Here is a 51949-nt window from a genome sequence, read left to right on the forward strand (position 1 = left end):
GGCGCCGGGGCTGTTGCTGTTGGCCGCATGCGCGTGATGCGTCCGTCACCGGCAACATGGTGCGGATCTGCAATGACACCGGGTGTTCCGATCGCCCTGACGATCAGGTTTCCTATCAAAAAAGGCGATTCCGACGACCGCGAGGGATCCGCGCATCGTTTCGTTGAAGCGGCCGTCGAAGGTCGCCCGCGACCTCCGCCTTGCGTTGTTTCGGCGGCGCCGACGTCGCGCATGCGTCGCCGGTCTGCCGCAACACGAGATCAACCTTCCCGAAAAATCCCGCTATACGCGCTCAACGCCGGCACCCCGCCGAGGTGCGCGTACAGCACCTTCGACCCCGGCTCGAATTCCCCGCGCCGCACCTTGTCGATCATCCCGTGCATCGATTTGCCTTCATAGACGGGATCGGTCAGCACGCCTTCCAGTCGCGCACACAGACGAATCGCCTCCAGCGTGCCGTCGTTCGGCAGTCCGTATTCGGGCCCGGCATAGCGCGTGTCGAGCACCACGTCCTGCTCGTCGATATCGCGCCCCAGCCCGACCAGCTCGGCCGTGTGCCGGGCGATGCGCGTGATCTGTTCGTGTGTGCGCTCGGGCGTTGCCGACGCGTCGATGCCGATCACGCGGTCCGCACGTCCGTCGGCCGCGAAGCCGACGACCATCCCCGCCTGCGTGCTGCCCGTCACCGAGCAGACCACGACATAATCGAACTTGAAGCCGAGTTGCGCTTCCTGCTCGCGTACTTCTTCCGCGAAGCCGACGAACCCGAGCCCGCCGAGCGGATGCTCGGAACACCCGGCAGGAATCGGATATGGCTTGCCGCCCGCCTGCCGCACGCTTTCCATCGCTTCTTCCCAGCTGCGGCGAATGCCGATGTCGAAGCCGTCGGCGACGAGCCGCACGTCGGCGCCCATCATCCGTGACAGCTGGATGTTCCCGACGCGGTCGTACACCGGATCTTCGTAGTTGACCCAGTGCTCCTGCACGAGCACGCACTTCATCCCGAGATGCGCGGCGACAGCCGCGACCTGGCGGGTCTGGTTCGACTGCAAGCCGCCGATCGACACGAGCGTGTCGGCGCCTTGCGCGAGCGCGTCGGGGACGAGGTATTCGAGCTTGCGCGTCTTGTTGCCGCCGAAAGCGAGGCCGCTGTTGCAGTCCTCGCGCTTCGCATACAGCTCGACCTTGCCGCCGAGGTGCGCGCTCAGGCGCTTGAGCGGCTGGATCGGTGTCGGGCCGAACGTGAGCGGATAACGGGGGAAACGTTGCAGGTTCATCGGCAAGCTCCGAAAGGCGGTGGGCGGGAATTCGAATCGGTCGGGTGCGGCCGGCACGCCGTGTCCCGATGGAAAAATGATAGGCAGGACCCCGCGAAATGAGCTTGCGAAATAAATAATGGAAACCTACGTTATCGATGAGATGAGCATCAAATAGATAATTTTGGTTCGCAAAAGTGACAGGAGACGCAATGAAATTAGATCGCGGCAGCGCATTGCCGGCCGATACGCCGCCGGTGCTCGACCGCATCGACCGCGCGATCCTGCGGCAGTTGCAGCAGGACGCGTCGATCTCGAACGTGAGCCTCGCCGCGAAGGTGAAGCTGAGCGCGCCGGCGTGCCTGCGGCGCGTCGAGCGGTTGAAGGAGATGGGGTTGATTCGCGGCATCGTGGCGCTGCTCGACCCGAAGCCACTGGGTGCCGGGATGCTGGTGGTGATCGGCTTCGTGCTCGATCGTTCGACGCCGGAGGCGTTCGCCGAGTTCGAGAAGGCCGCGCAGAAGGTGTCGGGGTGTGTCGAATGTCACGTGGTGACCGGCGAATTCGACTACTTCATGCTGGTGCGCACGCGCGACAACGAGAGCTTCAACCGCTTGCACGCGGAACAGCTGCTGTACCTGCCCGGTGTGCGGCAGGTGCGCTCGTTCATGGTACTGAAGGAAATTCTGTCGACGCATGCGCTGCCGGTGTAGCGCATCGCGATGTGGTCGGCCGCGCACGCTGCGTTGAACGGCATGCGTCAACCGAAGAGGAGCGCACCTGGCCGCGTCGCCGCGCATGACGCCCGCGTCGTCACGACGCCGCGCGGCACGATCGCGTATGCTCGTCCCGTCAGCGGCGACGGCGGCTGCCGTGGCCGAATATCGTGTGACGACCGATCAACGAGCGAGGGCATGATGGCTAGACAGACGATGGCGGAATACCTGGCGAAGACGCTGGCGGCAGCGGGCATCGAGCGCATCTGGGGCGTGACGGGCGACAGCCTGAACGGGCTGTCGTTCAGCCTGAGCCAGATCGGTTCGATCCGCTGGATGCATACGCGGCACGAGGAAAGTGCGGCGTTCGCGGCCGGCGCGGATGCCGCGTCGACCGGACGGCTCGCGGTCTGCGCGGGCAGCTGCGGCCCCGGCAACCTGCACCTGATCAACGGCCTCTACGATTGCCACCGCAATCACCAGCCGGTGCTCGCGATCGCCGCACACATTCCATCGACCGAGATCGGCCTCGGCTATTTCCAGGAAACCCATCCGCAGGAACTGTTCCGCGAGTGCAGTCATTTCGCGGAACTCGTGACCAACGCATCGCAGTTCCCCCGCGTGCTCGCGCGCGCGATGCGCACCGCGATCGAGGAACGCGGCGTCGCGGTGATCGTACTGCCGGGCGACATCGCGCTCGGCGACGGCCCGGACGAGTTGCCGGCGTGGAGCGACTCGGCACCGCCGTCGATCCTGCCGGCCGACGCCGATCTCGACCGGCTCGCGGCGCTGCTCGATGCGTCGGACGCGGTCACGCTGCTGTGCGGCAGCGGCACGCAGGGCGCGCACGACGAGGTGGTCGCGCTGGCTGACACGCTCGGCGCGCCGGTCGTGCATGCGCTGCGCGGCAAGCAGTTCGTCGAATGGGGCAACCCGTTCGACGTCGGCATGACGGGGTTGATCGGCTTCAGCTCGGGCTATCACGCGATGGAGTCGTGCGACACGCTGCTGATGCTCGGCACGGACTTCCCGTACCGGCCGTTCTATCCGACGCATGCGAAGATCGTGCAGATCGACTGGAAGGGCTCGCAGTTGGGCCATCGCGCGCCGCTCGCGCTCGGGCTCGTCGGCACCGTGAAGGAAACGATCGCGGCGCTGCTGCCGCGCCTCACGCGCAAGACGCAGCGGCGCTTCCTCGAGAATGCGCTGAAGCATTATGCGGCCGCGCGCAAGGGGCTCGACGATCTCGCCGTGGCCGAGCCGCCGGGCCGCGCGATTCATCCGCAATACCTGACGAAAGTCGTCGACGACGTCGCGGCCGACGACGCGATCTTCACGGCCGACGTCGGCACGCCGACGCTGTGGGCCGCGCGCTACCTGACGATGAACGGCAAGCGCCAACTGCACGGCTCGTTCAACCACGGCTCGATGGCGAACGCGATGCCGCAGGCGCTCGGTGCGCAGGGCGCGCATCCGGGCCGGCAGGTCGTGTCGCTGTCGGGCGACGGCGGGCTGTCGATGCTGCTCGGCGATCTCTTGACCGCGCGCCAGCTCAACCTGCCGATCAAGATCGTCGTCTACAACAACAGCCTGCTCGGCTTCGTGTCGATGGAGCTGAAGGCGGCCGGCTATCTCGACACGAACGTCGACCTGAGCCCGACCGACTTCGCGGCGATCGCGAAGGGCGCGGGGATCTTCAGCGTGCGTGTCGAGCATTCGGAGAACGTCGAGCATGCGCTGCGCACGGCGTTCGCGCACGACGGGCCGGCGGTGGTCGACGTCGTCACGTCGAAGTACGAACTGGCGATGCCGCCGAAGATCGAGATCGCGCATGCGAAGGGCTTCAGCCTGTTCATGCTGCGCGCGATCCTGAGCGGGCGCGGCGACGAGATCGTCGAGCTCGCGCGGACCAACCTGCGGTGAGGCGGCTGGGCGGGGCGAACCATCAGTTGTCCGACGCGTTGCCCGCTGCATCCGTCCATTCACGCACCGCCTCTACGAACAACCGCAATGCCGCCGGCGGATGCCGGTTCGCGGGATAGTAGAGACACAGGCTGTCGAACGTCTGCTCCCATTCGGGCAACACGCGCACGAGCCGGCCGTCGGCCAGATGCTCGGCGACGCGCGCGTGCGTGACCCACGCGATGCCGATGCCGGCGAGCGCTGCGTCGACCATCAGGCTCAGGTTGCCGAGCGTCATCGGCCCGTCGACGTCGACGCTCACGCGCTTGCCGTCGCGCGTCAGGTCCCATCGATAGAGCGCGCCGCTTTCGAAGCGGAACCGGATGCACCGGTGGCGCGTGAGGTCCTGCGGCGTATCCGGCGCCGGGTGTCGCGCCAGGTAGTCGGGCGACGCCACCGCGACCAAGCGGACCGCATCGCCGAACCGCACGGCGATCATGTCGCGCGGCACGTCCTCGCGCACGCGGATGCCCGCGTCGAAGCCGTGTTCGACGATGTCGATCATCCGCGAATCGACGACGAACTCCACATGAATGTCCGGATAGCGCGCGACGAAGCCGGGCAGCACGTGCCGGATCAGCGGGCGGGACGCGGATTCCGACGCGCTGATCCGGATCTGGCCGGACGGCCGGTTGCGGGCGGTCGCGGCGTCGTTCATCGCGTCCTCGAGATCGGCGACCGCGGGCCGCACGCGCAGCAGCAACTGTTCGCCGGCCTCGGTCAGCGCGACCGAGCGGGTCGTGCGGTTGAACAGGCGCACGCCGAGCCGCGCCTCGAGATGGCGGATCGCGTGGCTCAGCGCCGACGGCGACACGCCGAGGATGCGGGCCGCGCCGCTGAAGCTGCGCTGTTCCGCGATCGTGATGAAGGTCGTGAGTTCGCCGAGGCCGGTGCGCAGCATTGATGAAATTTCCTCAATAACGCATGAAATGGTACGCCGATTGTTGAGGCGTATCCATCAACCTACACTCGCTTCCTCGGCATCCCGTCGATCGTCTTTACCTTTCAGCAGGAGAAATTCATGCAAAAGCGCATGCTTGGTAAGAGCGGCCTCGAAGTCTCGGCAATCGGGCTCGGCTGCATGGGATTGAGCTACGCCTACGGTCCAGCCATCGACAAGGCGAGCGGTATCGCGCTGATTCGCACGGCGTTCGAACGCGGCGTGACCTTCTTCGATACGGCCGAAGCGTACGGCCCGTTCGTCAACGAGGAACTGGTGGGCGAGGCGGTGGCACCGTTTCGCGACCAGGTCGTGATCGCCACCAAGTTCGGTTTCGAGAACGGCGAGCCGATGAAGGGCGTCGACAGCCGGCCGTCGACCATTCGCGCGGTGACCGACGCAGCGCTCAAGCGGCTGAAGGTCGACCGCATCGATCTGCTTTATCAGCATCGCGTCGATCCGAACGTGCCGATCGAGGATGTCGCGGGCACCGTCAAGGACCTGATCGGCGAAGGCAAGGTCGCGCACTTCGGGCTGTCGGAAGCCGGTGAGCAGACGATTCGCCGCGCGCACGCTGTGCAGCCCGTCGCGGCGCTGCAAAGCGAATATTCGCTGTGGTGGCGCGAGCCGGAGGAGCGCATCCTGCCGACGCTCGAGGAGCTCGGCATCGGCTTCGTGGCGTTCAGCCCGCTCGGCAAGGGTTTCCTGACGGGGGCGATCGACGCGAACACGACGTTCGATGCGACCGACTTCCGCAATCTCGTGCCGCGCTTCTCGGAAGAAAACCGCAGGGCCAACGCGGGCCTCGTCGACCTGCTCGGCCGGATCGCGGCCGACAAGGGCGTGACGCGCGCGCAGATCGCGCTCGCTTGGCTGCTGGCCCGCAAGCCGTGGATCGTGCCGATTCCGGGCACGACGAAGCTGCATCGGCTTGACGAAAACATCGGCGCGGCCGCGGTGGTGCTGACGACCGACGAATTGTCGGCGATCGAGACGGCGCTGCGGCAGATCACGATCGTCGGCGAGCGGTATCCCGCGCAGTTTCAGCAGCGCGTCGACCGCTGATCGGGCCGCCATCGATTGCACGGCCCGCATCGGTGACGCAATCAGGGACAATCTTCACGTCGCCTTAAGTTTGCATTTCCTAGAATCGATTGATCGCCGCGCGAGCGCGGCGAACCGATTCTTCAGGAGGATGCACGTGAAAGAACCCCGTGTCGTCGTAGCCCTGTTGCAGGCAGTCATTGGCACGTCGAAGCCGAACGCGCAACCGCGCAAGGTCGGCCGATGACCTGGCCGAACGCGTTGCGTGTCTCGGCACTGTTCGTGCGCGAGTGGGTCGGCCGCCCGGCCGCGGTGGGCGCGTTGTGCCCGAGTTCGCGGCATCTGGCGCGCGAGATGGCCGATGCGGTGCCGGACGGCGACGGACTCGTCGTCGAACTCGGCGGCGGCACCGGCGCAATCACCGCCGCGTTGCTCGAACGCGGCGTCGCGCCACGGCGTCTCGTCGTGGTCGAGCGGTCGCCGGCGTTCGTGCAGCACCTGCGACGCCGCTTTCCCGGCATCTCCATCGTGTCGGGCGACGCGCGGCAGCTCGAGCGGCTGCTGCCGCCCGACGCGGCGGTCGATGCGATCGTGTCCTGCCTGCCGCTGCGCACGTTGCCGCGCGAGGACGTGACGGCGATCGTCGGGCAGTGCGAGCGCGTGCTGTCGGTCGACGGCGTGATGATCCAGTTCACCTACGATTTGCGCGTGCCCGAGCGTCACCCGCTGCGCGATCCGGCATTTGTTGCCGACGCCAGCCGGATCGTGTGGGCAAATATTCCGCCTGCGCGCATCGTCACGATGCGCAGGGCCGCCATCGGACAGGTGGCGTGATACCCGCATCGTGGCGCGCTTCCTTTCATCGACCCTGCGGATGCCGTCGGTCGCGGTTCAAGTCGCGGCGTCCGGCATGCGCGCCGCGGGCCGCGACGCGGCCCGCCGGATGACGCGCTCGAGCGGCGTCGCGTAGCCGTGCGCGACGGCCGCGCTCAATCCGGCCGACAACACCAGATACGCGACGAGCAGCAGGAGCTTGCCGTCGCCGTGCATGGTGGCGGGCGGCCACACCGTGCGCAGCGCGCCGAGCGCGATCAGATGGAACAGGTACAACTCGTAGCTGAGCCGGCCGCTCCAGCGCAGCGGCGCGAGCGCGCGGCCCGGTGGTGCTCGCTCGCCGCGGGCATGCGCGCCGATCAGCAGCACGGCGGTGCCGAGCGCCATCGCGGACACGCCGGTCACATGGCTCTGCGCGATCGGCCACGCGAGATAGAGCACGGTCATCGCGATCGCGGTCAGCCATTGCACGGGCGCGTCCGCGAGCCGCCGCCAGCCGGCGCGTCCGGCCAGCAACGCGGTGCAGCAGCCGATCGCGATTCCGTCGAAGCACGCGAAATACGCATACAGAAACCCGCCTTCGTCGCCCACATGCGTGACGCGGTACACGGGGCCGATCGCGACGACCGCCAGCCAGAACGCGAACAGCCGCGCGTCGCGGCGCAGGGCGATGCACAGCAGCGGAAACGACAGGTAGAACACCTCTTCGACCGACAGCGACCAGAGCACGCCGAGCGCGTAATTGACCCATCCGTACGTGCCGATCAGCACGTTCATCCAGAATGTCAGCGATGCGAGATTGACGAGCCAGAACGACACGGCGACACCCTGCGGCGCGTGGTTCGCGAAGATCGGCACGCCGGCCGCCGCCAGCCCGTTGACGAGGGCGAGCAGCAGGAGCAGGCACGGGACGATGCGCGCGATGCGCGACACGTAGAACGCGCGCACGTCCATCGCGCCGAGGCTGCCCCAGCGGCGGCGCGCATTCGACGTGATCAGGTAGCCGGAAATCACGAAGAACATCGTCACGCCGTAGTTGCCGTTGCGGACCACTGCATGCACCGCGTCCCAGCCGACCATGCGCGCGACGGACGTGTCGCGCAGCGAATACGGGATGTTGAAGTGATGCAGCAGGACGAGCAGGATCGACACGCCGCGCAGCACGTCGATCCGGGCATTGCGCGGCCCGGCGCTCATTGCGGCTGGCCCGGTCGCGCGCGAGACGGCCGCGCAGCCGGGAACGTGTCGCGTGAATGCGGGACGGCCTCGGGTTGGGCGTCGTGCAGCGTGGGGCGCCAGGTGTTCAAGCGGGACTCCATCGGATCGGGAACGGGGCGAAATGCGTGCGATGCAGGCGGGCCAACCGGAAGCGGCCGAGCGTGCGTGCCATGAAAGCGCCGTCCGGCATCGAGGACGCTGGACGTCACGGGGGCACCAGTGTATCGGCGGATCGTCGGCGATTGTCCTGTCAGCGTTGACGGGGCGCACGCAGCGCAACCCGGCCGGTATGCGCCGCTGTTCGGGCATGCCATTTTTTGCATTGCAAAGCCGTTTTTTTGCACGGTATTTATGCGGCGCCTTCTAAGCTCGGGATGTGTCCAACAGCCAGGACGCTCTCCGTCCGCGCCATGACCTTCATCCATCCCGTACCCGAATACGACATCGCCGGCCGCCAGCTGGGCGCCGGCGCGCGCACGACCGTCATCCCATTTCCGCCGCCGCGCCCGCGCCTGCGGTTGCCCGTCACGCTGACGGCCGACACCGGCGCGCTCGCGCACGCCCGGCTCGCGGCGTTGCTGCATTCCCCGCTCGGCGTGTATGTGGTCAGCGCGCGTACCGTGCGCGACGTGATCCATGTGGAATTCGACATCGCGTCGGAGGATCTCGACTTCACGCTGCATATGCTGATCGCGCAGCAGGTCGATGCCGTGATCGGTCCCGTTGTCCGCCGTCTGCGCGTGGCGACGCAGGATCGTCCGGCCGGGGAACGCCGATTGCTCGTACCGTAGGGTTCGCCGCCGATTCGCCGGCCATCGTGCCGTGGGCGGTCGGTCGCGGCGAGCGTTTGTGCGCCGCGTCGCACGCGGCGCCGGCCCTTGACAGGGAGGAATCCATGCACCTCATGGAAGAAGTGCAGACCACGCGTCCGGCAAGCGGCCGCGTGCGCGTGGCGACGTTGCCGTCGGGCACGCAGCTGGCCCTGCAGTTGCGGGTGACCGTGCGCGCGGCGGACGTGCTGCTGCGTCAGGCGATCCGGCTGCCGGACCGCCATCAGTGGTCGGTCGACCTCGAACGTGTCGACGCGGCCGGCGGGCCGCTGGCCGCCTGGGATTCGCACGTGACGCTGCGCATCGCGAAGACGTTCGCGCCGTCGGCCGATGCGATTGCGCGCGCTGGCGATCCGGACCAGGTTGCGGTCGACATTCGGCTGTTTCTTCCGGAGCAGGCGTATCTGGGCGAGCAGCGCGTCGGCATCTTCGGCCGGCGGCACGGCAACCGGTTCGGTGCGACGCTGTCGGTAACGGCCGGGTCGCAGTGGGGCGGCCGGCGTACCGAATGCATTCCGCCGGCCGGGAGGCATGTGCATGGCGACACGCTGGAGGCGCTCGTCGACACGATAGCGGGCATCGTCAACGCGGCGCTGCTCGCGGCCGGCCATCCACGGCCCGGCGGTTCGTGACGGCGCAGGCGGCGCGCGTCCGGCCGCGGCTCAGGCGTCGCCGGTCTGGCCGGTTTGCCGCTGCAGGTCTTCCATCAGTTGTTCCGCGAGAAAGTCGCACGGCGGGCGCTTCGATTTCGTGCTGCGCGCGAGGATCAGCTCGAGCGGCGGCAGATCGGGCAGCCCGTGCGAGCGGCCGAGCATCGACAATTGCGCGGGAATCGCGCAGCGCGCGAGCGGCGCGACCGCAAGCCCGGCCTCGACCATGCTGAGCAGCCCGAGCAGGCTCGGGCTTTCATAGGACGTGCGAAACGGCAGCTTCGCGCGTTCGAGGCTGCGGATCGCGTTCTCGCGCGCGACGCTGCCCGGCATGAACACCGCGATCGGCAGCGGCCGTTCTTCCCATACGCGCGGCCCGTTCGTCATCGCGGCCCACGCCATCGGCTCGTGGCGGATGAAGTCGCCGGACAGCCCCTTGATGCGCGTGCCGCACACGAGATCGACGGTGCCGTCCTTCAGGAGCGGCGCGAGCGCGCTGCTCGGCAGCCCGATCACCTGGATCTCGACCTTCGGATAAGTCGCGGAGAACTTCTTCAGCACCGACGGCAGCAGCGACGACGCATAGTCGTCCGGCACGCCGATCACGACCTTGCCGGTCACTTCCGGCCGCACCACGGCCGCCCACGCCTCGTCGCGCAGCGCCAGCATTCGTCTGGCGAATCCCAGCAGCACCTCGCCTTCGCGCGTCAGCACAATGCTGCGCGGCTTGCGCACGAACAGCGGCCGGCCGATCGCGTCCTCGAGGCTCTTGATCTGCATGCTCACGGCCGATTGCGAGCGGTTCACCGCTTCGGCGGCGCGGGTCATGTTGCCGGTTTCCGCGACGGCGACGACGGTGGCCAGCACGTCGTGATCGAGCATCTTCATCGGTATCAGGAAAACTGAATGTAACGATCAGCATTATGCGTTTTTATTGTCGCTGTGTGTCTGCCATAGTGGCATCGAGCCTGCCGTGTCGTTCGATGCGGTGCGGCTATCACGCCGGCGTGCCCGGCACGCAGCGTTGAACAGGGAAGAGTGGTGTACCGATGATCGATCATCCGTTGCGCGCCGCACTGGCCGCGGAATTGCATGCGCGGCCGTTCCTGCGGCTCGCCGAGGCCGTGTCGCTCACGCACTACGCGATCTACGCGGACGGCCAGCCCGACATCCACGAAACGCTGCTGCACGCGCTGTGTCGCGACACCGGCATTGCCGTGCCGCAGGACGGCGCGACCCATCATGCGGTGCAGTCGCCGTGCGGCTGGCATCTGAAGTGGGAGCGACACACCGAATTCTCGACGTTCACGTTCGTCGCGCCGCGTCGCGACACCGGCTATTTCGACGATCTCGCGATCGAAGGGATTCCTGCCGCGTGGTTCGCGCGGCTGGCGGGCATCCGCTTCGTCGCGGTGCGCATGGAGTTGCTGTCGGGCGATGCCGCGCGGCTCGTGTGCGGTGACATGCGCCGCTGGATCGACGGGCCCGCGCTCGTCGGCAGCAACGTGCTGGGCGGCGGCAAGGTGTTTTGCGACTGGCACGTGCGTGACGACGGCTTCATGCGCTTTCTCGTCGTCGACGAGGATTTTCGCGAGGAGCAGGGCGGCCGACTGCTGCAGCGCCTGTATGAAATCGAGACGTACCGGATGATGGCGCTGCTCGCGTTGCCGGTCGCGCGGCGGATGAGCCGCGAGCTCGACGAGATCCATGCGGCGCTGCATGCGCTGATGCAGCGGATGGACGCGAGCGGCGCCGACGGCGACGACGCGGCCTTGCTCGTGAAGCTCACGCATCTCGCGGTGCGGGTCGAGGCGCTGTCGGGGTCCGGCGGCCGCTTCAGCGCGTCGCGTGCCTACGAAAAGCTCGTGCTGGCGCGCATCCACGAATTGCGCGAGGAGCGCATCGAAGGGATGCCGACGATCGCCGAGTTCATGGAGCGACGCTTCGCGCCGGCAATGGAAACCTGCCGCAGCGTGTGGGCGCGTCACGAGCAGATCGCCGCGCGGATCGCGCGCGCGGTCGACCTGTTGCGCACGCGCGTGAATCTCGCGCAGGAAAAGGACGTGACGCGCTTGCTGGCCGGCATGGAGCGCACCGCGCGCAATCAGCTGCATCTGCAGCACGCGGTTGAAGGATTGTCGGTGGCAGCCATTTCGTACTACGTGCTGTCGCTCGCGACAGCGGCGTTCAAGGCGCTGCACGTGATGAACCTGCCGGTCGATCCCGAACTGGCGGAAGGCCTGCTGATCGCGCCGGTCGTGTTCGCGGTGATTCACATCACGCGGCGCACGCGCGCGCAACTTGCACGGTCGGAGGGCGCGCATGACGGCGCACCCGTGCAGGCAGCGGCGTTGAAACAGGCAAATTAGAACATCGACGACATATCAAAAGGAGTGGAGATGACTTTTACGCAAACGCAACCCGGGTTCTTCAGTGGCCTCGACGCATTCGACGAGCCGGTATGGGACGAAGCCGGCGCGCCGGAGGAGGCGCGTGTGACGTCGTATCAGGCCGTGCTGCAGGAGCCGATGACGTCGCTCGTCGGGAATGCGATCGATCGGCCGGATGTCGCGGCGGTGGCGATTCTCGGGTACAACTGACGCGGATTTGCATCGAGTCGATTCAAGCATTTGCCGCGGCTTGAGCAGGCTCCAGGCGCGACGAAACGGCGGGTGCGGGATGTGCCCGTCGTTTGTACGTTCGTCATGATCGGCACAGACTCCCGCTGCCGCCGAACGCGCTACGCGCTAGAGTCGCCCGACGCCCGTCACGAACACTGCACGTTCTGCGGCTCATTCACGCACGTCTCCATTCCATGACCGCGCATCCCGCCGTTTCCCTTCAGCTCACCGACACCGAACAACCGGCTGCCCGCGATTTCATCAGCCGCAAGCTCGGCGAATTCAACCACGCGATGACGGGCCGCAGCGACACGGCAGCGCTCGACGTCTACGTGACCGATCCCGCGACCGGCGAGGTCCTGGGCGGGCTCACCGGCCGAACGTCGCTCGGCCTCTTCTTCATCGACCTCTTTTACCTGCCGGAATCGCTGCGCGGCGGCGGCTTCGGCAGCAGACTGCTGCGCGAGGCCGAAGCGGAAGCGAAGCGGCGCGGATGCGCCCGCGCGGTGCTGTACACGATTACGTTCCAGGCGCCGGATTTCTACCGGAAGCACGGGTACGAGGCATTCGGCGAAGTGCCGTGCGAGCCGGAAGGGACGGCGCGCGTGTTCATGGTCAAGGCGCTTTGAACGACGTTGCCTGACTTCACCGCCCCGGCGTGGCGCGCTCGACGATCATGTCGTACAGCGCCTGTGCCGCGGGCGACAACTGCGCGGCCCGGCGCTTGACCAGCACCAGCGTGCGCGACACCGACGGCTCGACGAGTTCGATCGTGCGAATCATCGGATACGCGTTTTTCTGGATCGCGAGCTTCGGCACCACGGCCGCGCCGAGGCCTTCGGCGACGAGACCGAGCGCGGTCGAACTGCGCTGCACTTCGTAGAACGAATGCAGCGTCACGCCGCTCGTCTTCAGCGCACCTTCGAGCAGCCCGCGATTGCCGCTCACTTCGCCCGCGAAGATCAGCGGATGCGGCTGCAGCGCGGCCCAACGGATCCGCCGACGCTTCGCGAGCGGGTGATCGTCGCGGCAGACGAGCACGTACGGATCATGCGTGAGCGGCACGCTGACGAGTTCGGGGTGCTGGTCGCCCGCGATGCTGATCCCGAATTCCGCTTCGCGGCGCAGCACGGCCTGCAATACCGACGCCGACGCGTGATCGAGGATCTTCACGCGATCGTGCGGCCGGTGCCCGGAAAACGCCCGCAGAATACGGGGGAGATACTGAACGCCGACCGTCGGCACGCACGCGATCGTCACGTCGCCGCGCTGGCTCAGGCCCGTTTCGCGGATTTCGGTCAGCGCGTCCGACAGCTCGTTCAGCAGCCGGCGCGCCTGCGGCAGGAAACGCCGGCCGATTTCGGTGAGGGTGGTGCGGCGTGTCGTGCGCTCGATCAGCGCGACGCCGAGAAACGACTCGAGCTTGCGCAACCGTTGCGTGATCGCCGTTTGCGTGACGTGCAGCGTGTCGGCCGCCTGCCTGAAGCTGCCGCCGTCGGCGATCGCGACGAAAGCCTGGACACCGAGCGTATCGATTTTCATCAGAAACATGAATCAATAACGATATTAAATTCATTTTACTGAAGAACAGCGAGATCGCAGAATGCGCTGCATCGACGGCTGTCGATATCCCGACGCCGTCCACGCCGACCAGGAGGCATACCGTGACGACATCACTCGATCAATACGCCAACCAGTACGTGCGATTCGAAGACGAACGCACGCGGCCCGTGCGCGATCTGCTGGCCGCCGTGCCGGATACGCCGATCCATACCGCGATCGACATCGGCTGCGGGCCCGGCAATTCGACCGAAGCGCTGATCGCGCGCGCGCCCGACGCGACGGTTCGCGGGATCGATGCGTCGCTGGACATGATCGCGGCCGCGCGCAAGCGCCTGCCCGCGCTGCGTTTCGATCTCGCGGATGTCTCCACCTGGGACGATCCGGGCGGCTACGATCTGATTCTGTCGAATGCGGTGCTGCAATGGGTGCCCGCGCACGACACGCTGTTTCCGTCGCTCGTCGGCCGGCTCGCGCCGGGTGGCCATCTCGCCGTGCAGATGCCGGACAACCTCGACGAGCCCGCGCACCGGCTGATGCGCGAGGTCGCCGCGGCCGGACCGTGGGCGCACAAGCTGAAGGACGCGGCGCGCACCGAGCGGTTCGACGCGCGGTATTACTACACGTTGCTGTCGCCGTCGTGTTCGCGGGTGGATGTCTGGCGCACGACTTACTACCATCCGTTGCGCGGCGGGATCGATGCGGTCGTCGAATGGTTCAAGGGCAGCGCGCTGCGGCCGTTCCTCGCGGCGCTGGACGAAAGCGAACGCGACGCATTCGTCGCGCGCTATCGCGACGCGCTCGCCGGTCCGGACGGCTATCCGCTGCTCGACGACGGCACCGTGTTGCTGCCGTTTCCGCGCCTGTTCATCGTCGCGACGCGGAAGTAACGCGAAAGCAGGACCGGGGCGGCGGCTGGTCGTCGGTCAGGACGCCGGCCGCATCGATTCCGGATCGACCGTCCGGCTCTTCGCGGACTGCCCGTCACGCAGGTCCTTGTACCAGAAGAGGGCGACTTCCCCGTCGTTCGCGCCGTCGGCGTAAAGGAAGCGGTCGTGGCCGCCGATGACGAAGCCCGCACGCGCGTACGTGCAGCAGGCCGCGACGTTGTTCGCCTGCGTTTCCAGCCGCATGAAGCCGAACCCGCGGTTGCGCGCCCACGCTTCCGCGGCCGCCAGCAGGAACTGGCCGATCCCTTGGCGCCGGCAACCGCGGTCGACCGCGAGTTCCGCTATTTCGGCCATTCCGTTCCAGCTTTCGGTGATCGCGACGAATCCCGCGAGGCGCCCGCCCGCGCTCGCGCGGAACAGCGCGGTACCGCTGGACGCCTCGCGCGCCCAGCCGGCCGGGTCGAAGCCGTAGTCCTTGCGCCGCACGGGCAGCGCGCGCAAATCGAGCAGATCCTGGTACGGCGCATTCAGCTCCCACGCGATCTCGAACGAAAAGTCGCATCCGTTCAGTTCGTCGGCGGGCAGATCGACCGCCTGTTCGATGCTGATGTGCTCGGCTCGGTCCATGTGTGTCGGTGTCCTGTCTTCAGCGGGATTGCCAAGTATTTCCCCCGGGGCGAGCGCCGCCTTGCGGCGAGCCGGATCGCGCCCGTTCCTGTTTCGAATTGCTGCGCTCGCACAATGCTTCCCCCGCAGCGCGATTCAACGCCCGATTATGCGGGATATCGGCGGCGACGCTGCATCGACCTGGAACGGGTATGCAGCCACGCCACGCATCGGCGCGAAACGCGATATGTTCAGCGGTGCATACCGAAATGGCGATCGACCTAACCGACCCATATTCGCCGGCACAGGAGCACGATGTTGAATTCGACGCAGCGGGAAGCCGTCGGCGAAGCGTTTTCGCTCGGCGAGATGCGGCGCGCAAGAATGCACGCGGTCTACAAGGTCGGCAATCTGGGCGATTCCGACGGCGCACCGGCCGCCGGGCTGTGGATCCTCGAAATCCGGAGCGCGCATCCGACGCGGCCGTTCGGCGCGTTCCACGAGGACTTGCTGATGAGAGCCGAGCCGGGCGACGCGCGCCGTGAACGCGCGTCGCCCGCCGCTCGTCAGATGCTGATCGCGACCGGGCCTGCCAGCGGCGTGTAGCCGTCGTCGAAGAGGAACCACGCATCGTACTGGCCCGACGCCAGCGCGCTGTTCGCCGTCGTCGAGAACAGCAGCGAGCCCGTGCTCTTCGGCAGATACGCCCACGACTTGTAGCCGCCCTTGGTCGGTTGCGCGCCGCGCGGATAGATGCCAACCCAGTTCTTCGGGCTGTGGCGCCATGGCGGCACGACGTAGTCGAACCGCAGCGTGCCGTACGACGAGCCCTGCGACGACAGCGCGGGCACGAACTTTCCGTTCGTATTGCCGATCGCCGAATCGGTCAGCAGCGCGCCTGCTTGCGCCTGCACGCAGCCGGCCACACGGCGCAGGAAGTTCGGGTCGTTCGCGTCGCGGATGCTCGCGTCGTACCAGCCTGCGTCGCCGTACCACGTCACGGCCTGCGTCGCGCCGGCCGGCACGCTGACCGACTGCGGCGTGTTCATTCCGTACGCGTTGTCGACGAGCTGGAACGTCGTCGCGCTCGATCCGGCGGTGTTGTCGAGCGTGATCTGTACGTTGCCGTTCTGCACGTCGTAACAGAGGCTGACTTCGGCCGACGAACCGGTATTTCCCGACGCGCCGACATTGCCGCGGAACGTCTGCAGGAATCCGTTCGGCCCGTAGACCGAATAGTCGTAGCCGCCGGCCGAGTTCAGCGCGAGCGAATCGGACAGGGTCGTGCACGCGTTCGCGCCGGCGCCGATCGTGTATTGCCGCGGGATCGCGCTGGTGCCGTCGACCCACGCCTGCAGATGCACGCCCGCCGTGCCGGTATTGGTCATCGTCAGCGCGAGCGTCTTGCCGGAGCGGTTGACCTTGCCCTGCACGAAGAACTCGTAAGGCAGCCGGCATGCCGCATTGCGGCCGGTCGTTTGTGCCGGCACAGCGGTGGTGGTCGCCGGCGGGATGATGACCGTCCAGCCGTTCGGGTCCATGTTGCTGGCCGGGCTCGGGATCGCGGGCACCGTCTGGTCGGGATTGGTGAAGTCGAATGCCGACGTGAGATCGCCACACACGGTGCGCCGCCACGGCGTGATGTTGGTTTCCTGCAGCCCGAAGCGCGTTTCCAGAAAGCGGATCACCGACGTGTGATCGAACACTTGCGAGTTGACCTTGCCGCCTTTCGACCACGGCGAGATCACGAACATCGGCACACGCGGGCCGAGGCCGATCGGCACGTCGCCGCTGGCCGATCCGTCGGACGCCGCGCCGCTACTGCCGACGAATTCGGCCGCGGTCGAGACCGTCGACCGGCCTGTGCCCGCGGATGCGCTGGATGGCACGGCGGGCGGCACGTGGTCGAACAGGCCGTCGTTCTCGTCGTACATCACGAGCAGCACCGTACTGGCCCAGACTTTCGGATTCGACGTCAGCACGTTGAGGACGTTGCTCACATACCATTCGCCGCCGCTCGCGGCCCACGACGGATGTTCGCAGTACGCGTAGGGCGCGGCGATCCACGATACCTGCGGCAGCGTGTCGTTCGCGACGTCGGCCTGCAACTGGCTGAACAGGCGCGTGTCGTATTCGGTGCCGCCACCCGTCGGGTCGATTTGCGTGCCGTTGAGCGCCGGCGCGAGCGGATCGGTCGCGCCGAGGTTCTGGTACTGCCTGAAGTTGAGGATGACGTTGTCGCCGTAGTTGCCGTTCCACCAGAGATCCTTGCTGGAGCCGTTGTACTCGCCGTAACCGTGCGCGGCATCGAGCCCGTTGCCCTTGTCCTGGTAGAACTTCCACGTGACGCCGGCCGCATTCAGCCGTTCCGGCATCGTGGTCCAGCCGGTGCCGGTCATCGTGTTGGTCGTGTACGGCGTGTAGCCGGGCACGTTGCCGCAGCAACCGGTCCACAGATACAGGCGGTTTGGGTCGGTCGGCCCGAGCATCGAGCAGTGGTAGCCGTCGCACACGGTGAAGGCGCTAGCCAGCGCGTAATAGAACGGGATGTCGTTCTGCGTGAAGTAGTACATCGTGCCGCTGGTCTTCGCGCCGGCCCAGTTGTCGTAACGGCCGTTGTTCCATGCGCTGTGCGTGCCGTTCCAGCTGTGGTCGAGGTCGCCGTAATAGGTGTCGCCGTTCGCGCTGCCGGCCGGCGGCGACGGGTTGAACGGGAACACGTACGACAGCAGCCATGGCTGGCGCCAGACCGGATACCCGCTCGAGATCACGACCGGGCGCGGATCGCCGAAGCCGCGCGCGCTGCGCAGCGTGCCGAGGTAGTGGTCGAACGACCGGTTTTCCTGCATCAGGATCACGACGTGCTTCACGTCCTGGATCGTGCCGGTGACGGTCGCCGCCGGAATCGACTGCGCGCGCAGGATGCTTTCGGGCAGCATGCCGGTGACTGCCGTGGCACCCGCGAGCTTCAGCGCATCGGCCAGGAACTGACGTCGTGTCGTGGATTTGTTTTGCATGTTCGCTCTCTGTCATGAATGGCCGGACGGACTGGCCGGACGCCCTCGCGCTTCAAACGCCGCGCGTTGCGATCGCAGTCACGCCGGACAAGGGCAGGTGCCCGTCAGTGGCAAGCCGTGGCGCAGTGCAGGACCGGCGCGGCGGCCGGGCCCGATGCCGATGCGCGGTTCGCGGCGAGGTTGCCGGCCGCGCCGGAATCGCCATCGCCGCAACCGGCCAGCGTGCAAAGGAGCGCGATCATGAAAGCGCCGCGCCAGTGCGGAAAGCGGCTTTCCTTGCCGGCGGGCGGAGCGGAGTGGTCGCAACTCGATTCGAGTCGGATTCCTGAGTGATTGACGTGCGTCGTTCCTGTTCCTGCTTTCATTGCCCCTCCAGAAATGAAATGAACAGCGGAGAATATCGTCCGAATCAGAACAACTTCATGACAGGCCATCCGCGCGTGCCGGCGACGTGCGACAGCCTTGCATCGGGATTGGTCGCGACCGGATGCGTGACGTAATCGAGCAACGGCACGTCGTTGATCGAATCGCTGTAGAAGTAGGTTCGTTCGAAATCCGACGGTGCGTAGCCGAGCGATTCGAGCCATGCGTTCGTGCGCACGACCTTCCCTTCGCGAAAACTCGGCACGCCGGTGCTGCGTCCGGTGAACCGTCCGCCCGGCGTGCCGTCGTCGGTATCGAGCTCGATGCCGAGTAGATGCTCGATTCCAAACTCGGCGGCGATCGGCCGCGTCACGAACACGTTGGTCGCGGTGACGATGCAGCAGAGATCGCCGTTCTCGCGATGGCGATCGACGAGCGCGCGCGCCTGCGGCGTGATGGCCGGCCGGATCACCTCGTCCATGAATTGCGCGTGCCAGCGTTCGAGCTCGGCCCGCGGATAGCGGGTGAGCGGCGCGAGCGTCACCGCGAGATACGCGTCCATGTCGAGCGTGCCGGCTGCGTAGTGGCCGTAGTGCTCGTCGATCAGCGCCGCGTGCGTGTCGTCCTCCAGCGAGCCGACCCGGGCGATGAAGCGGCCCCAGGCCTGGTCGCTGTCGAGCGGAAGCAGCGTATGGTCGAGATCGAACAGCGCGAGATTCCTGTGCATGTGAAAGTCCTTGTATTGCCTGCCTGCTGGCGTGCTCATGCGCCGATGAGTTTCTCGATCGCGTCCTTCGCGTTCTTCCCGTCGATGGTCGTGACGCCGTCGAGCCACTTCGACAGCACGCCCGGGTTCTTCCTCGCCCATTCCTTCGCGACCGCGACAGGGTCCGCGTGATTCATGATCGGCACCATCAGCTGGTTCTCTTCGTCGGTCGTGAATTTCAGGTTGGTCAGCAGGCGGCCGACGTTCGGGCAGCGTTCGAGGTAGCCGGGCGTGACGAGCGTGTAGACCTTCGCGGAGCCGTAGTTCGGGCCGAACACGCCGTCGCCGCCTTCCAGGTACGCGATCTTGTAGTTGATGTTCATCGGATGCGGCTCCCACGCGAGGAACACGATCATCCGGTGTTCCTGCACCGCGCGCGTCACCTGCACCAGCATCCCGGCCTCGCTCGACTCGACGAGCTTGAAGCCGCCGAGCCCGAATTCGTTCCGGTCGATCATCCGCTGGATCAGCGCGTTGCCGTTGTTGCCGGCGCCGATTCCGTAGATCTTGCCGTCGAGCTGGTCGCGAAACTTCGCGATGTCGGCGAAGCTCTTCAGGCCCTTGTCCGATGCGTATTGCGGCACGGCCAGCGTGTAACGCGCGCCGACCAGATTCGGCTGCGGTAGCAGGTGCACGGCGCCGGCGTCGACGAACGGCTTCACCGTCGGCGTCATGCTCGGATCCCAGTAGCCGAGGAACGCATCGATCTGCGCCTTCTTCACGCCGGCCAGCACGATCGGCGGCGACGCGATCGTCTTGCTGGCTTCGTAGCCGAGCCCGTCGAGCAGCATCATCGCGACGCCGGTCGTGGCCGCGATGTCGCTCCAGCCGACGTCGCCGAGCGTCACCTTCCTGCAGACGTCGCTTTCGGATGCGTGAACGGGCGCCGTCGCGATCGACGCGAGCAGCATTGCGGCCAGCATCCATGCCTTCTTCATCATGTTGGTATCCTAAGCAAGTGTTCCGGATCGGGTTGCGTGAGTGGTCCGACGATCGATCGTATTGATCGGATGAAACAAGCGAACTTGGGTCTAGCCGCGCGGTTTTTCGTAACGTATATTAGAACGCACAAAATCGCAAGTTCGCACAAAAATACAACCCGCGGCGCGCGCGAACCGTCAGCCGGACGAAAGCAGGACACGTCGGGCGGCGGTCCGGGCGGGCCGCGTTTCATCAAGTCGGTTCAAGAAAAGGAGGCATCGCATGATCAGTCAGATGGAAATCATCTCCCGCCTGTTGCTGGCCGCGCTGCTGGGCAGCATCATCGGCATCGAGCGCGAACGGCTGTCGTGGGCGGCCGGCTTGCGCACGCACATGCTGGTGGCGGTCGGCGCGGCGCTCGTGATGGTCGTGTCGGCGTTCGGCTTCGCGGACATCCAGAATGCGAAGAACGTCTCGCTCGACCCGTCGCGAGTCGCCGCGCAGGTCGTGTCGGGCATCGGCTTTCTCGGCGCCGGGTCGATCATGCTGCGCGGCGAGATCATCCGCGGGCTGACGACGGCGGCGAGCCTGTGGGTCGTCGCGGCGGTCGGGCTGGCGGTGGGCGGCGGCATGTACGTCGCCGCGATCGCCGCGACGGCGATCGTGCTGACGATCCTCGCCGGCCTGAAGCCGATCGAGAAGCGCTTCTTCGCCGCGCGGCAGCGCTGGGGCGTGCGCATCCTCGCGAGCCGCGGCGCGGTGAAGCTGACGTCGCTGCAGGCGATGCCCGGCATCGACCAGGCGCGCATCGTCCAGTTCGTCATCGAACAGGACGACGCAACACCGGACGACGACCGGATCCACGTGGTGTTCTCGAAGATGACGAGCCGCGAATTCCAGGTGGTCCGTCAATCACTGCAGACCCTCGGCGGGGTCAAAAAGATGGAGGAGAGCGCCGCGTAGCCTCGGTTCGAATACCATTGACGTTCATTTCCAAGGACATTTCATGTGGCAAGAAGAGCGATATCAGAGGATCCGGCTTCTGTTATCGAAGATGCAGCGCGTCTCCACCGACCGGATCATGGCTGACCTGAACGTGTCGCGGGAAACCGTGCGCCGCGATCTCGTCGATCTCGAGGCGATGGGGGAACTGAAACGCGTGCACGGCGGCGCGGTGCAGGTGGGAGACGAAGCGCCGATCGCCGAACGCGCGCAGACGCACGTGAAGGCGAAGCAGGCGATCGCGCGCGCCGCGGCACGGCTCGTCACGGGTTCGCAGACGCTGTTCATCGATGCCGGCACGACCACCACGTTGCTGGCCGAGGAACTGGCGAAACTGTCCGGCCTCACGATCGTCACGAACTCGATCGACGTCGCGCTGAAGATGCGCTCGAGCGACCCCGGCCAGGCGAAGAACGAAACGATCCTGCTCGGCGGGATGATCGGCAGCCGCGCGGCCGCGACGGTCGGCGACGGGACGATCGCCGAGATCTTCCGCTATCGCGCCGATCTCGCGTTGCTGTCGCCGGTCGGCGTCGACCACGTGCGCGGCGCGACGAACTACGACCGGATGGAAACGGAAGTCGCGCGAGCGATGGTCGCCAACGCGGCGGACGTCGCGATCCTGGCCGACTTCAGCAAGCTCGGCACGAACAGCCGGATCGGCTTTTGCGAACCCGCGCGGATCGGCACGCTCGTGACGGACCAGAAGGCGGAATCGGTCGACAGCTACCCGAGCATCAAGAAGGCCATCCGGAACATCGTGCTGTCGTGATGGAGATCGTCGCCCACATGCTCGAGCGCCGAGCGGGCGCCGCGTCATCCATCGTGTATGCTTGCCCGCATCGTTCCACCGGCAGACAACATGAAGACTTCGGCACACTCCAAGCCAGAGGTGCGGTTCAGAATGCGCATCCAGCAGGCCGGCACGATCGCGCTCGGGCCGGGCAAGGTCGCGCTGCTCGAGGCCGTGCGCGAGCACGGCTCGATTTCGGCGGCGGCGCGCAGCCTCGAGATGTCGTACCGGCGCGCATGGCTGCTGATGGACGAGCTGAACCGGTCGCTGAAGTCGCCCGCGACGGTGTCCGAACACGGTGGCCAGAGTGGTGGCGGCAGTGTGCTCACGCCGGTCGGCGAAGAGATCATCCGGCTTTATCGCGAGATTGAGGAACGGGCGTACGCGGCCTGTGCGGGCGAAATCGCCGCACTGACCAAGATGGTGCGCCGCTGAAGCTTGCGCGGTTGCACGGTCGTGCGATGCAGGTGGCCTACCCGTGCCGCAGGCAGAAGCGCGACGCTTCGCCCGCCGGCACATCCGGCGGCACGACCTCGCGCGCATGCGCATCGAGCCGCCCGATGAGTTCGACGAAACTGGCGACGCTCGCGGTCCGCAGCGGGTAGTACGCGATCTGGTGGCGTTCGCACATCCGCTTGAGCAGGTTCACCGAATCGTGGTCGACGCAGTCGACCGGGAATACCACCAGATTCGCGCCCGGCAGCGCGGCGGCCAGCAAGCCCTTGCGATCCTCGATGCCGCCGTCGTGCAAAGTCAGTTCGCCGCCCGCCGTCTCGACGATCCGCTGGATCGCGCGGTTCGACCCGGGCCGGCCGCCGACATAGACGACGCGCTTGCGCCGCAGCATCGACAGCGACTCCGCCGCGGGCGCGGCCGGATCGTCGGTCGATGCCTGCACAGTCTGTTCGATCGCGCTCGCCTCGGCGCGCAGGGTCTTCACCATCGCCGTCAGGTCGTCGAGCCGCGCGCGCATCGCCCGCGCGCTCGCCTGTTCCGCGGCGATCCGCTGTTCCGCCGCCTCGCGGCGGCTCGTGTGCAGCGCCACGCGTTCGTCGCGCGCGGCCAGCGCCTCGCGCAGTTCTCGCACTTCGTCACGCAACGCGCTTTCGGCGCGCGTCGTCGGTGCGTTTCGGCGTGCATCGCGTTCATCCAGTTCCTTCAATGCGGCATCGCGCGCCATGCTCATCTCGTGCAGGCGTGCCTGTTGCCGCTTGATCTTCGCGTGCAGCGCGGCATTTTCTTCCTCGAGCGCGACCAGCCGGCGAATGTCGGCACGATTGGCTGCGCCGACGAGGTGCGACAGCATGTGCAAATCGCCGAACGCGGTCTGGCGCACGGCCATCGTCGTGCGCGGATGCGTCATCAGCGCCCAGTACGCGGGCGGGATGTCGCCGCTTTTCAGCGCGTCCTGCCACAGCGCGAGAAGCGCATCGGCATCCTTTGCCTTGTCGAACGCGTGTATCGCGCCCGCATAGCGTTCGTCGAGCACTTTGTGCAGTGCCTTGCCGCCGGCCGCGCCCTCGATCGCGAGCTGGACGGCCGCGTGGTGGATGTCCAGATCGGTCGCGCGCTGGCGGTCGAGATCGGTGAATTTCGGTACGAGCTTGCGCAGTTCGTGCGTGGTCAGGCACGTGCCGACGATCGAGCAATGCAGGTTCGAATCGAGCTCGGACAGACGCGCGCGGCGCTTCAGCTCGACTTGCTGCACACGGGACGGCGTGCAGCAGGCGTCGGTCCGCCCGGAGCCGGCGGACGCAGGGCCACCGGACGGCGGCAGGCCCGCCGTGCGGGCCAGGCGAAAGGGCGGAGCGTGCATGTGGACCTCGATCCGGGCCCGACGGGCCGGAGACGGATGCGCGAAAGATGGAGCGCAATATACCACGGAATATAACGGTCGAAATGCCGGCGAAATGCGCGATTCACGACTCAGCAGAGGGCAGCCGATTCCGGGCGCGGTGCGGATGCGTGACGTTCGATCACGTGCTCGACGCACAGCCCGACCAGCAGCACGTCGACGCGCTCCAGCGCGGCCACCGCGTCGCGCATCGCGGCCGGGTCGTTGCTGAATGCGTCGGAGAACACGTCGTCGCGCGTGCGCTCGAGGCCGCGTGCCAGCCCGATCGCGCGTTCGAGGTCGGACACGCGCGTGAAGCGGGCGGCGTGCGCGTCGCGCTCGAGCGTCGACAGCAGGTCGCGCAGGCTCAGCGCGGACAGCGTGTCGTCCGTCACGGCGGAAAAAACGCGGATGAAGCGCATGACGCTGCCGCGCAGGCGCCGGAACGCATCGACGACGTCTGTGACCTGCTGCGCGCGTTCGTCGCTCGACAACGGCCGGAGCGCGCTGATCTTGCGTATCGGTGTCGGTGCCGACGTCTGGGCGCGTGCGGTGCGTCGCGAGGCGCGATCCGTCGGCGTGCGGGGCATGGTGAATCTCCGTTGGTGCAGATGTCGATATATTCTATGGGATATATCGGTTACGCAACGAACACGCTTCGCGGATCTCGATCGACGTCGCCGATCGGCTCTTTGCGTCGGCGTGTTTCCGCCCCGGAAACCGTGGTCTTCGGCATGCATTCGCCGCCGGCGCCGCGCGCCGCTTTCAACGCCTATCATGTATCAAGCCTGTCCCGCGTTCGACATGGCTTGGTGTGTGCCGAAACGGACGCGCAACCGCGTCACTCGACGTTTGCCAGGGGGCGTGATGACCGATCTCGACAAGGTGTTTTCAGGCTCGATTCCCGCGTTCTACGACACGCTGATGGTGCCGCTGATCTTCGCCGAATACGCTGCCGACCTGGCGGAGCGCGTCGCCGCCTTCGCGCCTTGCTCGGTGCTCGAAACCGCCGCCGGCAGCGGCGCGGTCACGCGGGCGCTTGCGTCACGGCTCGGCCCCGGCGTGCGCTACGTCGTGACGGACCTCAACCAGCCGATGCTCGACTACGCCGTCACCAGACAGGGGGCCGACACCCGTATCGAATGGCGGCAGGCGGACGCGCTCGCGCTGCCGTTCGAGGATGCGTCGTTCGACGTCGTCTGCTGTCAGTTCGGTGCGATGTTCTTTCCCGACCGGGTCGCCGGCTACGTTGAGGCGCGGCGCGTGCTGGGGCCGGGCGGGCGTTTCGTCTTCAGTGTCTGGGATCGCATCGAGGCAAATGCCTTTGCCGACGAAATCACCCAGGCCGTCGCGGCGCTGTTTCCGCATGACCCGCCGCGATTCCTCGCCCGCACGCCGCACGGCTATCACGATGTCGCGCTGATCCGGGACGATCTGCGCCGCGCGGGTTTCGCCAACGTCGATATCGCGACGCACGAGAAGGCAAGTCGCGCGGCGTCTGCACGCGATGTCGCCACCGCGTATTGCCTGGGAACGCCGCTGCACGACGAAATCGTCGCGCGCGACGCCGGCTTGCTTCAGCTCGCCACGGATCGAGCAACCGCGGCCATTGCCGACCGTCATGGCGTCGGGCCGGTGGTCGGCAAGATTCAGGCGCACGTCATCGTGGCGTCGGGTTAGCGCCACCGTCGATTGCTCATACGGAATTCACACCGCTCGACTGCTGGAGAACACGCATAAGTGCCGCCTCGCGGTTCGACTATGCTGAATTGTCCGCGGCCCGAATTCCGCGCCGCGACGCAACGAACCGGTGAAGGCGGGAGGGTGCGATGAGCGAACAAGACAACGTGCAACTCGTGCAGCAGGCATACGCGGCGTTCGGCAGGGCCGATATCGACGGCATTCTGCAGACGCTTTCCGACAGTATCGACTGGTTCATCCCGGGGCCTGCCGACGTCGTTCCGTTCGTCGGCAGGCGACATGGGCCGCAGGCGGTCGCGGCGTTCTTCGCGGCGCTTGCGTCGACGCAGACCGCGGAACGGTTCGAGCCGCTCGAGTTCATCGCCAGCGGCAACCGGGTCGTCGTGCTCGGCACGCAACGCTGGCATGTTCATGCCACTGGTCGCACGTACGAAGACGACTGGGTGCATCTGCTCACGATCGAAAACGGGAAGATCGCGACGTTCGTCGAGTATCACGACACCGAGGCCGAAGCGGCGGCACATCGACCGTGACGACGCCGCGATCGTGCGCGAACATCGTCACGATTGTCGCCATCGGCAGCGTGCATCGCATGCTTCGGCCGGCCGCCCCGGTCAATCAATCGCGCGCATCACGTGGCGCAGTTCCTGGTAGCTGCGCAGGCCCGTCACGCCGAGTTCGCGGCCGATCCCGCTGAGCCCGAAGCCGCCCCAGCACACGTGCGGGTAGATGAGTTGCGGCGCGTTGATCCACACGAGCCCGGCGCGCACGCGCGCCTGGAACTGCTTCGCGATTTCCGCGTCGCGCGTCACGACGGTCGCGACGAGCCCGTAGCGCGTGTCATTCGCGAGCGCGATCGCCTCGTCGTCGGTGCGGAACGACTTGACGCACGCGACCGGGCCGAACACTTCATCGGTCCACAGCAGGTTGTCGACGGCCGGTTCGGCGACCACGACCGGCGCCATGAAGAAGCCATTGCCGCCACCCTCGGCGACGCGCCCGCTGAACGCGACGCGCGCGCCGGCCGCGATGCCTTGCTCGAGCATTGCCTCGACGCGCGTGCGCTGCGCGGCCGAGATCAGCGGCCCCATCGCGACGTGTTCGGCACAAGGCGGCGCGACGACGAGCGCGCGCACGGCCGTCTCGAACGCGGCCATGAAGCTGCGGTACACGCTGTCGTGCACGAGGATGCGCGCGGTGGCCGAGCACATCTGGCCCGCGTTCGTGAACGCACCGGCCACCGCCAGCGACACCGCGACGTCGAGATCGGCGTCGTCGCGCACGATCAGCGACGACTTGCCGCCGAGTTCGAGCGTCACGCGCTTCATGTCCTCGGCCGCGGCCTGCATGACCTTGCGGCCGGCGGCCGTGCTGCCGGTGAACGAGATCTTGTCGACCAACGGATGCGCGGACAGCGCCGCGCCGACTTCCGCGCCGCCGTTCACGACGTTGACGACGCCGTCCGGCACGCCGGCTTCGGCGATCAGGTCGAGCAGCGCGTGCTCGGTCGGCGACGTCAGTTCGGACGGCTTCATCACGACCGTGCAGCCGGCCGCCAGCGCGGGCGCGAGCTTCCACGCGGTCGTGACCATCGGGAAGTTCCACGGCACGATCAGCGCGGCCACGCCGACCGCATCGTGAAAGCGCTCGGCGGCGACGGCGTCGCTTGGCAGCGCGACCGGCTCGGCCGCGAACAGCGCAGGGTTCTCGCACAGCTGCGCGTAGTACGCGAACGTCGCGGCGACGTCGCCGACGTCGGCGTCGGCCTCGAACGGCGGCTTGCCGCTCACCTGCATCTGCAGCGCCGCAAGGCGTTCGCGGTTGGCTTCGACGCGCGCGGCGATCGTCGCGAGCAGGCGGCCGCGCTCGGCGGGCGGCGTGTCGCGCCAGCCGCCGAACGCGTCGCGCGCGGCGCGGACCGCGGCGTCGACGTGCGCGGCCGTCGCGAATTCCTGCCAGCCGATCGTCTCGCCGGTCGACGCATTGAAGATCGGCGCGCCGGCTTCATCGGAATGCGTGCGCACGGGCTGGCCGGCGATGCGCGCGGCGGGCAGCACGATGGCCGTGGCGGAAGGGGAAAGCTGAGCGGTTGACATCAACGTTTTCCTGTCGATCGGGTTAGCGGTAGGCGACGCCCGGCATCACGCAGAGCATCTCGTATGCGAGGTTCGCGCCGACGAGCGCGGTGGTGCCGGTCGGATCGTACGGCGGCGACACTTCGACGAGATCCGCGCCGACGATGTTCAGCCCCTTCATCCCGCGAATGATCTCGAGACCCTGCTGCACCGTCAGCCCGCCGATTTCCGGCGTGCCGGTGCCGGGTGCGAACGACGGATCGAGACCATCGATGTCGAAGCTCAGATAGACCGGCGTGTCGCCGATGCGTTCGCGCACCTGCGCCATCAGCGGCGCGAGCGACTTGTTCCAGCATTCCTCCGCCTGCACGACCGTGAAGCCCTGCTGGCGGCACCAGTCGAAATCGTCCGCGTGGTAGCCGGTGCCGCGCAGGCCGATCTGCGTGACCTTGTCGCATTGCAGCAGGCCGTCCTCCACCGCGCGGCGGAACGGCGTGCCGTGCGCGATCTTCTCGCCGAACATCGTGTCGTTCACGTCCGCGTGCGCGTCGACGTGCACCACGGCAACCTTGCCGTACTTCCTGTGCAGCGCGCGCAGGATCGGCCATGCGATCGTGTGATCGCCGCCGAGCGTGATCGGCCGGCAGCCGTTCGCGACGATCTCGTCATACGCTTGCTCGATGCGGCGCACCGAATCCTTCAGGTCGTACGGGTTGGTCGCGACGTCGCCGATGTCGGCGACCTGCAGCGAATCGAACGGGGCCGCGCGCGTGGCCATGTTGTACGGGCGCAGCAGCACGGATTCGGTGCGGATCTGGCGCGGGCCGAAGCGCGAACCCGAGCGGTTCGACGTGCCGAGATCGAGCGGCACGCCGACGAAGCACACGTCGAGGCCGTCGGTCGTGGTGGCCTGCGGCAGGCGCATCATCGTGGCAATGCCGCCAAAGCGCGGCATCTCGTTGCCGCCCATCGGTTGGTTCAGTTCGCGGTGCATGGGGCCGTCTCCTCTTTCTGGTGAAAAACGATCGGCCGATGGTAGAGGAGAACGCGCACGCGAAGATTTTGAAGTCGCAACGTTTACATCGATGCGGCTCGATGCGAGTGGCATTGCCGCATCGACGCGGCGTGACCGTCGGCGGGCAGTTGACGTCGGACCGGATCAGCGCGCGATCGCGGGCGGCGGCGCGCCGTCGCCGTCGTGCGGCGCGGCCGAACCCCATGCGGCAAGCTCGCGCTTCGTGCGCACACCGAGCTTCGCGAACGCACGCTTCACGTACGACTCGGCCGACGCGACCCGCACGCCGAGGATGTCGGCGGTTTCCGGCACGGTCTTGCCGGAGATCAGATGCTTGCAGGTTTCGTATTCGCGCTTCGACAGCTTCACGCCGTCGGCCGCGATCCGCGCATCGAACTGCGCGAGCGGATGCACTTCGGGCATCGGATGCGCGACGCGTCGCGCGGCGGTGGTCGATGCATGCAGCTCGAGCAGCGGGAACAGCATGTCGCTGATGCTGCGAAAGCGGTTCATCTCGGCGAGCGTGAACGGCGGGCGATCGCGGCCGCGTTCCAGCGCGATCGAATGCTGCGCGTAGCGGGTGCCGCGCGCGAGCACGCATTCGTGGCCGATATGCACGTCGTCAAACAGCCGCTGACGGAATTCGCCGGGCGGAATCGCCGCGATATCGCGCACGACCAGCATCGTGCCCGTCTTGCCGCGCAGCCCCGCGAACAGCGGGTCGCTGTCGAGAAAGCGCTCGTAGTAGAGCGTCATCACGTCGGAGATCTCGGCGGTCGCGGTGCCGATGCCGCTGCTGCCGATCCATTCGCAGCGGTAGCCGGTGGGCATCGTGCCGTCGACGCGCGAGCGTTCGACGTGCGCGACGTCGAGCGGCACCACGTCGTTCAGCAATTGCGTGAGACGCGGCACGAAGTGCGGCGTGCCGACCGTTTCGATCAGCTCGCCCAGCGCCTTGAACGACACGTTGAAGCGGTCGGTGTCGCGGTGGAAGGGGTTCACGTTGAGCAGCATGCGGTTCCCCGGTGAAAAGCGGCGGCGATTTTAGCGTTGGAAGCCGAAAACGTCATTAGGGGGAAATACGGTACGGAGTCCTGCGACCCCGCGCGTCGCGGAAAACGCGGCTTGTCCCCCCCGAAGGGGGGCATACCGGGGCAGTGTAAATGAGTAACTTTGTCTCTGCTTTTTCAATCAAGAGACGAAAGATTCAGATGACCAAACTGATCAAGGACATCCTGCCGCTGGGCGCAGGCATTGGCGAATTCACGAAGCTCGACTTCGGGATGGACGAAAGCGACTGGCGCGCGACCGAAGGCAAGAGCGGCGGCTACCTCATCGGCTGGTGGGAAGGCAAGGTCGGCTCCGTGGAGTTCCCGGAAACGGCGGCGGACGAGGCGGTGTGGCTCGTCGAGGGCCGCATCGCGCTGACCGACGTGGAAGGCAACCGCAAGGAATTCACGCCGGGCCAGGGTTATCTGCTGCCGGCCGGTTTCGCGGGCCGCTGGGAGACGATCGAGGACGCGAAGAAGTTCTACGTGCTGCTCGAGAAGTCGTGATGCGAGCGACCGCCGCCGTGGTGTCGTCGTCGGATCGACGCGCACCTGGCGGCGGTTGCGTTTTCGATCGACCGCAAGCGAAGCCCGTCGCGCGCTTGGCGACGGCACGCATCGCGACTTGCGGTGCATGCGCCGCAAATCGCCATCGGCGGAACAACCGATGACATCGGCGAATTCGGCACGCCGCGCATGCTCGGCACGCGCGGGCCGCGATCAAGTGGGATGGCTGGAATCATGGAAATGGAAGTCAACGAAGCAACGCAGGCCGCACCGGCGCACGCGCACGACGCACGTCGCGCGCCGGTTGCACTGAGCGCCGCCGAGGCGCTCGCGAATACGAAGCTGTTCCCGTACTGGCTCGACAACCCGGCCGCACCGGCCGCCGAGCCGGAACTCGTCGGCGACGCGACGGCCGATCTGCTGATCGTCGGCGGCGGCTTCACGGGGCTGTGGGCGGCCGTGCAGGCGAAGGAGCAGATGCCGCACCTGAACGTGGTGCTGATCGAGGCCGGCAAGGTCGCGCACGGTGCATCGGGCCGCGCGGGCGGGATCATCTCGACGTCGGTGATGCACGGGCTGCCGAACGCGGTGCGCGTGTTCCCGAACGACATCGCGCAACTCGAGGCATTCGGCCATCACAACCTCGACGGCTTCGAGGAAACGCTGAAGCGCTACGGCATCGACGCCGACATCGAGTGGAACGGCGAGATGACGGTGGCGGTCGACCCCGAGCACGTCGCGCACCTGAAGGGCGACTACGACCTGCATCGCGAATACGGCCACGACGTCGTGCTGCTCGATCGCGACGAAACGCTCGGGCAACTGAATTCGCCGCTGTTCGCCGGCGCGTTGTGGTCGCGCAATCGCAGCGGCATCGTGCATCCGGCGAAGCTCGCGTGGGGGCTCAAGCGCGCGGCGCTGTCGCTCGGCGTGAAACTGTACGAACACACGCCGCTCACGACGGTGACCGACGAAGGCGACACGGTATACGTGAAGACGCCGAGGGGAAGCGTGCGCGCGCCGCGCGTCGTGTTCGGCAGCGGCACGGCGAAGGTCGGCATTCCCGACATCAACCGCCGCGTGATGCAGGTGCGCGATCACGTGCTCGCGACCGAGCCGCTCACCGACGAACAGCTCGCGCGGATCGGCTGGAAGAATCGCCAGGGCGTGTACGACACGCGCACGCAGCTGAACTATTTCCGACTGACGAAGAACAACAACATCATCTTCGGCGGGCTGGTCAGCTATCACTTCGACGGCGATCCCGAGCCGCACCAGGACGGCGAGCGGCAAACTTACTACCGGCTCGCGGAGGCGTTCCATCGCACGTTCCCGCAACTCGCCGACGTGCGCTTCTCGCACGCATGGGGCGGCCCGATCGACTACTGCTCGCGCGGTTCGGTGTTCGCGAAGCGCTATCTCGGCGACAAGGCGGTGTTCGTCGCCGGCTACACGGGTTTCGGCGTCGCGGCGAGCCGGTTCGGCGCGTTCATGGGGCTGAACATCCTGTTCGATCGAGACAGCCCGGAACGCAAGCTCGACATCGCGAACCAGAGCCCGAGCTACATCCCGCCCGAGCCGATGCGATGGGTCGCCGCGAAGATCACGTTCCATGCGTTCGACGGCGCGGATGCCGAAGGCGGCTGGAAGCGCGCGTGGATCAACGGGATCAAGGCGATGGGCTTTCCGATGTAAGCGGCGCGCGGTGTCCGCGAGCGACGCGTATGGCGCGTGCCGTTGCCGATGGCGGCGCGCGTCCGGCAAGGTTCATCGGCGAAGACGGCCGGTGTCGCGCCGGCCCGACAACGCGCTCAGGCGCAGCGGCTCGAAGCATGTTTTCGAATACCACCGATCTCGATCTCCGGCTCATCCGGGTCTTTCTCGCCGTCGTCGACGCACGCGGCATCACGGCCGCAGAGGCCTCGCTCGGCGTGCGGCAGTCGACGATCAGCACGCAGTTGTCCGCGCTGGAAGCGCGCGTCGGTTTCAAGCTGTGCGATCGCGGCCGCGGCGGGTTTCGGCTGACGTCGAAGGGGGAACGCTTCGCGGCCACGGCGCGCACGCTCGTCGCGGCGACGTCCGAGTTCGTCGCGCGCGTGCGCGACATCGATCGCAAGCTGGTCGGTACGCTGTCGATCGGCCTGATCGGGCAGGCGCCGCTCGTCGAGAACGCGCGCCTGGCCGATGCCATCGGCGCGTTCCGCAAGCGCGACCAGGCCGTCACGTTCTCGATGAAGGTCGCGTCGCCGCAGGAACTCGAGGAAAGCCTCGTCAACAACCAGCTCGATCTCGCGATCGGGTATTTCTGGCATCGCGTGCCGGGACTCGACTACACGCCGTTGTTTACCGAGGAGCAGGTGATCTACTGCGGGCGCGGCCATCCGCTGTTTCATGCGTCACGGCCGGTGTCGGCCGACGACCTGCAGGCGCACGACTGGGTATGGCGCACCTATCCGGTGCCGGAGGAGCAGTACCCGCTGCCGGAGCGACGCGTGACCGCGAGCGCGGACAGCATCGAGGCCGCGACGATCTTGATCCTGTCGGGCGGCCATCTCGGCTATCTGCCCGCGCATTACGCGGAGCCGTTCGAGCAGCGCGGGCTCGTGAAGGCCATCGGCCGCACGACCTTCAGTTTCGACGTGCCGCTGCATCTCGCGATGAAGCGCAGCGCGAGCGACAAGCCGATCGTCGACGCGTTCTGCGAGGATTTGCTGCGCGCGTTCAACATCAAGGCGATCGAGCTGGCTGCGTAGCGCGGGGCCTGCTCAGGCGTCGATGCGTTCGACGCGCGCCGTGACGGTGTCGTCGACGTTGAACGCGAGCAGCGGCGACGAAGCAGCTGGAATCGCGAAGCGCGTGTCATGAGCGAAGGGCGAACGCGTGGCGTATGAACGCGTGTCGGGCCGGCCGGCTTACGCGTTTGCGCTGTCGTCGCGATACCCGCTCTTGCCGTCGAAGATTTCCTTCAGCGCGGCGCGCAGCACGACCGGATCGTGCTCGCCGGGCGCGAGATGAATCACGTAATGCGTGTTGCCGTCGAGCCGCGCGGCGGTGCGCTCGTCGAGTTCGACTTCGATCGTGTCGCCCGTGAGGCGCACCGTCAGATCCTTCACGTGCGCGGTGAGCTGGTCGAGCACCATCACCTCGATCGACGTTTCCTCCGGAAAGCGCAGCAGCGAGAAGCAATAGTTCTGCTCCGCGTCGTGGCAATAGATGTTCGCGCAGCTTTCGTCGTCGTCGATGTCGGACGTCGCCGCGCCGACGGTGGCATGTAGTTCCATGATGTTTCTCTCGATGTGGTGTTATCGGGGCAGCGCGGTTTCCGCTTCGACCTCGCAATGCGCGTCGCGCGCCTTCAGCCGCAGCCCGAATTCGCGCATGACCTCGACGACGGGCCGCAGCCGGTCGCCGTCCGTGGTCAGATCGTACTCGATGCGCACCGACACTTCCGGGTACACGGTGCGCCGCACGAGCGGGTGCGGGCGCGGCCGGCCGTGCAGCAGATGATGCAGGCCGACGGTCGGCCCAACGTGTCCTGATTGAAGCGATCCGCGCCTTCAACGCGTCAGCGTCACGAACAGATAGCCGACGTACCCGGCGCCGTTCGCCAGCAACGCCCAGATCGCGAGCCCGCGCGCACGCGCATTGACGCGCAGCCACACCGCCGCCGCGAGCGTGATGACCACGCCGGTCAGCACTTCGGGGCGCGGTTCCCACGGCGTCAGCATAATGCCGATCGCCGGCAGCAGCGTGCCCTGGAACACCATCGCGCCGGTGATGTTGCCGAACGCGAGGGTGTCCTTCTTGCGGCGAATCCACAGCACGCTGTTGACCTTTTCCGGCAATTCCGTCGCGATCGGCACGATGATCAGCGACAGCAGCAGCGCGGAAATTCCGAGCAGGTGCGAGACGCCCTCGACGCCGTGAATGAAGCCCTTCGCGCCGCCGACCAGCAACGCGACGCCGAGCGCGAGTTGCAGCGCGATGGTCGCCAGGTTGGTCGGGAGCCCGACGCGCGACAGGAACATCGTATGCGGCGCCTCGGTGCCGTGCCCGGCATCGACGAGTTGCGTCGACGCGCGGAACGTCATCAAGACGTACATCACGTAGATGCCGACCAGCATCGCGGCGAGCAGCGCGCGGACCGCCCACACGTGATGCGGGACGAACATCGCGATGGTGGCGAGCGTGAAGGCGGCGATGAAGTAGTTCAGGTCGCGTACGAAGCCGGTGCGCTCGGGCGCAATCGTGCCGGTCAGTCCGCGTGAGCGGATCACGGCGAGCGTCATCAGGAAGGTCGTCAGCGTCGCGAGCATCAGCGGCGCGCCGAGAATCGCGCCGACGCCGATTTCCTCGTTCACGGCCGCGTTCGACGTGCCGCCCGCGAGCGCGAGCAGCGGCACCATCGTTTCGGGCAGCGCGGTGCCGACGGCGGCGAACAGCGAACCGGTCACGCCTTCCGAAATCTTCAGCCGCTCGCCGAGATGTTCGAGCGCATTCGTGAAGAGTTCGGCGGCGACCAGGATGACGATCAGCATGAGCGCCAGTTCGACGAGCATCAACGTCATGCGGCACCTCCGCAGGCAGGCACGCGGGCAGGGGCGGAACGGACGCAGCGAACGAAACGCAGGGGGAAGGCTGGAAGGAACATGGGGACTCCGTGGTCGGACGTGGACGAACCATGACGCATCTGCCGACGTCCGACCAGGAACGACGCGATGCGTCGATGGTCTCGCCAGACCGATTCGGCCGAATGCGCCACGGCCGCAGGCCGAGTGTGTTGACGCGTTCGCTTTCCGGGGATGGAAAGCAGGCTACTCCCCAAAGACGAGGGCCAGTCTAGCCGAGCCGGCCGCTTTCGGCAAGCGCGCGGTCAAGCCGCGTCGTGACGGATGCCCACGCAGTATCGGGAAGCAATCGGCATGCGCGCGCGGCGGCATCGTCCGCATGTCATGAAACGCGGGCCGGGAAGTGCAGCGCGAAGGTCGTCCGTCCGTCGCGGCTCGCGACCTCGACCTTGCCGCGATGCAGCTCGACGATCGACTTGACGATCGCGAGCCCGAGCCCGGTGTTGCGCGCCGCGCCGTGCCGCGACGAATCGATCCGGTAAAAGCGCTCGAAGATCCGCTCGATCTGTTCGGGCGGAATCGCGATGCCGCGATTCGTGACTTCGACGACCGCGTAGCCGGGCCGGGTCGATACGGCCAGCTCGATCGTCGATCCGGCTTCCGCGTGTTCGAGCGCGTTCGAGACGAGGTTGCTGACGGCGCGCCGGAACAGCGTCGCGTCCGCGACCACCGGCGCGGCGCCGTGCACGTCGAGACGCACGCCGGTCTCGTCGGCCAGCGCCTGGAAATACGACGCGAGCCGGCGCAGCTCGTTGCCCGCGTCGAGTTCGACCGTCTTCAGATGCTGTTGCGCATTGTCCGTGCGCGCGAGAAACAGCATGTTCTCGATCATCCGCTGAAGCCGTTCGCATTCCTCGATATTCGAATCGATCAGCGCTTCGTATTCCTCGGTGGTGCGGGCACGCGACAGCGTGACCTGCGACGAGCTGATCACGTTCGCGAGCGGCGTGCGCATGTCGTGCGCGAGATCGGACGAAAACTGCGACAGCCGCACGAACGCGCGCTCGAGCCGGTCGAGCATCCGATTGACCGACGTGGCGAGCTCGCGCAGCTCGATCGGGCCGCCGCGCGCATCGAGGCGCGCGGTCAGGTTGTGCGCCTCTATGCGCGACGTCTGCCGGCCGAGGCTCTCGACCGGACGCAGGCCGCGGGACGCGACCGCGTAGCCGAGCGCGCCGACCAGCAGCGCGCCGAGCGCGGCCGCGAGCCAGATGTCGACGCGATAGCTTTCCAGCAGCGACTGGCGATCCGCCGCCGTGCGCGCCAACGCGACCTGAACGGTTTCGCCCGACGGCAGCGTGGCGCGCGCACGGACGCAGCGCGACGTGCCGATGCCGGGCGGCGAGCACGTGAACGGGCTGGCCGCCGCGCCCGCGGCACCGGCCGGCTGTGGCAGCGCGATCACCGACGCGAGCGTGTGGCCGGCTTCGTCGGTGTGTTCGACGAGCGGATGGTTCGCGCCGTCGTAGATGCCGAGATAGACGCCCGGATGCGACAGCAGCACTTCATGGAAGACGGCCGGATCGGCGCGCAACGCGGCGATCGAGCCGCTTGCCCGCGCGAGCTGCAGGAACTGGTTGAGCTTGCCGGCGATCTCGATGTCGTCGCGCCGGGTCAACTCGGCGGACAGTGAGCGATACAGATATGCGCCGGTCAGCGCGAACACGAGCGCGGCCACGACCGCGAACGCGAGCGTCAGGCGCTGGAGCAGCGAATAGGGCGCGGGGCCGCTTGTCACGCGCGATCCTCGAGCACGTAGCCCATCCCACGGATCGTGTGGATCAGTTTCTTCTCGTATGCGTTGTCGATCTTCGCGCGCAGGCGCTTGATCGCCGCATCGACGACGTTCGTGTCGCTGTCGAAATTCATGTCCCAGATCTGCGACGTGATGAAGGTGCGCGTCAGCACCTCGCCCTCGCGTTCCGCGAGCAGCTGCAGCAGCGCGAACTCCTGCGCGGTCAGGTCGATGCGGGCGTCGGCGCGCCGCACGCGGCGTTTGATCAGGTCGACTTCGAGATCGGCGATTTGCAGGATTTCGCGGGAATTGCGCGGCACGCGCCGCAGCAGCGAACGGATGCGGGCGAGGAACTCCGCGTACGCGAACGGTTTCAGCAGGTAATCGTCGGCGCCCAGTTCGAGCCCCGTGACCTTGTCCTCGACCGCCTCCCGGGCAGTCAGCAGCAGCACCGGCGTCTGCTTCTGCGCGCGCAACCGCCGCAGCACCTCGAAGCCGTCCAGTTCCGGCAGCATCACGTCGAGCACGACGAGATCGAAATCCTCGTGCAGCGCGAGGAACAGCCCGTCCTGGCCGTTCTCGGCCACGTCGACCGTGTAGCTCGCCTCCGTCAGCCCCTTGCGGAGGTACGACGCCATCTTGGGTTCGTCTTCGACTATCAGTATCCGCATGGTGGAGCAGGCCGTTCGTGATTCCAGCCGGTCAGTGTAACGCGTGAGCTTACGGCGCAGCGCGTGCGCGAAAGATGACCGCCGGATGACGGAATTGTCATGAAGCGTGCGCGCGATGCGTCGCCGTACTTCATGAAAATTCGGTCATGTTTCGGCCATGTCGTCGTCACGCCGGCGGCGATAAGCTGCGGCCGTCTTGTATCCGGAGCGCGTCGTCGCGGCGCCGCTCCCGTTCATCCGCTCACGGTCTGCCTGATTCCGCATCCATGTCGTACTGGCGCAAATTCATCCTCGTCGTGCTGCTGGCGCTGTGCGTGCCGATCCAGTCGTTCGCGACCGCGTCGACGCCATGCGCGGGTGCTGCCGTGCCGCATGCGGGGCCCGGCGTCGATGCCCAGGCCGCGTCGCATGCGATGCCGGGCGCGCACGGCGAGCGGCATCAGCACGACGACCACGCACGCCATGCGACGCCTTGTTCCGCCTGCGGGTCCTGCTGTTTCGGCTCGGGTATGGCGGAGGTGCCTGCCGTGTCCGCTACGTCGGACGTCGGCCTCGCGATCGTCTCGTCCGCACCGTCGACGGTCGTCGTGTCGTTTTTGACCGGCGGCATCGACCGGCCGCCACGCCGGATTCCCGTCTAATCCGTGCCCGCGGCCGACCGGCCGCGATCCGCAAACCGTGCTGGCGAACGCGCGACGTCCGCCGCACGACTCACGACGAGAAACATCCATGCGATTGATTACTGCGGCGCTGCTTGGCGCGGCGGCGCTCGTGCCGTCGCTCGCGCCCGCGCAAACCGCCTTTCCCGATCCGGCCGACGCGGCCGCGTCGGTGCCGGACGTCACGGTGACGTCCGCGTTCGACGGCTACGTGCCGTATCGGGACGACGCAGGCCCGGGCTGGAAGCAACTGAACCGGGACGTGATGGCGCGGCCCGCGAAGGGAAACACCACCGGACACGCGAAACCCGGACATGCGGCGGGCGGCTCGGCCCATTCGATGCACGGAGGGGCCGCGCAATGACGAGACTTGCGATTTCACCGCGAATCGGCGCGACGGTGCTCGTGCTGGCATTCCTCGCCGGCTGCACGACGTTCTCGAAGGACGGCGGCTTCGACGCCGTGTCGTCCGTCGCATCGGAGCGCATCGGGAAGGACGCCGTCATCGTCAGGACCGACGCCGACCGCGCGGCCGTCGACAAGCGGACGAAGGAACTGCTCGAGAAACCGCTGTCGATGGACGACGCGGTGCAGCTCGCGCTGCTGAACAACCGTGGCCTGCAGGCGTCGTACGCGGAACTCGGGCTGTCGGAGGCCGATCTCGTGCAGGCCGGCCGGCTGCCGAACCCGCGCTTTTCGTTCAGCCGCACGCGGGCCGGCGACGGCGAACTGAGCCTCGGCCGCACGTTCTCGGCCAACGTGTTCGCGCTGCTGACGCTGCCGCTCGCGACGAACATCGAACGCCGCCGCTTCGAGCAGACCCGGCTCGAAACCGCCGACGCGATGCTGAAGGTCGCGGCCGACGCGCGCCGCGCGTATGTCGAAGCCGTCGCCGCCGAACAGGCCGCGAATTATGCGCGACAGGTCCGCGACGCCGCGAGCGCCGGCGCCGAGCTCGCGCAGCGCATGCGCCAGGCCGGCAACTTCAGCCGGCTCGACTATGCACGCGAGCAGGCATTCCATGCGGATGCCGTCGCGCAGCAGGCGAAGGCGCAGCAGCAGGCCGTGGCCGCGCGCGAGAAGCTCACGCGCGCGATGGGGCTGTGGGGCGAGCGCACGCGGTACGCGCTGCCTGAGCGCTTGCCCGACCTGCCGAAGGCACGCCCCGATCTGCCCGATCTCGAACGCTACGCGATGAGCAATCGCCTCGACATCCAGGCCGCGAAGCTGCAGACGCAGGGCGTCGCGTCGTCGCTCGGGCTCAGCAAGGCGACGCGCTTCGTCAACGCGGTCGATCTCGGCTACGTGAACAACTACGAGACCGGCAAGGGGCACGAGCACGGCTACGAGATCAGCGTCGAGATTCCGCTGTTCGACTGGGGCGGCGCGAAGGTCGCGCGGGCCGAGGCCGTCTACATGCAGTCGGCGAACCGGCTCGCGCAGACGGCCATCGACGCGCGCTCGGACGTGCGCGAATCGTACGCGGCGTACACGACGAGCTACGACGTCGCGAAGCACTATCGCGACGAAGTCGTGCCGCTGCGCAAGACGATCTCGGACGAACTGCTGCTGCGCTACAACGGGATGCTCGCGAGCGTGTTCGAGCTGTTGAGCGATGCGCGCGAACAGGTCGGCGCGGTCAACGGCTACATCGACGCGCTGAAGGATTACTGGCTCGCCGAAACCGATCTGCAGGCGGCCGTCGGCGGCCGGCTGCCGACCGCGCAGCCGACGCAGCGCGCGGACGCGCCCGCTGCACCCACGACCGACGCTGCGCCGCAGCCGGCTTCTTCACCCGTGGCGCAACCGGCGCCCGCAACGCATCCGGAAGGTTATTGACATGGTGTCCCGTCGACAATTTCTCAGCGGCTCGGGCGCCGCGCTGCTCGGTGCGGCGATGGTCAGCAAGGCCGGCGCGGCGTCGCTGCCCGACGCGCCCACGATGGCGAAGGCCGGCACGCAGCCCCCGCTCGTGCCGCCCAACGGCCGCCCGTACACGCCCGTCGCGACGCTGAACGGCTGGACGCTGCCGTGGCGAATGAAGAACGGCTGGAAGGAATTCCACCTGACGGCCGAGCCCGTCGTTCGCGAGATGGCGCCCGGGATGAACGCGAACCTGTGGGGCTACAACGGCCAGTCGCCGGGCCCGACGATCGAGGCCGTCGAAGGCGACAAGGTCCGGATCTTCGTGACGAACCGGTTGCCCGAGCACACGACGATCCATTGGCACGGGCTGCGGCTGCCCAACGGGATGGACGGCGTCGGCGGCCTCACGCAGCCGCACATTCCGCCCGGCAAGACCTTCGTCTACGAGTTCCAGCTGGAGGCGCACGGCACGTTCATGTATCACCCGCACGCCGACGAGATGGTGCAGATGGCGATGGGGATGATGGGCATGTTCATCGTGCATCCGAAGGATCGCGCGACGATGCCGGTCGATCGCGACTTCGTCTTTCTGCTCGCCGCGTACGACATCGATCCGGGCAGCTACACGCCGCGCGTGAACGAGATGACCGACTTCAACATGTGGACGTTCAACTCGCGCGTGTTCCCGGGCATCGACCCGCTGCCGGTGCGGGCGGGCGACCGCGTTCGGATTCGTTTCGGCAACCTGACGATGACGAACCATCCGATCCACCTGCACGGCTACAGCTTCGAGGTGGCCGGCACCGACGGCGGCTGGATTCCGCCGGCGGCGCGCTGGCCGGAGGTGACGGCCGATGTCGCGGTCGGCCAGATGCGCGCGATCGAGTTCACCGCCGATCGTCCGGGCGACTGGGCGTTCCATTGCCACAAGTCGCATCACACGATGAATGCGATGGGTCATCAGGTGCCGAACCTGATCGGCGTGCCGCAGAAGGATCTCGCGAAGAAGATCGGCAAGCTCGTGCCCGACTACATGGCGATGGGCAGCACGGGCGGCGCGATGGGCGGCATGGAAATGCCGCTGCCCGACAACACGCTGCCGATGATGACGGGCACCGGCCCGTTCGGGCCGCTGGAGATGGGCGGCATGTTCACGGTGCTGAAGGTCCGGCAGGGCCTCGGCCGCAACGATTATCGCGATCCGGGCTGGTTCCGGCATCCGAAGGGCACCGTCGCTTACGAATACACCGGCGAATTGCCGGACGGTTGAGCCGCGGGCAGCATGCGGCGGCCGTGATGACGCGGCCGCCGGTTTTCGTTTCATTCACTCAGGAGCACGCACGATGAAGAAGGAACTGGTTTCGATCGCAACGGGTTGCATGCTGGCGTTTTCCGCCGCGTCATACGCGGCCGGCGACATGGCAGGCATGGACATGAGCGGCGGCGCGATGCAGGGCGCCGCCGCGAAGCACGAGATGTCGCACGGCGAGATCCGCAAGATCGACACGGGCGCCGGCAAGCTGACGATCAAGCATGGCCCGCTGGACAACCTCGGGATGGACGCGATGACGATGGCGTTCAAGGTGAAGGACCCGGCGATGCTGTCGCAGGTGAAGGTGGGCGACAAGGTCGACTTCGTCGTCGAGGACGTGGGCGGCGCGTTGACCGTCGTCGAGCTGAAGAAGCCGTGACGCCGGGCATGACCATGAAGATCACCCCCCTCGGGCGGTTGGCCGCCCTCGCCGCGGCCGGCGCGATCGCCGCCGCCGTGCCGGCCGCGGCATTCGCGCACGGCAAGCTGGAAAGCGCCGCACCGGCGACGGGCAGCGCGGTCGACACCGCGCCCGACACGTTGCGGCTGACGTTCAACGAAGACCTCGAACCGGCGTTCAGCTCGGTGAAGGTGTCGGACGCGAACGGCAATGCCGTCGCGCACGAAAAGGCGAAAGTCGATGCGTCGAACCCGCGCGTGATGACCGTCGCGATACCCAAGCTTGCGCCCGGCGCGTACACGGTGCAGTGGGTGGCGATGACGGCCGACGCGCATCGCACCAAGGGCGCCTATTCGTTCAGGGTGAAGGGGTGAACGAGGGCTTCGTCGGCCTTTTGAGGCTCGTGTCGGTGGCGATCCAGAACACCGGATTCGCCGTCATCGTCGGTGCGCTGCTCGGCAGCCACTGGCTCGCGCGCGGCGAGTCGGTGTGGCAGCGCGGCATCGCGCGGCGTCTCGTCGCGACGCTGCGCATCGCGTCCAGCGTGTCGCTGCTCGCGAGCGTCACCGCGTTCTGGGCGCATTGCGCGCTGATGAGCGACGTGTCGATGCTGGACGCGTGGCCGTCCGTCCGCGCGATGCTCGCCGGCACCGGCTTCGGTCACGCGTGGCTGGCCGGCGCGGTGTTCACGGCGGTCGTCGTGCTGCTGTCGTTGTTCCGGCATGCGAACGATACGCGCTTTCCGTTCGCGATGTGGGCCGCGCTCGCGGGCGTCGCACTCGCGCGCAGCAACGGCGGGCATCCGGTCGACGCGGGCCTGTTCAGCGTGCCGGTGTGGGTCGACTGGCTGCATCTGCTGGCGATCAGCGCGTGGGTCGGGCTCGTGTTCGTGACGGCGTTCGGCGTGATGCCGCGTCTTGCCGGCATGCCCGCGAGCGAACGCACGACCGGCGCATCGTTCGTGCAATCGCTGTCCGATGCGTCGACGTATGCGTTGATCGTGCTGTTCGCGACCGGCGCTTACAACGGCTGGCGCGGTGTCGATACGCCCGCGAACCTGCTCGGGTCGACGTACGGACAGATCCTGCTGTTCAAGCTCGCGCTCGTGCTGATCGCGGCGGCGCTCGGCGGACACAACCGGTTCTTCGAGATGCCGAAGCTCCTGGCCGCGCTGAAGGATCCGGCGGCCGCGACGCCGGCCGGCCTGTTGCGACGGTTCGGCGCGGTGTTGCGGATCGAGGCGGTCGTGCTGGCCGGCGTGCTGATGGTGGCCGCGGTGCTCGTGTCGAGCGCGTTGCCGGGGACGGTTTAGCGCCACGGTCGACAGGCGACGCCGGTAACGGGAAATCGTCGGAACAGCGGGGGTTTTGATCAGACGATTTCCCGCTTTTCGACCGGGGTAGCAAAGCTGGATGATTACATCCATCTGTCTTTTGGTTACTAAAAACTGTCACCGAGCGCCGCTAAGCTTTCGCCACCCTCACAACCGGGATTCCCCGTCATGCGCTCGACAATCCGCCTGTTTGCCCCGCTATTGCTGCTGCCCACGCTTGCCGCGCCCGTCTTCGCCGCCACCGCCGCGCCCGTCAGTCCGAACTGCGGCGGCAGCACGACGCCGATCGCCGACATCCAGGGGCCGGGCGCGCCGTCGCCGCTCGCCGGCCAGAACGTGTCGATCGAAGCGGTCGTCACCGCCGATTTCGGCGGCACGGACGGCTTCGGCGGCTTCTTCGTCCAGCAGGCCGACGCGCAGCGCCGCAACCAGCCGGGCGTCTCCGAAGGCCTGTTCGTCTATGCGCCGAAAGTGCGCGCGAAAGCCGGCGATCTCGTGCACGTGACCGGCAAGGTCGAGGAAAAATACGGGCAGACGCAGCTCACGCTGTCGGGCGCGATCGCGGTGTGCGCGAACGGCCAGACGGTCACGCCGGCCACGCTCACGCTGCCGGTCGACAACCCGAACGCGTTCGCCGCATATGAAGGCATGCGCGTGCGCCTGCCGCAGACGCTCACCGTCACCGACAACTACGAACTCGGCCGCTACGGCAGCGTGATGCTGAGCAACGGCCGCCTGCGCACGCCGACGAGCGTGGTGCCGCCGTCGCAGGCGCAGACGCAGATCGATGCGAACGCACGCAACCGGCTGATCCTCGACGACGGCTCGAACAAGCAGAACCCGGCGGCCGTGCCGTATCCGGCGCCGGACCTGTCGGCCGCGAACACGCTGCGCTCGGGCTACACCGTGCGCGACGTCGAAGGCGTGCTCGAGGTGCGCTACGGCGCATGGCGCGTGCAGCCGCTGCCCGGCGCGGCCACGCCGACGTTCGACACGCGTTCGAACCCGCGCACCAACGCGCCGGCGCGCGATCCGAAATCGAACCTGCGCGTCGCGTCGTTCAACGTCCTCAACTACTTCAACGGCAACGGTCTCGGCGGCGGCTTCGACGATCCGAACAACCGCGGCGCGAAGACCTATCAGGAATTCCAGCGTCAGGAAGCGAAGATCGTCAGCGCGCTGAAGGCGCTCGACGCCGACGTGATCGGCCTGATGGAAATCCAGAACAACGGCTACGGCGAACTGAGCGCGGTGCGCCAGCTCGCCGCGAAGCTCGGCAGCCACTGGCGCGTCGTCGATCCGGGCACGTCGCGCCTCGGCGGCGACGCGATCGCGGTCGCGATGATCTACGACAGCCGCGCGGTCGAACCCGTCGGCCGCGCGTCGACGCTCGCGATCGACGACAAGAACCGCCAGCCGCTCGCGCAGTCGTTCCGCCGGATCGGCGGCAAGCAGGCGCTGACGATCGCGGTCAACCACCTGAAGTCGAAGAACTGCCCGGACGCGGCGAACGACGACCGCGACCAGGGCGACGGCCAGGGCTGCTGGAATCCGACGCGCACGCGCGCGGCCGCGAAGCTGGCCGACTGGCTCGCCGGCACGCCGACGGGCATCGCGGGGCAGGGCACGCTGCTGATCGGCGACTTCAACAGCTACACGTATGAAGACCCGATCCGCCTGCTCGAATCGCGCGGCTACCGCAACCTCGTGTCGCGCTGGATCGGCGCCAATGCGTACAGCTACGTGTACAACGGCGAAGCCGGCTACCTCGATCACGCGCTTGCATCGCTGCCGCTCGCGTCGCACGTGAAGGCCGTGCACGAATGGCACATCAACGCGGACGAGCCCCTCGCGCTGCAGTACACTCTCGCGTACAAGTCGGCCGAGCAGCAGAAAACCTTCTACGCGCCGGATGCGTATCGTTCGTCGGACCACGATCCGGTGCTGATCGATATCGCGTTGCCGGGCGGTGGGCGCTGATCGCTGAATCGAGTATCTGAAGTACGGCGTGCGGGCGGCGGTTGCGCCGCTCGCGCTGTCATGCGATCCGGAATGAGCGGCGCGAATGACGGCTTCTTCATCGCGAATGCCTGCGCATGACGCATCAATGCCGTTTGGCGCACTCCATAGTTTCATTCCGGTATCGGGTAAATAATTCCGTTGCGTTTCCCCGAAATAATCGGCATCGGTATTTTATGGACGATGCCGTTTTTTATTCAATGAATCTCACTAATTGATTCAGGATAATTAAAATGAAAGAAAAATCCTGTCGATTTGAAGGGGATCAACGCGCACTTTCGAATCCCGGAAAGGACGGCGCGACATGCGAAAACGCCGCCGCATTCCGATAAAAACGCCTCGTATAACGACCTAAACGCGAACAATCGCGTTTTCTTTCAAATGCCAGACACTGATCGCCGTTCGCATCATAAGAGATTTTTTAATATCGGAATGATCTTTGACAACGCGGCGCAGCACCGCCTATTTTTGTGGTGTCGTAAATTCCGGTAATACGATAAGTCGTCGAAACTGCCAGGGGGCGGCGTTCCCGCATCATTCTCCGCCAGCAGTTTGCTGTGTCTGTATCAAGTTCAGTCTCTCGAAGAAGTCCAATCCCCAACCGCCGTCTGCCAACCGTGCAACGCGAGTGGCGGGTATGCCTGCGCGTTTTTCGCCGGCGATGGCGGCCTGTGTGAAGCGGTATCCGACTCAACACAAGGATCGAGGCATGAAACCAGACAGGAGCAGTACCGGCAGCCGCCGCGAGCGTCGCGGCAGGCTGGCCGGGCTAGGCGCATTGACCATCGTGACGCTCGTGCTCGCGGGCTGCGGCGGCGACGATTCGTCGTCCGTCGGCGCGTCGAGCCTCGCGCAGGCCACCGCCAGCCAGCAGGCCAGCGCGCAAGCGGCGGCCGCCAGCCAGTCGCCGGCGGCGAACCAGCCTTACGTCGACCCCGTCGCGTATTCGATGAACGCGACCGACGGCCTCGCGGCCGCGCAGGTCTCGGAGAAGGCGGCGGTGATGCATTACCAGTGGAAATCCGGCGGCACGACGGTCAGCTACACGACGACCACGGGCCACCTGACCGCGCAGGACGCGAACGGCAACGCGGAAGCGTCGATGTCCTACGTCGCGTACACCGCGCCGAGCACGAACGGCAAGCCGCGCCCCGTCACGTTCGTCTATAACGGCGGCCCCGGCTCGTCGTCGATCTGGCTGCGCCTCGGCTCCTTCGCGCCGACGCGCGTCGCCACGCCCGATCCGCTGTTCGGCAGCAACTGGCCGAACTATCCGCTCGTCGACAACGCGGACAGCCTGATCGACACGACCGACCTCGTGTTCATCGACCCGCCGGGAACCGGGCTGTCGGAAGCCGTGCTGCCGAACACCAATCAGAAGTACTGGGGTTCGGACGCGGACGTCAACATCATGCGCGACTTCATCCAGCGCTACCTGAACGTCAACAGCCGCGGCACGTCGCCGATCTACCTGTACGGCGAATCGTACGGCACCCCGCGTACCGACATGCTCGCGCTGGCGCTCGAATCGGCCGGCGTGCACCTGACGGGGATCGTGCTGCAATCGTCGATCCTGAACTACTTCGCCGATGCGGTGGAAGCGGTGGCGATCACGCAGTCGACCGAAGGGCTGCTGCTCGAGACCGATACCGTGGCCGGCTACCTGCCCGGCTATGCGGCGGTCGCCGCGTACTTCAACCAGGTGTCGCCGGCGCCGGTCAACCCGTATCTGTATGCATTGCAGACCGAGTTGTTCACGACGCTGATCTACAACCAGTTGCAGCAGTACTCGCAGTCGTGGGTGCTGAGCCAGCTCGGCATTCCGGATGCGCTCGGCACGCCGGTGTTCCCGAGCGATGCGACGCTGAAGCTGTGGTCGTTGCCGTCGAGCCTCACGCAGCAGGCGCTGCGCGGCTACTTCAACGCGAATCCGTTCGGCACGAGCCTGCTGCCCGGCACGACGATCGGCCGCTACGACGGACGCGTGTCGTTGCCGAACTCGGATCCGCGGCTGCAAACGGACGGCGATCCGTCGGACATCCTGATCTCGCAGCCGTTCACGAACGCGCTCGCGACGCAGATGCCCGACTACCTCGGCTACACCGCGCCGAACGCGACCTACCTGCCGCTGAACGACAACATCATCCAGGTGTGGGACTTCTCGCATGACGGCCAGCCGATGCCCGACTCGATCCCCGATCTGCTCGGCGCGCTTCAGCTCAATCCGAAGCTCCGGGTGCTCGCGGAGAACGGCCTCCACGACCTGGCGACGCCGTTCTTCAACACCGAGAAGCAGCTCGCGCGGCTGCAGACGGTGAAGGGCCTGAACCCGAAGCTGCAGGTGAATTTCTTCCAGGGCGGGCACATGACGTATCTGGATGACGTGGCCCGTCCGCAGATGAAGCGCGACCTGACGATCTTCTATCAGGGCAAGCGGATTCCGACCGCGCTGACGCTGCGCACACTGCCGCCGCCGTGGCCGGACGAGAACCCGGCCGGCACGCCGACCGGCAGCGTGCCGGGCGCGACGGCCGCGACGACGCTGGCGGCCGCACCGTAAACGACGGACTCCTTGCGAAAAGGAACCCTCAATTCATCCATTGAATGCGAGTGATCATGTCCCTAATCAACTTGATGCGGCGTATGTCTCCGTTGATCGTCCTCGGTGCCGTGATGAGCAGCGCCCACGCACTGCCGCCGCAGGCGGTGGCGCCGGTGAAGCTGCCGCGCGGCGGGCACGGCGTCGACGGTCCGTTCTTCCCTGCGACCCGCGTGGCGCCGGTATTGCCGTCGACCGGCGCGACGCTGCAACAGCAGGCGCAGAAGCGCGTCGACGCACGGCTCGGCGGCAACACGGTGCTGAGCAACGGCGCGGCGGTGACGAAAGCGCAGGCGCAGAGCAGCGGGCTGGGCTTCGTCTCGAGGCACTTCGAAGAGATCGATGCGAAACACACCGGTCGCGTGACGATGAGCGATGTGCGGCAGTTCATCCAGCAGCGGCAGGTGCAGGCGGAGCAGGAACAGCAGCAGGAGTGAAGGTGTAGCGAGGTCGTGCGCAGGGTGAGGGCCGATGCAGGCTGTCTCCCTGCACCGACGGTCTGTTTTGAACCCGCCGCGGCGCACGTTCGGCCGCGGCTTTCTTCATGGAAACCCGATTCTTGCGCTGGCAGCGTGAAGCCGCGTCACGCGTCGCGTGATCGATGTTCGGCTTCCCGATGCGCGTAACGCCGCGCCGTCGCCGACGGCAACTCGCCGAACATCGCGCGGTAGTCCTGAGCAAAGCTGCTCAGGTGCCAGAAGCCCCACTTCGTCGCGGCCGACGTCACGGACCCGCCGAGCCGCAGCTCGCGACGAACGTGATTCAGCCGGACGGCGCGCAGATACGCGATCGGATTCAGGTTGAGCGTGTCGTTGAACGCGTATTGCGCGGTACGCCGGCTGATGCCGAGCTGCACGCACAGTTCGGCGATCGACAGCGGACACGTCGACGCGTCCTGCAGCCGCTCCTGCACCGCGTTCACGAGCGACCAGTACTTCGTCGGCCGCGTCGCGAGGGCGTCCGCGTCCGGCGCGGGCGTCGTCATCGCTTCGGAAATCGCATACAGCACGGTCCGCTCGAGCAGCTCGATCCGTTCCTGCGTCGTCACATCGTCGATCGGCGTGCTTTTCGCGGCCGCGGCCATCGTGTGGCGCAGCAGGTCGCGCAGGCGGTCCGCGACCTGGGGCGTCATCGGGATCAGCGGCGCGAAGGTGCGCGCGCGCAGCGACGCGGCGAGCGTGCGCATCGCCTCCGTCGACAGCTTGTCGGGCTCGATCTCGACGTTCACGAGCACGTGCCGGTCGGGCGAATAGAACTCGAACACGGGCTGGCTCGAGAACACGTGCAGGCTGTCGCGCCCGCTCTTCTCGCCGCACATGCGCGCATGGCCTTCGAGCTCCAGCGGCACGGCCACCGCGATGCGGTCGGACGGCACCGCGCCCTGCTGCAGGATCACCTTGTCGAGATCCTCGACCAGGAGCCGGATGCCGCCGAGCGACACGATGGACGACGAACCATGAAACCGGCCGCCCGAGATTTGCGTGTAGTTGAGATCCCAGCCGTCGAAGATTCGCGCCTGCTCCTCCACGTCGGTGAACGCGCAGAACGCCACCGTTCGTGCGAACGGCGGGGCGCCAGAAAAATCGCTCGGATCGGCGGACGGCGTCATCGGAGTCGGGAAGGGGCGGGCCGGATCGATGCATTGTAGCCGCTGCCCGAGCCGGTCAAAAACCCCGATGACCCGATTCCCCGAAGAAACCCTCGCTTGCCGAAATCCGATAGTGAAAAGCCGGCCGGCGCAATACCTTTGGCACGAACGGAACACAACGTATCGCATCGCGCCGGCGCCTGGAGCCTCCCGCTTCGTTGCCGGACGAACCGAACACGGCTGCCGGCGTGGGCCCGGCAGCACACTTCTGGAGAGACGTCGATGGAGCTTCCACGTGGCGGATTCTGGCGAAACTGGGTGGGCAATCAGTCGTGCGTTGCCGCGCACATGGCGTCGCCGACCAGCGAGGCGGAGATCGCCGAGCTGGTGCATGCCGCGACGAGCCAGGGCAAGAACGTCCGATGCTCGGGATCGGGACATTCGTTCACGCCGGTCGTCGCGACGAGCGGCCTGCTGCTGTCACTGAAGGATTACCAGGGCATCGTCGCGGTCGACGAGCAACGTAAGCGCGTCACCGTGAAGGCCGGCACGCGGATCAACGCGGTGACGCGTCATCTGAAGGACATCGGCTTCTCGCTCGTGAACCAGGGCGACATCGATTCGCAGGCCATTGCCGGTGCGCTCGCAACCGGCACGCACGGCACGGGGACGACGCTGAGCAACCTGTCGTCGCAGGTCGTCGGGATGCGGATCGTTCGCCCCGACGGCTCGATCATGGAAGTGAGCGACGGGCAGGACCTCGACCTGCTGCATGCGACGCAGGTGAACATCGGCATGTTCGGCGTGGTGTCGGAGCTGACGCTGCAGGTGACCGACGCGTTCTGGCTGCACGACCGCGTGTGGCGCGAGGACTTCGAGGCGCTGATGGAAAAGTACGACGAGCTCGCGGCCACGCACCGGCATTTCGGTTTCTTCTGGTGCCCGACGTCCGAAAGCCGCCATCTGTACTGCCTGCCCGATACCGCGAAGGTGTCGAATTCGAAGAAGGACTACGACGTGTGCGAAATCAAGGTGATGGACCTCACCGACGAACGCACGTTCTTCGAAGGCGAGCACGAGAAGATCGCGTACAGCGCCGAGGTCTATGCGATTCACTACGTCGCGAACTTCCACGAACTCGAATACGCAGTGCCTGCCGAACACGGCAAGGAAGCGCTGCGCCGCGTGCGCGACCTGATCTTCACGAAGCATCGTGATTGCATCTTCCCGGTCGAGTATCGCTTCACGAAGGGCGATCCGGCGTGGATCAGCCCGTTCAACAATCAGGACAGCGTAACCATCTCGTGCTCGGGCGGGCCGAACGGCGTCGACTACTGGCCGTTCCTGAAGGACGTCGACGACATCCTGCGCGATTACGGGTCGCGTCCGCACTGGGGCAAGCTGCACTTCACGAACCGCGACGACGTGGATCGCTGGTTCCCGAAAGCCGAAGCATTCCGCGAACTGCGCCGCAGCGTGGACCCGGAAGGCCGTTTCCTCAACGATCATCTTCGGACGCTGTTCAGCTGAGCAATCCGAACGAACCAGACTGGAGAACGACGCATGAATGCCAAGATTGACGGCCGCCTGGCCGGCAAGGTCGCCATCGTGAGCGGCGGCGCGGGCGGATGCGGCGGCGCCGCGTCGGAACTGTTCGCCGCGCAGGGCGCGAAGGTGGCGATCGTCGACCGCGACGGCGACGCGGCCGAAACGCTTGCGTCGCGGCTGCGCGATGCCGGCTTGCAGGCGATCGGTCTCGGCGCCGACGTGTCGAGGCAGTCGGACGTGCAGGCGGCGGTCGACGCGGCGCGCGGGCAGTATGGCAATGCGGACATCCTGTTCAATCACGCGGGCACGTTGATCGTCAAACCGTTCCTCGACATCGAGGAGTCGGAATGGGACTGGCTGATGGGCGTGAACGTGAAGAGCATGTTCCTGATGACGAAGGCGGTCCTCCCGCAGATGCTGGAAAAGGGGCGCGGCAGCATCGTCTGCACGTCGTCGATCTCGGCCGTTTGCGCGACGCCCGGCGAGGTGCTGTATGACGCGACCAAGGGCGCGTGCCATATGTTCGCGCGGGCGATCGCCGTCGAGTACCGCGACCGCGGCATCCGCTGCAACGCGCTGGCGCCCGGGTTCATCCGCACGCCGCACGGGATGCGCGAGTTGAAGGATCTGCAGGCGATGGGCGTGGACGCGACCGAAGCGGCCATCGCGGTGCAGCAAGGCCGGCTGTGCGAGCCGTCGGAAGTGGCCGCGGCCGCGCTGTTCCTGGCGTCGGACGAATCGAGTTTCGTCAACGGCACGCACCTGTTCGTCGACAACTGTTTTTCCGCCGTTTAGGCCCCGATATTCGCAGGAGGCCGAAGGGCAGGCACGCGTTCTCCAAGGAGCGGCAGGTTCCGTCGAAGGTTCCGCAGCGATGCGGACCTTCGATTTTTTTTTGCCGGGTCGCCGCGCGATGCGTCCTAGCGGATTGTCGTAATCCTTCTATCTGAACCGATTTGCGTCTGCTGGAATGGCAATGCCGAATCACCGTTCAGCCGGCTTCGCGGGTCCGGGCAAGTCCGGCATACCAGGGTCAATCCATCACTTTCTTTTGATCAATCATCATGTTCAATCGCACTACCAGCACCGTCGCCAACGTCGATCCGGAACTCTGGACTGCCATTCAGGACGAGAACCGCCGCCAGGAAGAGCACATCGAGCTGATCGCGTCGGAAAACTACACGAGCCCGGCCGTGATGGCTGCACAGGGCTCGCAGCTCACGAACAAGTATGCGGAAGGGTATCCGGGCAAGCGTTACTACGGCGGCTGTGAATACGTCGACGTGGTCGAGCAATTGGCGATCGACCGCGTGAAGCAGCTGTTCGGCGCGGAAGCCGCGAACGTGCAGCCGAACTCGGGTTCGCAGGCGAACCAGGGCGTGTTCTTCGCGATGCTCAAGCCGGGCGACACGATCATGGGC

Annotated in this window: 51 protein-coding genes, 3 pseudogenes and 1 riboswitch (1 of these 55 running past the window's edge); of the genes and pseudogenes, 33 read left to right on the forward strand and 21 right to left on the reverse strand. The window is 66.7% G+C overall.

Annotation, left to right across the window (positions count from 1 at the left end):
- Nucleotides 1-178, forward strand: a pseudogene (locus HWX25_RS33910) (hypothetical protein); its annotated part reaches 32 nt to the left of the window's first position; the annotation flags it as partial.
- Between the two features lie 82 nt (nucleotides 179-260).
- On the opposite strand, the gene HWX25_RS19650 reads toward HWX25_RS33910, so the two are convergent.
- Nucleotides 261-1277, reverse strand: a complete 1017-nt coding sequence (locus HWX25_RS19650) for a 1-aminocyclopropane-1-carboxylate deaminase (RefSeq protein ID WP_175909850.1) — start codon at nucleotides 1275-1277, stop codon at nucleotides 261-263.
- Between the two features lie 191 nt (nucleotides 1278-1468).
- On the opposite strand from HWX25_RS19650, the gene HWX25_RS19655 reads away from it, so the two are divergent.
- Together HWX25_RS19655 and poxB are read left to right on the forward strand one after the other, a co-directional pair.
- Nucleotides 1469-1969, forward strand: coding sequence for an Lrp/AsnC ligand binding domain-containing protein (locus HWX25_RS19655; protein ID WP_175909852.1), 501 nt, complete (start codon nucleotides 1469-1471; stop codon nucleotides 1967-1969).
- Between the two features lie 204 nt (nucleotides 1970-2173).
- Nucleotides 2174-3895: a ubiquinone-dependent pyruvate dehydrogenase gene (gene poxB, locus HWX25_RS19660; RefSeq protein ID WP_175909921.1), complete on the forward strand. Its 1722-nt coding sequence runs from the start codon at nucleotides 2174-2176 to the stop codon at nucleotides 3893-3895.
- 22 nt (nucleotides 3896-3917) lie between these two features.
- On the opposite strand, the gene HWX25_RS19665 is transcribed toward poxB, so the two are convergent.
- The gene (locus HWX25_RS19665; protein ID WP_059818439.1) at nucleotides 3918-4835 is read right to left on the reverse strand and encodes a LysR family transcriptional regulator; all 918 of its coding nucleotides are present in this window, start codon (nucleotides 4833-4835) and stop codon (nucleotides 3918-3920) included.
- Between the two features lie 120 nt (nucleotides 4836-4955).
- Between HWX25_RS19665 and HWX25_RS19670 the strand changes: the two genes are divergently transcribed.
- Complete coding sequence (locus HWX25_RS19670) at nucleotides 4956-5939, forward strand: aldo/keto reductase (RefSeq protein ID WP_175909854.1); 984 nt, start codon at nucleotides 4956-4958, stop codon at nucleotides 5937-5939.
- Nucleotides 5940-6161: 222 nt separating this feature from the next.
- Complete coding sequence (locus HWX25_RS19675; RefSeq protein ID WP_059692532.1) at nucleotides 6162-6752, forward strand: methyltransferase domain-containing protein; 591 nt, start codon at nucleotides 6162-6164, stop codon at nucleotides 6750-6752.
- 57 nt (nucleotides 6753-6809) lie between these two features.
- Here HWX25_RS19675 and HWX25_RS19680 read toward each other — a convergent pair whose 3' ends face one another.
- The gene (locus HWX25_RS19680; RefSeq protein ID WP_175909856.1) at nucleotides 6810-7949 is read right to left on the reverse strand and encodes an acyltransferase; all 1140 of its coding nucleotides are present in this window, start codon (nucleotides 7947-7949) and stop codon (nucleotides 6810-6812) included.
- Between the two features lie 431 nt (nucleotides 7950-8380).
- On the opposite strand from HWX25_RS19680, the gene HWX25_RS19685 reads away from it, so the two are divergent.
- Nucleotides 8381-8761, forward strand: a complete 381-nt coding sequence (locus HWX25_RS19685; protein ID WP_175909858.1) for a hypothetical protein — start codon at nucleotides 8381-8383, stop codon at nucleotides 8759-8761.
- A gap of 104 nt (nucleotides 8762-8865) precedes the next feature.
- Nucleotides 8866-9432: a hypothetical protein gene (locus HWX25_RS19690; protein WP_059818435.1), complete on the forward strand. Its 567-nt coding sequence runs from the start codon at nucleotides 8866-8868 to the stop codon at nucleotides 9430-9432.
- Nucleotides 9433-9462: 30 nt separating this feature from the next.
- Here HWX25_RS19690 and HWX25_RS19695 read toward each other — a convergent pair whose 3' ends face one another.
- The gene (locus tag HWX25_RS19695; RefSeq protein ID WP_044848057.1) at nucleotides 9463-10338 is read right to left on the reverse strand and encodes a LysR family transcriptional regulator; all 876 of its coding nucleotides are present in this window, start codon (nucleotides 10336-10338) and stop codon (nucleotides 9463-9465) included.
- A 161-nt stretch (nucleotides 10339-10499) separates the two neighbouring features.
- On the opposite strand from HWX25_RS19695, the gene HWX25_RS19700 reads away from it, so the two are divergent.
- The 3 genes from HWX25_RS19700 (at nucleotide 10500) to HWX25_RS19710 (ending at nucleotide 12700) form a co-directional block, all read left to right on the forward strand.
- Complete coding sequence (locus HWX25_RS19700) at nucleotides 10500-11819, forward strand: DUF3422 domain-containing protein (RefSeq protein WP_059818434.1); 1320 nt, start codon at nucleotides 10500-10502, stop codon at nucleotides 11817-11819.
- 30 nt (nucleotides 11820-11849) lie between these two features.
- Nucleotides 11850-12050 (forward strand): hypothetical protein, encoded by a 201-nt coding sequence (locus HWX25_RS19705; RefSeq protein WP_175909860.1) that lies wholly within the window; start codon nucleotides 11850-11852, stop codon nucleotides 12048-12050.
- A gap of 215 nt (nucleotides 12051-12265) precedes the next feature.
- A complete protein-coding gene (locus tag HWX25_RS19710; protein ID WP_059818429.1) occupies nucleotides 12266-12700 on the forward strand; it encodes a GNAT family N-acetyltransferase in 435 nt (144 codons plus the stop codon).
- Nucleotides 12701-12716: 16 nt separating this feature from the next.
- Here the strand turns inward: HWX25_RS19710 and HWX25_RS19715 are convergent, their stop codons facing one another.
- A complete protein-coding gene (locus HWX25_RS19715) occupies nucleotides 12717-13613 on the reverse strand; it encodes a LysR family transcriptional regulator (RefSeq protein WP_059682052.1) in 897 nt (298 codons plus the stop codon).
- Between the two features lie 122 nt (nucleotides 13614-13735).
- On the opposite strand from HWX25_RS19715, the gene tam reads away from it, so the two are divergent.
- Nucleotides 13736-14521: a trans-aconitate 2-methyltransferase gene (gene tam / locus HWX25_RS19720; protein WP_175909862.1), complete on the forward strand. Its 786-nt coding sequence runs from the start codon at nucleotides 13736-13738 to the stop codon at nucleotides 14519-14521.
- A 36-nt stretch (nucleotides 14522-14557) separates the two neighbouring features.
- On the opposite strand, the gene HWX25_RS19725 is transcribed toward tam, so the two are convergent.
- Nucleotides 14558-15148 carry a GNAT family N-acetyltransferase gene (locus tag HWX25_RS19725; protein ID WP_059818426.1) on the reverse strand — a complete coding sequence of 197 codons (591 nt, stop codon included), beginning with the start codon at nucleotides 15146-15148 and terminating at the stop codon, nucleotides 14558-14560.
- 294 nt (nucleotides 15149-15442) lie between these two features.
- On the opposite strand from HWX25_RS19725, the gene HWX25_RS33470 reads away from it, so the two are divergent.
- Nucleotides 15443-15733 carry a hypothetical protein gene (locus HWX25_RS33470; protein ID WP_059818425.1) on the forward strand — a complete coding sequence of 97 codons (291 nt, stop codon included), beginning with the start codon at nucleotides 15443-15445 and terminating at the stop codon, nucleotides 15731-15733.
- Here HWX25_RS33470 and HWX25_RS19735 read toward each other — a convergent pair.
- From HWX25_RS19735 to HWX25_RS19750, 4 genes are all read right to left on the reverse strand, one after another.
- Entirely contained in the window at nucleotides 15694-18144 is a 2451-nt protein-coding gene (locus HWX25_RS19735; RefSeq protein WP_175909864.1) for a phospholipase C, phosphocholine-specific, read from the reverse strand. The genes HWX25_RS33470 and HWX25_RS19735 overlap by 40 nt on opposite strands.
- A 104-nt stretch (nucleotides 18145-18248) precedes the next feature.
- A complete protein-coding gene (locus tag HWX25_RS19740; protein WP_244138782.1) occupies nucleotides 18249-18578 on the reverse strand; it encodes a hypothetical protein in 330 nt (109 codons plus the stop codon).
- Entirely contained in the window at nucleotides 18554-19234 is a 681-nt protein-coding gene (locus tag HWX25_RS19745) for an HAD family hydrolase (protein ID WP_175909866.1), read from the reverse strand. Before HWX25_RS19745 ends, HWX25_RS19740 begins: the two co-directional genes overlap by 25 nt.
- Before the next feature lie 35 nt (nucleotides 19235-19269).
- Nucleotides 19270-20214, reverse strand: coding sequence for a choline ABC transporter substrate-binding protein (locus HWX25_RS19750; protein WP_082750626.1), 945 nt, complete (start codon nucleotides 20212-20214; stop codon nucleotides 19270-19272).
- Nucleotides 20215-20476: 262 nt separating this feature from the next.
- Here HWX25_RS19750 and HWX25_RS19755 point away from each other — a divergent pair, with 262 nt between their 5' ends.
- The 3 genes from HWX25_RS19755 to HWX25_RS19765 all read left to right on the forward strand — a co-directional run bounded on the left by HWX25_RS19755 (nucleotide 20477) and on the right by HWX25_RS19765 (nucleotide 22424).
- Nucleotides 20477-21157 carry an MgtC/SapB family protein gene (locus HWX25_RS19755; protein ID WP_059818421.1) on the forward strand — a complete coding sequence of 227 codons (681 nt, stop codon included), beginning with the start codon at nucleotides 20477-20479 and terminating at the stop codon, nucleotides 21155-21157.
- Nucleotides 21158-21200: 43 nt separating this feature from the next.
- Nucleotides 21201-21968: a DeoR/GlpR family DNA-binding transcription regulator gene (locus HWX25_RS19760; protein ID WP_059818420.1), complete on the forward strand. Its 768-nt coding sequence runs from the start codon at nucleotides 21201-21203 to the stop codon at nucleotides 21966-21968.
- 90 nt (nucleotides 21969-22058) lie between these two features.
- Nucleotides 22059-22424, forward strand: coding sequence for a LysR family transcriptional regulator (locus tag HWX25_RS19765; RefSeq protein ID WP_236873253.1), 366 nt, complete (start codon nucleotides 22059-22061; stop codon nucleotides 22422-22424).
- Between the two features lie 37 nt (nucleotides 22425-22461).
- On the opposite strand, the gene HWX25_RS19770 is transcribed toward HWX25_RS19765, so the two are convergent.
- Nucleotides 22462-23805 (reverse strand): DUF2325 domain-containing protein, encoded by a 1344-nt coding sequence (locus HWX25_RS19770; RefSeq protein ID WP_175909868.1) that lies wholly within the window; start codon nucleotides 23803-23805, stop codon nucleotides 22462-22464.
- 110 nt (nucleotides 23806-23915) lie between these two features.
- The gene (locus HWX25_RS19775) at nucleotides 23916-24413 is read right to left on the reverse strand and encodes a hypothetical protein (protein WP_175909871.1); all 498 of its coding nucleotides are present in this window, start codon (nucleotides 24411-24413) and stop codon (nucleotides 23916-23918) included.
- A gap of 277 nt (nucleotides 24414-24690) precedes the next feature.
- Here HWX25_RS19775 and HWX25_RS19780 point away from each other — a divergent pair, with 277 nt between their 5' ends.
- Together HWX25_RS19780 and HWX25_RS19785 are read left to right on the forward strand one after the other, a co-directional pair.
- On the forward strand, nucleotides 24691-25503 hold the full coding sequence (locus HWX25_RS19780) for a methyltransferase domain-containing protein (protein ID WP_175909873.1): 813 nt from the start codon (nucleotides 24691-24693) through the stop codon (nucleotides 25501-25503).
- A 149-nt stretch (nucleotides 25504-25652) separates the two neighbouring features.
- Nucleotides 25653-26057: a nuclear transport factor 2 family protein gene (locus HWX25_RS19785; RefSeq protein ID WP_059818416.1), complete on the forward strand. Its 405-nt coding sequence runs from the start codon at nucleotides 25653-25655 to the stop codon at nucleotides 26055-26057.
- A gap of 81 nt (nucleotides 26058-26138) precedes the next feature.
- On the opposite strand, the gene HWX25_RS19790 is transcribed toward HWX25_RS19785, so the two are convergent.
- The 3 genes from HWX25_RS19790 to HWX25_RS19800 all read right to left on the reverse strand — a co-directional run bounded on the left by HWX25_RS19790 (nucleotide 26139) and on the right by HWX25_RS19800 (nucleotide 29628).
- The gene (locus tag HWX25_RS19790; protein ID WP_175909875.1) at nucleotides 26139-27620 is read right to left on the reverse strand and encodes an aldehyde dehydrogenase family protein; all 1482 of its coding nucleotides are present in this window, start codon (nucleotides 27618-27620) and stop codon (nucleotides 26139-26141) included.
- A gap of 22 nt (nucleotides 27621-27642) precedes the next feature.
- Nucleotides 27643-28593 carry an agmatinase gene (speB, locus tag HWX25_RS19795; protein WP_175909877.1) on the reverse strand — a complete coding sequence of 317 codons (951 nt, stop codon included), beginning with the start codon at nucleotides 28591-28593 and terminating at the stop codon, nucleotides 27643-27645.
- A 165-nt stretch (nucleotides 28594-28758) separates the two neighbouring features.
- Nucleotides 28759-29628 (reverse strand): helix-turn-helix transcriptional regulator, encoded by an 870-nt coding sequence (locus tag HWX25_RS19800; RefSeq protein ID WP_175909879.1) that lies wholly within the window; start codon nucleotides 29626-29628, stop codon nucleotides 28759-28761.
- A gap of 197 nt (nucleotides 29629-29825) precedes the next feature.
- On the opposite strand from HWX25_RS19800, the gene HWX25_RS19805 reads away from it, so the two are divergent.
- The 3 genes from HWX25_RS19805 to HWX25_RS19815 all read left to right on the forward strand — a co-directional run bounded on the left by HWX25_RS19805 (nucleotide 29826) and on the right by HWX25_RS19815 (nucleotide 32923).
- Nucleotides 29826-30170, forward strand: coding sequence for a cupin domain-containing protein (locus HWX25_RS19805; protein ID WP_175909881.1), 345 nt, complete (start codon nucleotides 29826-29828; stop codon nucleotides 30168-30170).
- 234 nt (nucleotides 30171-30404) lie between these two features.
- Entirely contained in the window at nucleotides 30405-31865 is a 1461-nt protein-coding gene (locus HWX25_RS19810) for an FAD-dependent oxidoreductase (RefSeq protein WP_175909883.1), read from the forward strand.
- Between the two features lie 137 nt (nucleotides 31866-32002).
- The gene (locus HWX25_RS19815) at nucleotides 32003-32923 is read left to right on the forward strand and encodes a LysR family transcriptional regulator (protein ID WP_175909885.1); all 921 of its coding nucleotides are present in this window, start codon (nucleotides 32003-32005) and stop codon (nucleotides 32921-32923) included.
- Between the two features lie 159 nt (nucleotides 32924-33082).
- Here HWX25_RS19815 and HWX25_RS19820 read toward each other — a convergent pair whose 3' ends face one another.
- From HWX25_RS19820 to HWX25_RS19840, 5 genes and pseudogenes are all read right to left on the reverse strand, one after another.
- The gene (locus HWX25_RS19820; protein WP_059818410.1) at nucleotides 33083-33451 is read right to left on the reverse strand and encodes a hypothetical protein; all 369 of its coding nucleotides are present in this window, start codon (nucleotides 33449-33451) and stop codon (nucleotides 33083-33085) included.
- A 21-nt stretch (nucleotides 33452-33472) separates the two neighbouring features.
- Nucleotides 33473-33643: pseudogene (locus HWX25_RS19825) on the reverse strand (winged helix-turn-helix transcriptional regulator); the annotation flags it as partial.
- 84 nt (nucleotides 33644-33727) lie between these two features.
- Nucleotides 33728-34738, reverse strand: a complete 1011-nt coding sequence (locus HWX25_RS19830) for a sodium:calcium antiporter (RefSeq protein WP_175909887.1) — start codon at nucleotides 34736-34738, stop codon at nucleotides 33728-33730.
- Nucleotides 34739-34829: 91 nt separating this feature from the next.
- Nucleotides 34830-35005: riboswitch (yybP-ykoY riboswitch) on the reverse strand.
- Nucleotides 35006-35120: 115 nt separating this feature from the next.
- On the reverse strand, nucleotides 35121-36536 hold the full coding sequence (locus HWX25_RS19835) for a heavy metal sensor histidine kinase (protein ID WP_175909889.1): 1416 nt from the start codon (nucleotides 36534-36536) through the stop codon (nucleotides 35121-35123).
- The gene (locus HWX25_RS19840) at nucleotides 36533-37204 is read right to left on the reverse strand and encodes a heavy metal response regulator transcription factor (RefSeq protein ID WP_059533764.1); all 672 of its coding nucleotides are present in this window, start codon (nucleotides 37202-37204) and stop codon (nucleotides 36533-36535) included. The genes HWX25_RS19835 and HWX25_RS19840 overlap by 4 nt, the downstream gene beginning before the upstream one ends.
- 266 nt (nucleotides 37205-37470) lie before the next feature.
- Here HWX25_RS19840 and HWX25_RS19845 point away from each other — a divergent pair, with 266 nt between their 5' ends.
- From HWX25_RS19845 to HWX25_RS19890, 10 genes are all read left to right on the forward strand, one after another.
- Nucleotides 37471-37845 (forward strand): hypothetical protein, encoded by a 375-nt coding sequence (locus tag HWX25_RS19845; protein ID WP_175909891.1) that lies wholly within the window; start codon nucleotides 37471-37473, stop codon nucleotides 37843-37845.
- An 88-nt stretch (nucleotides 37846-37933) separates the two neighbouring features.
- Nucleotides 37934-38227 (forward strand): hypothetical protein, encoded by a 294-nt coding sequence (locus HWX25_RS19850; RefSeq protein WP_175909893.1) that lies wholly within the window; start codon nucleotides 37934-37936, stop codon nucleotides 38225-38227.
- A complete protein-coding gene (locus HWX25_RS19855; protein ID WP_175909895.1) occupies nucleotides 38224-39702 on the forward strand; it encodes a TolC family protein in 1479 nt (492 codons plus the stop codon). The genes HWX25_RS19850 and HWX25_RS19855 overlap by 4 nt, the downstream gene beginning before the upstream one ends.
- A 1-nt stretch (nucleotide 39703) precedes the next feature.
- Complete coding sequence (locus tag HWX25_RS19860; RefSeq protein ID WP_059698850.1) at nucleotides 39704-40999, forward strand: copper oxidase; 1296 nt, start codon at nucleotides 39704-39706, stop codon at nucleotides 40997-40999.
- Between the two features lie 73 nt (nucleotides 41000-41072).
- Nucleotides 41073-41420: a copper-binding protein gene (locus HWX25_RS19865; protein ID WP_175909897.1), complete on the forward strand. Its 348-nt coding sequence runs from the start codon at nucleotides 41073-41075 to the stop codon at nucleotides 41418-41420.
- A 14-nt stretch (nucleotides 41421-41434) separates the two neighbouring features.
- Nucleotides 41435-41815 (forward strand): copper homeostasis periplasmic binding protein CopC, encoded by a 381-nt coding sequence (gene copC / locus HWX25_RS19870; protein WP_059533811.1) that lies wholly within the window; start codon nucleotides 41435-41437, stop codon nucleotides 41813-41815.
- Complete coding sequence (locus HWX25_RS19875) at nucleotides 41812-42753, forward strand: CopD family protein (protein WP_175909899.1); 942 nt, start codon at nucleotides 41812-41814, stop codon at nucleotides 42751-42753. Before copC ends, HWX25_RS19875 begins: the two co-directional genes overlap by 4 nt.
- A 189-nt stretch (nucleotides 42754-42942) precedes the next feature.
- Nucleotides 42943-44754: an ExeM/NucH family extracellular endonuclease gene (locus tag HWX25_RS19880; RefSeq protein WP_175909901.1), complete on the forward strand. Its 1812-nt coding sequence runs from the start codon at nucleotides 42943-42945 to the stop codon at nucleotides 44752-44754.
- Nucleotides 44755-45502: 748 nt separating this feature from the next.
- Complete coding sequence (locus HWX25_RS19885) at nucleotides 45503-47353, forward strand: peptidase S10 (protein WP_175909903.1); 1851 nt, start codon at nucleotides 45503-45505, stop codon at nucleotides 47351-47353.
- A gap of 44 nt (nucleotides 47354-47397) precedes the next feature.
- Nucleotides 47398-47829: a 2-oxoglutarate dehydrogenase gene (locus HWX25_RS19890; RefSeq protein WP_175909905.1), complete on the forward strand. Its 432-nt coding sequence runs from the start codon at nucleotides 47398-47400 to the stop codon at nucleotides 47827-47829.
- Nucleotides 47830-47975: 146 nt separating this feature from the next.
- On the opposite strand, the gene HWX25_RS19895 is transcribed toward HWX25_RS19890, so the two are convergent.
- Nucleotides 47976-49001 carry a helix-turn-helix domain-containing protein gene (locus tag HWX25_RS19895; protein WP_175909907.1) on the reverse strand — a complete coding sequence of 342 codons (1026 nt, stop codon included), beginning with the start codon at nucleotides 48999-49001 and terminating at the stop codon, nucleotides 47976-47978.
- A 261-nt stretch (nucleotides 49002-49262) separates the two neighbouring features.
- Here HWX25_RS19895 and HWX25_RS19900 point away from each other — a divergent pair, with 261 nt between their 5' ends.
- The 3 genes and pseudogenes from HWX25_RS19900 to glyA all read left to right on the forward strand — a co-directional run.
- Complete coding sequence (locus tag HWX25_RS19900; protein ID WP_175909909.1) at nucleotides 49263-50510, forward strand: D-arabinono-1,4-lactone oxidase; 1248 nt, start codon at nucleotides 49263-49265, stop codon at nucleotides 50508-50510.
- A gap of 33 nt (nucleotides 50511-50543) precedes the next feature.
- Nucleotides 50544-51323, forward strand: a complete 780-nt coding sequence (locus HWX25_RS19905) for an SDR family oxidoreductase (protein WP_175909910.1) — start codon at nucleotides 50544-50546, stop codon at nucleotides 51321-51323.
- A 269-nt stretch (nucleotides 51324-51592) separates the two neighbouring features.
- Nucleotides 51593-51949: pseudogene (gene glyA / locus HWX25_RS19910) on the forward strand (serine hydroxymethyltransferase); the annotation flags it as partial.

This window comes from Burkholderia sp. BCC1640 (assembly GCF_902833125.1).
Classification (GTDB): domain Bacteria; phylum Pseudomonadota; class Gammaproteobacteria; order Burkholderiales; family Burkholderiaceae; genus Burkholderia; species Burkholderia diffusa.

Coding starts and splice junctions, on each gene's coding strand:
- HWX25_RS19750 (WP_082750626.1), bottom strand. CDS start 20,214: ATGATGAAGAAGGCATGGATGCTGGCCGCAATGCTGCTCGCGTCGATC.
- HWX25_RS19815 (WP_175909885.1), top strand. CDS start 32,003: ATGTTTTCGAATACCACCGATCTCGATCTCCGGCTCATCCGGGTCTTT.
- HWX25_RS19760 (WP_059818420.1), top strand. CDS start 21,201: ATGTGGCAAGAAGAGCGATATCAGAGGATCCGGCTTCTGTTATCGAAG.
- HWX25_RS19650 (WP_175909850.1), bottom strand. CDS start 1,277: ATGAACCTGCAACGTTTCCCCCGTTATCCGCTCACGTTCGGCCCGACA.
- HWX25_RS19820 (WP_059818410.1), bottom strand. CDS start 33,451: ATGGAACTACATGCCACCGTCGGCGCGGCGACGTCCGACATCGACGAC.
- HWX25_RS19780 (WP_175909873.1), top strand. CDS start 24,691: ATGACCGATCTCGACAAGGTGTTTTCAGGCTCGATTCCCGCGTTCTAC.
- HWX25_RS19740 (WP_244138782.1), bottom strand. CDS start 18,578: ATGGCCTGTCATGAAGTTGTTCTGATTCGGACGATATTCTCCGCTGTT.
- HWX25_RS19880 (WP_175909901.1), top strand. CDS start 42,943: ATGCGCTCGACAATCCGCCTGTTTGCCCCGCTATTGCTGCTGCCCACG.
- HWX25_RS19680 (WP_175909856.1), bottom strand. CDS start 7,949: ATGAGCGCCGGGCCGCGCAATGCCCGGATCGACGTGCTGCGCGGCGTG.
- HWX25_RS19695 (WP_044848057.1), bottom strand. CDS start 10,338: ATGAAGATGCTCGATCACGACGTGCTGGCCACCGTCGTCGCCGTCGCG.
- copC (WP_059533811.1), top strand. CDS start 41,435: ATGAAGATCACCCCCCTCGGGCGGTTGGCCGCCCTCGCCGCGGCCGGC.
- HWX25_RS19710 (WP_059818429.1), top strand. CDS start 12,266: ATGACCGCGCATCCCGCCGTTTCCCTTCAGCTCACCGACACCGAACAA.
- HWX25_RS19860 (WP_059698850.1), top strand. CDS start 39,704: ATGGTGTCCCGTCGACAATTTCTCAGCGGCTCGGGCGCCGCGCTGCTC.
- HWX25_RS19790 (WP_175909875.1), bottom strand. CDS start 27,620: ATGTCAACCGCTCAGCTTTCCCCTTCCGCCACGGCCATCGTGCTGCCC.
- HWX25_RS19905 (WP_175909910.1), top strand. CDS start 50,544: ATGAATGCCAAGATTGACGGCCGCCTGGCCGGCAAGGTCGCCATCGTG.
- poxB (WP_175909921.1), top strand. CDS start 2,174: ATGGCTAGACAGACGATGGCGGAATACCTGGCGAAGACGCTGGCGGCA.
- HWX25_RS19785 (WP_059818416.1), top strand. CDS start 25,653: ATGAGCGAACAAGACAACGTGCAACTCGTGCAGCAGGCATACGCGGCG.
- HWX25_RS19845 (WP_175909891.1), top strand. CDS start 37,471: ATGTCGTACTGGCGCAAATTCATCCTCGTCGTGCTGCTGGCGCTGTGC.
- HWX25_RS19775 (WP_175909871.1), bottom strand. CDS start 24,413: ATGCCCCGCACGCCGACGGATCGCGCCTCGCGACGCACCGCACGCGCC.
- HWX25_RS19715 (WP_059682052.1), bottom strand. CDS start 13,613: ATGAAAATCGATACGCTCGGTGTCCAGGCTTTCGTCGCGATCGCCGAC.
- HWX25_RS33470 (WP_059818425.1), top strand. CDS start 15,443: ATGTTGAATTCGACGCAGCGGGAAGCCGTCGGCGAAGCGTTTTCGCTC.
- HWX25_RS19850 (WP_175909893.1), top strand. CDS start 37,934: ATGCGATTGATTACTGCGGCGCTGCTTGGCGCGGCGGCGCTCGTGCCG.
- HWX25_RS19755 (WP_059818421.1), top strand. CDS start 20,477: ATGATCAGTCAGATGGAAATCATCTCCCGCCTGTTGCTGGCCGCGCTG.
- HWX25_RS19685 (WP_175909858.1), top strand. CDS start 8,381: ATGACCTTCATCCATCCCGTACCCGAATACGACATCGCCGGCCGCCAG.
- HWX25_RS19690 (WP_059818435.1), top strand. CDS start 8,866: ATGCACCTCATGGAAGAAGTGCAGACCACGCGTCCGGCAAGCGGCCGC.
- HWX25_RS19655 (WP_175909852.1), top strand. CDS start 1,469: ATGAAATTAGATCGCGGCAGCGCATTGCCGGCCGATACGCCGCCGGTG.
- HWX25_RS19800 (WP_175909879.1), bottom strand. CDS start 29,628: ATGCTGCTCAACGTGAACCCCTTCCACCGCGACACCGACCGCTTCAAC.
- HWX25_RS19705 (WP_175909860.1), top strand. CDS start 11,850: ATGACTTTTACGCAAACGCAACCCGGGTTCTTCAGTGGCCTCGACGCA.
- HWX25_RS19745 (WP_175909866.1), bottom strand. CDS start 19,234: ATGCACAGGAATCTCGCGCTGTTCGATCTCGACCATACGCTGCTTCCG.
- HWX25_RS19765 (WP_236873253.1), top strand. CDS start 22,059: ATGAAGACTTCGGCACACTCCAAGCCAGAGGTGCGGTTCAGAATGCGC.
- HWX25_RS19805 (WP_175909881.1), top strand. CDS start 29,826: ATGACCAAACTGATCAAGGACATCCTGCCGCTGGGCGCAGGCATTGGC.
- HWX25_RS19840 (WP_059533764.1), bottom strand. CDS start 37,204: ATGCGGATACTGATAGTCGAAGACGAACCCAAGATGGCGTCGTACCTC.
- HWX25_RS19665 (WP_059818439.1), bottom strand. CDS start 4,835: ATGCTGCGCACCGGCCTCGGCGAACTCACGACCTTCATCACGATCGCG.
- HWX25_RS19900 (WP_175909909.1), top strand. CDS start 49,263: ATGGAGCTTCCACGTGGCGGATTCTGGCGAAACTGGGTGGGCAATCAG.
- HWX25_RS19830 (WP_175909887.1), bottom strand. CDS start 34,738: ATGACGTTGATGCTCGTCGAACTGGCGCTCATGCTGATCGTCATCCTG.
- HWX25_RS19735 (WP_175909864.1), bottom strand. CDS start 18,144: ATGCAAAACAAATCCACGACACGACGTCAGTTCCTGGCCGATGCGCTG.
- HWX25_RS19725 (WP_059818426.1), bottom strand. CDS start 15,148: ATGGACCGAGCCGAGCACATCAGCATCGAACAGGCGGTCGATCTGCCC.
- HWX25_RS19770 (WP_175909868.1), bottom strand. CDS start 23,805: ATGCACGCTCCGCCCTTTCGCCTGGCCCGCACGGCGGGCCTGCCGCCG.
- HWX25_RS19670 (WP_175909854.1), top strand. CDS start 4,956: ATGCAAAAGCGCATGCTTGGTAAGAGCGGCCTCGAAGTCTCGGCAATC.
- HWX25_RS19885 (WP_175909903.1), top strand. CDS start 45,503: ATGAAACCAGACAGGAGCAGTACCGGCAGCCGCCGCGAGCGTCGCGGC.
- HWX25_RS19865 (WP_175909897.1), top strand. CDS start 41,073: ATGAAGAAGGAACTGGTTTCGATCGCAACGGGTTGCATGCTGGCGTTT.
- HWX25_RS19855 (WP_175909895.1), top strand. CDS start 38,224: ATGACGAGACTTGCGATTTCACCGCGAATCGGCGCGACGGTGCTCGTG.
- HWX25_RS19810 (WP_175909883.1), top strand. CDS start 30,405: ATGGAAATGGAAGTCAACGAAGCAACGCAGGCCGCACCGGCGCACGCG.
- HWX25_RS19895 (WP_175909907.1), bottom strand. CDS start 49,001: ATGACGCCGTCCGCCGATCCGAGCGATTTTTCTGGCGCCCCGCCGTTC.
- HWX25_RS19675 (WP_059692532.1), top strand. CDS start 6,162: ATGACCTGGCCGAACGCGTTGCGTGTCTCGGCACTGTTCGTGCGCGAG.
- HWX25_RS19890 (WP_175909905.1), top strand. CDS start 47,398: ATGCGAGTGATCATGTCCCTAATCAACTTGATGCGGCGTATGTCTCCG.
- HWX25_RS19700 (WP_059818434.1), top strand. CDS start 10,500: ATGATCGATCATCCGTTGCGCGCCGCACTGGCCGCGGAATTGCATGCG.
- speB (WP_175909877.1), bottom strand. CDS start 28,593: ATGCACCGCGAACTGAACCAACCGATGGGCGGCAACGAGATGCCGCGC.